Annotated in this window: 50 protein-coding genes and 1 tRNA gene; 37 read left to right on the top strand and 14 right to left on the bottom strand. The window is 69.4% G+C overall.

Going from position 1 to position 56,651, the window contains the following annotated elements:
- The first annotated feature begins 230 nt into the window (after nt 1-230).
- Nucleotides 231-596 (top strand): VanZ family protein, encoded by a 366-nt coding sequence (locus WAE60_RS14030; protein WP_337687151.1) that lies wholly within the window; start codon nt 231-233, stop codon nt 594-596.
- Between the two features lie 149 nt (nt 597-745).
- On the opposite strand, the gene WAE60_RS14025 is transcribed toward WAE60_RS14030, so the two are convergent.
- From WAE60_RS14025 to WAE60_RS14010, 4 genes are read right to left on the bottom strand one after another with little or no spacing between them, the layout of a single operon-like run.
- Nucleotides 746-1,507: a crotonase/enoyl-CoA hydratase family protein gene (locus WAE60_RS14025; protein WP_337687150.1), complete on the bottom strand. Its 762-nt coding sequence runs from the start codon at nt 1,505-1,507 to the stop codon at nt 746-748.
- Between the two features lie 2 nt (nt 1,508-1,509).
- Nucleotides 1,510-2,022, bottom strand: a complete 513-nt coding sequence (gene mug / locus WAE60_RS14020) for a G/U mismatch-specific DNA glycosylase (RefSeq protein ID WP_337687148.1) — start codon at nt 2,020-2,022, stop codon at nt 1,510-1,512.
- Nucleotides 2,015-2,608, bottom strand: a complete 594-nt coding sequence (locus tag WAE60_RS14015; protein ID WP_337687146.1) for a DNA-3-methyladenine glycosylase — start codon at nt 2,606-2,608, stop codon at nt 2,015-2,017. Before WAE60_RS14015 ends, mug begins: the two co-directional genes overlap by 8 nt.
- Nucleotides 2,605-5,805, bottom strand: coding sequence for a carboxyl transferase domain-containing protein (locus tag WAE60_RS14010; RefSeq protein ID WP_337687287.1), 3,201 nt, complete (start codon nt 5,803-5,805; stop codon nt 2,605-2,607). Before WAE60_RS14010 ends, WAE60_RS14015 begins: the two co-directional genes overlap by 4 nt.
- A gap of 121 nt (nt 5,806-5,926) precedes the next feature.
- Between WAE60_RS14010 and WAE60_RS14005 the strand changes: the two genes are divergently transcribed.
- The 4 genes from WAE60_RS14005 (at nt 5,927) to WAE60_RS13990 (ending at nt 12,898) form a co-directional block, all read left to right on the top strand.
- The gene (locus WAE60_RS14005; protein WP_051695050.1) at nt 5,927-6,736 is read left to right on the top strand and encodes a protein imuA; all 810 of its coding nucleotides are present in this window, start codon (nt 5,927-5,929) and stop codon (nt 6,734-6,736) included.
- A complete protein-coding gene (locus WAE60_RS14000) occupies nt 6,621-8,228 on the top strand; it encodes a DNA polymerase Y family protein (RefSeq protein ID WP_337687142.1) in 1,608 nt (535 codons plus the stop codon). Before WAE60_RS14005 ends, WAE60_RS14000 begins: the two co-directional genes overlap by 116 nt.
- Before the next feature lie 129 nt (nt 8,229-8,357).
- Complete coding sequence (locus tag WAE60_RS13995; protein ID WP_337687140.1) at nt 8,358-11,606, top strand: error-prone DNA polymerase; 3,249 nt, start codon at nt 8,358-8,360, stop codon at nt 11,604-11,606.
- A gap of 287 nt (nt 11,607-11,893) precedes the next feature.
- Complete coding sequence (locus WAE60_RS13990; RefSeq protein WP_337687138.1) at nt 11,894-12,898, top strand: sterol desaturase family protein; 1,005 nt, start codon at nt 11,894-11,896, stop codon at nt 12,896-12,898.
- Here WAE60_RS13990 and WAE60_RS13985 read toward each other — a convergent pair.
- Both WAE60_RS13985 and WAE60_RS13980 read right to left on the bottom strand, forming a co-directional pair.
- Nucleotides 12,895-14,712 (bottom strand): response regulator, encoded by a 1,818-nt coding sequence (locus WAE60_RS13985; protein WP_337687136.1) that lies wholly within the window; start codon nt 14,710-14,712, stop codon nt 12,895-12,897. The genes WAE60_RS13990 and WAE60_RS13985 overlap by 4 nt on opposite strands.
- A 133-nt stretch (nt 14,713-14,845) precedes the next feature.
- The gene (locus tag WAE60_RS13980) at nt 14,846-16,768 is read right to left on the bottom strand and encodes a nucleoside-diphosphate sugar epimerase/dehydratase (RefSeq protein WP_337687134.1); all 1,923 of its coding nucleotides are present in this window, start codon (nt 16,766-16,768) and stop codon (nt 14,846-14,848) included.
- 159 nt (nt 16,769-16,927) lie between these two features.
- On the opposite strand from WAE60_RS13980, the gene WAE60_RS13975 reads away from it, so the two are divergent.
- Nucleotides 16,928-17,281, top strand: coding sequence for a hypothetical protein (locus WAE60_RS13975; protein WP_029907248.1), 354 nt, complete (start codon nt 16,928-16,930; stop codon nt 17,279-17,281).
- On the opposite strand, the gene glp is transcribed toward WAE60_RS13975, so the two are convergent.
- Complete coding sequence (glp, locus tag WAE60_RS13970; protein ID WP_337687132.1) at nt 17,278-18,516, bottom strand: gephyrin-like molybdotransferase Glp; 1,239 nt, start codon at nt 18,514-18,516, stop codon at nt 17,278-17,280. The genes WAE60_RS13975 and glp overlap by 4 nt on opposite strands.
- A gap of 189 nt (nt 18,517-18,705) precedes the next feature.
- Here glp and WAE60_RS13965 point away from each other — a divergent pair, with 189 nt between their 5' ends.
- Together WAE60_RS13965 and WAE60_RS13960 are read left to right on the top strand one after the other, a co-directional pair.
- Nucleotides 18,706-18,981 carry a DUF4242 domain-containing protein gene (locus WAE60_RS13965; RefSeq protein WP_337687130.1) on the top strand — a complete coding sequence of 92 codons (276 nt, stop codon included), beginning with the start codon at nt 18,706-18,708 and terminating at the stop codon, nt 18,979-18,981.
- Between the two features lie 564 nt (nt 18,982-19,545).
- Nucleotides 19,546-20,103, top strand: a complete 558-nt coding sequence (locus WAE60_RS13960) for a helix-turn-helix domain-containing protein (RefSeq protein WP_337687129.1) — start codon at nt 19,546-19,548, stop codon at nt 20,101-20,103.
- Here the strand turns inward: WAE60_RS13960 and WAE60_RS13955 are convergent.
- Nucleotides 20,053-20,889 (bottom strand): ferredoxin--NADP reductase, encoded by an 837-nt coding sequence (locus tag WAE60_RS13955; RefSeq protein WP_029907252.1) that lies wholly within the window; start codon nt 20,887-20,889, stop codon nt 20,053-20,055. The genes WAE60_RS13960 and WAE60_RS13955 overlap by 51 nt on opposite strands.
- Nucleotides 20,890-21,343: 454 nt before the next feature.
- Here WAE60_RS13955 and WAE60_RS13950 point away from each other — a divergent pair, with 454 nt between their 5' ends.
- Nucleotides 21,344-21,562, top strand: a complete 219-nt coding sequence (locus WAE60_RS13950) for a hypothetical protein (protein WP_231499373.1) — start codon at nt 21,344-21,346, stop codon at nt 21,560-21,562.
- 5 nt (nt 21,563-21,567) lie between these two features.
- Here WAE60_RS13950 and WAE60_RS13945 read toward each other — a convergent pair whose 3' ends face one another.
- The gene (locus tag WAE60_RS13945) at nt 21,568-21,756 is read right to left on the bottom strand and encodes a hypothetical protein (RefSeq protein WP_029907254.1); all 189 of its coding nucleotides are present in this window, start codon (nt 21,754-21,756) and stop codon (nt 21,568-21,570) included.
- A 241-nt stretch (nt 21,757-21,997) separates the two neighbouring features.
- Between WAE60_RS13945 and WAE60_RS13940 the strand changes: the two genes are divergently transcribed.
- From WAE60_RS13940 to WAE60_RS13920, 5 genes are all read left to right on the top strand, one after another.
- Nucleotides 21,998-22,073, top strand: a tRNA-Trp gene (locus tag WAE60_RS13940).
- 64 nt (nt 22,074-22,137) lie between these two features.
- Nucleotides 22,138-22,470 (top strand): preprotein translocase subunit SecE, encoded by a 333-nt coding sequence (secE, locus tag WAE60_RS13935; protein ID WP_337687125.1) that lies wholly within the window; start codon nt 22,138-22,140, stop codon nt 22,468-22,470.
- Between the two features lie 8 nt (nt 22,471-22,478).
- A complete protein-coding gene (nusG, locus tag WAE60_RS13930) occupies nt 22,479-23,036 on the top strand; it encodes a transcription termination/antitermination protein NusG (RefSeq protein WP_029907256.1) in 558 nt (185 codons plus the stop codon).
- 137 nt (nt 23,037-23,173) lie between these two features.
- Nucleotides 23,174-23,527 (top strand): metalloregulator ArsR/SmtB family transcription factor, encoded by a 354-nt coding sequence (locus tag WAE60_RS13925; RefSeq protein WP_029907282.1) that lies wholly within the window; start codon nt 23,174-23,176, stop codon nt 23,525-23,527.
- Entirely contained in the window at nt 23,517-23,984 is a 468-nt protein-coding gene (locus WAE60_RS13920; RefSeq protein WP_337687123.1) for an SRPBCC domain-containing protein, read from the top strand. The genes WAE60_RS13925 and WAE60_RS13920 overlap by 11 nt, the downstream gene beginning before the upstream one ends.
- A gap of 156 nt (nt 23,985-24,140) precedes the next feature.
- On the opposite strand, the gene WAE60_RS13915 is transcribed toward WAE60_RS13920, so the two are convergent.
- Complete coding sequence (locus WAE60_RS13915) at nt 24,141-24,554, bottom strand: MerR family DNA-binding protein (protein WP_231499374.1); 414 nt, start codon at nt 24,552-24,554, stop codon at nt 24,141-24,143.
- Nucleotides 24,555-24,633: 79 nt separating this feature from the next.
- Between WAE60_RS13915 and WAE60_RS13910 the strand changes: the two genes are divergently transcribed.
- From WAE60_RS13910 to WAE60_RS13900, 3 genes are all read left to right on the top strand, one after another.
- Nucleotides 24,634-25,386, top strand: a complete 753-nt coding sequence (locus WAE60_RS13910) for a MauE/DoxX family redox-associated membrane protein (protein ID WP_337687119.1) — start codon at nt 24,634-24,636, stop codon at nt 25,384-25,386.
- A gap of 95 nt (nt 25,387-25,481) precedes the next feature.
- Nucleotides 25,482-25,727: a hypothetical protein gene (locus tag WAE60_RS13905; protein ID WP_029907260.1), complete on the top strand. Its 246-nt coding sequence runs from the start codon at nt 25,482-25,484 to the stop codon at nt 25,725-25,727.
- Nucleotides 25,728-25,764: 37 nt separating this feature from the next.
- Nucleotides 25,765-26,226 (top strand): GNAT family N-acetyltransferase, encoded by a 462-nt coding sequence (locus tag WAE60_RS13900; protein WP_337687116.1) that lies wholly within the window; start codon nt 25,765-25,767, stop codon nt 26,224-26,226.
- A gap of 12 nt (nt 26,227-26,238) precedes the next feature.
- Here the strand turns inward: WAE60_RS13900 and WAE60_RS13895 are convergent, their stop codons facing one another.
- The gene (locus WAE60_RS13895) at nt 26,239-26,817 is read right to left on the bottom strand and encodes a TetR/AcrR family transcriptional regulator (RefSeq protein WP_337687115.1); all 579 of its coding nucleotides are present in this window, start codon (nt 26,815-26,817) and stop codon (nt 26,239-26,241) included.
- 106 nt (nt 26,818-26,923) lie between these two features.
- On the opposite strand from WAE60_RS13895, the gene WAE60_RS13890 reads away from it, so the two are divergent.
- From WAE60_RS13890 to WAE60_RS13870, 5 genes are all read left to right on the top strand, one after another.
- Nucleotides 26,924-27,892 (top strand): SDR family NAD(P)-dependent oxidoreductase, encoded by a 969-nt coding sequence (locus tag WAE60_RS13890; RefSeq protein WP_337687113.1) that lies wholly within the window; start codon nt 26,924-26,926, stop codon nt 27,890-27,892.
- A 217-nt stretch (nt 27,893-28,109) separates the two neighbouring features.
- Nucleotides 28,110-28,541, top strand: coding sequence for a 50S ribosomal protein L11 (gene rplK / locus WAE60_RS13885; protein ID WP_007661528.1), 432 nt, complete (start codon nt 28,110-28,112; stop codon nt 28,539-28,541).
- Between the two features lie 4 nt (nt 28,542-28,545).
- On the top strand, nt 28,546-29,235 hold the full coding sequence (gene rplA / locus WAE60_RS13880) for a 50S ribosomal protein L1 (protein ID WP_029907263.1): 690 nt from the start codon (nt 28,546-28,548) through the stop codon (nt 29,233-29,235).
- A 137-nt stretch (nt 29,236-29,372) separates the two neighbouring features.
- Complete coding sequence (locus WAE60_RS13875) at nt 29,373-30,593, top strand: TIGR03862 family flavoprotein (RefSeq protein ID WP_337687109.1); 1,221 nt, start codon at nt 29,373-29,375, stop codon at nt 30,591-30,593.
- Between the two features lie 109 nt (nt 30,594-30,702).
- A complete protein-coding gene (locus tag WAE60_RS13870; RefSeq protein ID WP_337687107.1) occupies nt 30,703-31,524 on the top strand; it encodes a hypothetical protein in 822 nt (273 codons plus the stop codon).
- Between the two features lie 47 nt (nt 31,525-31,571).
- Here the strand turns inward: WAE60_RS13870 and WAE60_RS13865 are convergent, their stop codons facing one another.
- Nucleotides 31,572-32,930 carry an alpha/beta fold hydrolase gene (locus WAE60_RS13865; protein ID WP_337687105.1) on the bottom strand — a complete coding sequence of 453 codons (1,359 nt, stop codon included), beginning with the start codon at nt 32,928-32,930 and terminating at the stop codon, nt 31,572-31,574.
- Between the two features lie 535 nt (nt 32,931-33,465).
- On the opposite strand from WAE60_RS13865, the gene rplJ reads away from it, so the two are divergent.
- From rplJ to WAE60_RS13820, 9 genes are all read left to right on the top strand, one after another.
- Complete coding sequence (gene rplJ / locus WAE60_RS13860; protein ID WP_029907267.1) at nt 33,466-33,984, top strand: 50S ribosomal protein L10; 519 nt, start codon at nt 33,466-33,468, stop codon at nt 33,982-33,984.
- Nucleotides 33,985-34,029: 45 nt separating this feature from the next.
- Nucleotides 34,030-34,416 (top strand): 50S ribosomal protein L7/L12, encoded by a 387-nt coding sequence (gene rplL / locus WAE60_RS13855; protein ID WP_029907268.1) that lies wholly within the window; start codon nt 34,030-34,032, stop codon nt 34,414-34,416.
- Between the two features lie 176 nt (nt 34,417-34,592).
- Nucleotides 34,593-34,973 carry a hypothetical protein gene (locus tag WAE60_RS13850; protein WP_029907269.1) on the top strand — a complete coding sequence of 127 codons (381 nt, stop codon included), beginning with the start codon at nt 34,593-34,595 and terminating at the stop codon, nt 34,971-34,973.
- A gap of 43 nt (nt 34,974-35,016) precedes the next feature.
- Nucleotides 35,017-35,175: a hypothetical protein gene (locus WAE60_RS13845; protein WP_197026630.1), complete on the top strand. Its 159-nt coding sequence runs from the start codon at nt 35,017-35,019 to the stop codon at nt 35,173-35,175.
- An 89-nt stretch (nt 35,176-35,264) separates the two neighbouring features.
- Complete coding sequence (locus WAE60_RS13840) at nt 35,265-37,619, top strand: glycoside hydrolase family 31 protein (protein ID WP_337687101.1); 2,355 nt, start codon at nt 35,265-35,267, stop codon at nt 37,617-37,619.
- A gap of 417 nt (nt 37,620-38,036) precedes the next feature.
- On the top strand, nt 38,037-42,119 hold the full coding sequence (rpoB, locus tag WAE60_RS13835; protein WP_029907271.1) for a DNA-directed RNA polymerase subunit beta: 4,083 nt from the start codon (nt 38,037-38,039) through the stop codon (nt 42,117-42,119).
- Nucleotides 42,120-42,218: 99 nt separating this feature from the next.
- The gene (gene rpoC, locus WAE60_RS13830; RefSeq protein WP_029907272.1) at nt 42,219-46,403 is read left to right on the top strand and encodes a DNA-directed RNA polymerase subunit beta'; all 4,185 of its coding nucleotides are present in this window, start codon (nt 42,219-42,221) and stop codon (nt 46,401-46,403) included.
- Nucleotides 46,404-46,589: 186 nt separating this feature from the next.
- A complete protein-coding gene (locus tag WAE60_RS13825) occupies nt 46,590-47,129 on the top strand; it encodes a hypothetical protein (RefSeq protein WP_337687100.1) in 540 nt (179 codons plus the stop codon).
- An 86-nt stretch (nt 47,130-47,215) separates the two neighbouring features.
- Nucleotides 47,216-47,749: a hypothetical protein gene (locus WAE60_RS13820; protein WP_337687099.1), complete on the top strand. Its 534-nt coding sequence runs from the start codon at nt 47,216-47,218 to the stop codon at nt 47,747-47,749.
- A 12-nt stretch (nt 47,750-47,761) separates the two neighbouring features.
- On the opposite strand, the gene WAE60_RS13815 is transcribed toward WAE60_RS13820, so the two are convergent.
- Complete coding sequence (locus WAE60_RS13815) at nt 47,762-48,661, bottom strand: LysR family transcriptional regulator (RefSeq protein ID WP_029907275.1); 900 nt, start codon at nt 48,659-48,661, stop codon at nt 47,762-47,764.
- Between the two features lie 105 nt (nt 48,662-48,766).
- Here WAE60_RS13815 and WAE60_RS13810 point away from each other — a divergent pair, with 105 nt between their 5' ends.
- The 3 genes from WAE60_RS13810 (at nt 48,767) to WAE60_RS13800 (ending at nt 52,294) form a co-directional block, all read left to right on the top strand.
- Nucleotides 48,767-49,384, top strand: coding sequence for a glutathione S-transferase (locus tag WAE60_RS13810; RefSeq protein ID WP_029907276.1), 618 nt, complete (start codon nt 48,767-48,769; stop codon nt 49,382-49,384).
- A gap of 1 nt (nt 49,385) precedes the next feature.
- Nucleotides 49,386-50,312 carry a pyridoxamine 5'-phosphate oxidase family protein gene (locus WAE60_RS13805; protein WP_337687096.1) on the top strand — a complete coding sequence of 309 codons (927 nt, stop codon included), beginning with the start codon at nt 49,386-49,388 and terminating at the stop codon, nt 50,310-50,312.
- Between the two features lie 140 nt (nt 50,313-50,452).
- Nucleotides 50,453-52,294 (top strand): methyl-accepting chemotaxis protein, encoded by a 1,842-nt coding sequence (locus tag WAE60_RS13800; protein WP_337687094.1) that lies wholly within the window; start codon nt 50,453-50,455, stop codon nt 52,292-52,294.
- On the opposite strand, the gene WAE60_RS13795 is transcribed toward WAE60_RS13800, so the two are convergent.
- Nucleotides 52,221-52,973, bottom strand: a complete 753-nt coding sequence (locus WAE60_RS13795) for a hypothetical protein (protein WP_337687092.1) — start codon at nt 52,971-52,973, stop codon at nt 52,221-52,223. The genes WAE60_RS13800 and WAE60_RS13795 overlap by 74 nt on opposite strands.
- Before the next feature lie 509 nt (nt 52,974-53,482).
- Here WAE60_RS13795 and rpsL point away from each other — a divergent pair.
- The 3 genes from rpsL (at nt 53,483) to fusA (ending at nt 56,533) form a co-directional block, all read left to right on the top strand.
- Entirely contained in the window at nt 53,483-53,854 is a 372-nt protein-coding gene (gene rpsL / locus WAE60_RS13790) for a 30S ribosomal protein S12 (protein ID WP_007661566.1), read from the top strand.
- A 12-nt stretch (nt 53,855-53,866) separates the two neighbouring features.
- Entirely contained in the window at nt 53,867-54,340 is a 474-nt protein-coding gene (rpsG, locus tag WAE60_RS13785) for a 30S ribosomal protein S7 (protein ID WP_029907280.1), read from the top strand.
- Between the two features lie 114 nt (nt 54,341-54,454).
- Nucleotides 54,455-56,533, top strand: coding sequence for an elongation factor G (fusA, locus tag WAE60_RS13780; protein ID WP_029907281.1), 2,079 nt, complete (start codon nt 54,455-54,457; stop codon nt 56,531-56,533).
- The last annotated feature ends 118 nt before the right edge of the window (nt 56,534-56,651 follow it).

Here is a 56,651-nt window from a genome sequence, read left to right as displayed (position 1 = left end):
GGGTCTCTCGGACCTGAACGCCGCGTCCAGCCTGACCGCTGGGCGCGGCGTTTTCGTTCACGCAACCCCCCACCCGACGGTCCTCCGGACCGCCACCCTCTCCCGCAAGGGGAGAGGGAAGACGGTGCAGACCGCGTGCAGTCGGCGAGAGGATATGGCGGAGGCGCCGTCTCGCCATTTTCAAGCCTCACCGGACCGGCTAGGTGCGGAGGACCTCACCAGGAACCCCGATGTCCATCCGCGCCCGCAAGATCAACCGCATCGTCTTCATCGTCTTCCTGGCCGCGTCGGCCTACGCCCTGGCCCGGGCCCTGCTGCCCGACGACGACAGCGTCGGCCTGATCCCGTGGGACAAGGCCAAGCACTTCATCGTCTTCTATGTGCTGAGCGTCCTGGCCAGCCTGGCCCTGCCGCAGAGCCGGCTGCACCGCATCGGCCTGGTGATCCTGGCGTTCGGCGGTGGGATCGAGGTCCTGCAGGGCCTGGTCGGCCGCGACGCCTCGTGGTTCGACCTGTTCGCCGACGCCTGCGGCATCAGCGCCGCCTTCGGGCCGATGCTGGTCAGCCAGTGGTGGCGCGGCAAGGCACGGTTCTAGATTTCAATTCCGCTCATCCCGGCGAATGCCGGGACCCAGATGGAATGGCCGTGTGGTTGACGCCACAGGCGCTGAGTCCTTCCAATCCACTACCCAGCTTTAGGATCCGGGTCCCGGCATTCGCCGGGATGAGCGGTTCTTGAGAGTTCTCAGAACTTCCCGCCGCGCCCCTCGCCGTCCTTGAACCGCGCGGCGCCGGCGCGGGCCTCGCGGCGCAGCGGCTCCAGCCCGCCGATCCCCTCGACCTTCAGGGCCTCCGCCAGCGAGACGTCCCACTGGGCGAAGGCCGAGGCGCGGTCGGCGCGCAGGCACACCTGCGGGAAGGCGGCGATCTGGGCCGCCAGGGCCTGGGCGGCGGCCAGGGCCTGGCCCGCCGGGACCACGCGGTCGGCCAGGCCCCAGCTCAGCGCCTCGGCCGCCTCGACCGCCCGGCCGGTCAGGATCATGTCCAGCGCCCGGCCCTGGCCGACGATGCGCGGCAGGCGCACCGTGCCGCCGTCGATCAGCGGCACGCCCCAGCGCCGGCAGAACACGCCGAAGATCGCGGCTTCGGAGGCCACCCGCAGGTCGCACCATAGGGCCAGCTCCAGCCCGCCGGCCACCGCGTGGCCCTCGACGGCGGCGATCACCGGCTTGGACAGCTGCCGCCGCGTCGGCCCCATCGGACCCTCGCCGACCGGGTCGTAGCGCTCGCCCTCGCCGGAGGCGGCCACCGCCAGGTCGAAGCCGGCGCAGAACGTCCCGCCGGCCCCGGTCAGCACGGCCACGGCGGCGACCTCGTCGGCCTCGAAGGCGTCGAAGGCGGCGCGCAGTTGCAGGGCCGTCTCGGGGTTCACCGCGTTGCGTTTCTCCGGGCGGTTGATCGTGACGGTCCAGACCGGGCCGTCGGTGGCGACGTCGACTTCGCTCATGTTCAGGCTCCTTCAGCCGCCAGGCGCAGCTCGCGATAGGCCGCCACCAGCGCGTCTTGGCTGAAGGCGAGGTTTCGGCCGCTGGGATTGGGCAGGACCCAGGCCACGGCGCCGCCGAACGGCTCGGCCTGCCGGCCCCAGGGCACGGTCCGGCGGCCCAGCATGGCGCCGTAGGCGGCCTTGCCCAGGAAAGCGACATGGCGCGGCGCCCAGCGGCGGACCCAGGCCTCGAAGCCGGCGGCGGCGTCCACGAGCTCCGACCGCGCCAGGTCGTCGACGCCGGCCGTGGGCCGCTCGACCACGCTGGTGATCCCCAGGCCGTAGGCCAGCAGGTCGGCGTCGTTCTCCGCCGCGATCAGCGCCGGCGTGAACCCGGCCAGATGCAGGACGCGCCAGAACCGGTTGCCGCGCCCGGCGAAATGGTGGCCCGAGGCGGCGGCCGACAGTCCCGGGTTCAGCCCGCAGAACACGACCGACAGCCCGGGCGCGACGATGTCCGGAAGCGGCTTAGACATTCAGCGCCCTCGTCCCGCTGACGAAGGGACTGCCGCGCACGTAGAAACGCAAGGGCCGGTCGGCGTCTTTCGTGATGCCGATCCGGACGCTGAGCCCGATCTCGCCGGGCTCGACCTCGTCGCGGCCCAGCCAGAGCGGGCCGTCCGCGCACAGATCGAGACCATCGGCCCACGGTCCTATCTGAAGCGCCCGGCACAGCCGACCCGGTCCCCGCGCCAGGTCGCGCAGCTTCTCGGTCCCGCGATGGGCCTGCATCAGGGCGAGCCCCTCCAGCGGCTCCAGCGCCCGGATCAGCACCCCGGCCCCGATGCCGGCCGCCTCGCCGGAGACGTTCAGCATCCAGGACGTGCCGTAGTTCAGATAGACATAGGCGTGCCCGCGCTCGAGGAACATCGGGCGGGTGCGGGGCGTCATGCCCCGGAACGCGTGGCTGGCCGCGTCGCCCAGGACATAGGCCTCGGTCTCGACGATGCGGCCGCTGATCACGCCCTCGGGCGTCTCGCGCACCACGATCTTGCCGATTAGGAAGCGGGCCAGGGCGGCCGTGTCGACCGGCAGTTCGTCCCGCGAAAGCCGCGTCGTCACCAACTGTCCACCCGCACCTCCCACGGCCGCGTCGTCCCCGCCGCCGCGTCCAGGCCGCCCAGGATCCAGCGGCGGGTGTCGGCCGGATCGATCACGGCGTCGATCTCCAGGGCCGCGGCCATGCTGGTCGCCTTGCCCGCCGCGTAGAGCTTCGCGACCAACTGGTCGTAGAGCGCCTTCTGGTTGGCGGGATCGGTCTCGGCCTCCAGCTCCTTGCGATAACCCAGGCGCACGGCGCCCTCCAGGCCCATGCCGCCGAACTCGCCCGTGGGCCAGGCGGCGATGAACAGCGGGGCTTGGAAGCTGCCCCCCGCCATGGCCTGGGCGCCCAGGCCGTAACCCTTGCGGGTGACCACGGTCAGCAGCGGCGTGCGCAGCTTGGCGCCGGCGATGAACTGGCGGCTGACCCGCCGCACCGCCCCGGCGTCCTCGCTGTCGGGTCCGACCATGAAGCCGGGGGTGTCGCACAGGCTCAGCACCGGCAGGCCGAAGGCGTCGCACAGCTGCAGGAACCGCGCGGCCTTCTCGGCCCCGTCGCCGTCGATGGCCCCGCCCAGATGCCGGGGATCGTTGGCGATCAGGCCCAAGGGGCGGCCCTCGATCCGCACCAGGCCGGTGATCATCCCGGCCGCGAAGCCGCCGCGCAGCTCCAGGAACGAGCCGGTGTCGACCAGGCCTTCGATCAACGCCCGCACGTCATAGACCCGCAGCCGGTTCTCGGGCACGGCCCGGCGCAGCAGGCGCTGGTCGGGGCAGGTCCAGTCGGTCACCGCGCCCTGGAAATAGGACAGGGCCTGCTTGGCCAGGCGGGTGGCGTGGGCCTCGTCGTCGGCCAGGATGTCGATCACGCCGTTGGCCCACTGCTGCGCCGCCGGGCCGATCTGCTCGGGCCGGAACACGCCCAGCCCGCCGCCCTCGATCATGGCCGGACCGCCCATGCCCAGGTTTGAGTCCTTGGTGGCGACGATGATCTCCGACAGCCCGGCGATGGCGGCGTTGCCGGCGAAGCAGCGGCCGGCGACGATGGCGATCTTGGGCACCACGCCCGACAGGGCCGCCAGGCTGCGGAAGGTCGGGACGTCCAGCCCCGCCACCGCCGTGGTGTCGGTGTCGCCCGGCCGCCCGCCGCCGCCCTCGGCGAACCAGACGATCGGCAGGCGCTGCTGCTCGGCCACGGCCAGCAGGCGGTCGGACTTGCGGTGGTTCATCGCGCCTTGCGTGCCGGCCAGCACCGTGAAGTCGTAGGCCAGGGCCGCGACCCGGGCCTTGTCCGGCGGGAACAGCGCGCCGTTGACGCTGCCCACCCCGGTGATCAGGCCGTCGGCGGGCGTGGCGGCGATCAGGTCCTCGGTCGAGCGTCGGCGCTTCTGAGCGGCGATGGCCAGGGCGCCGTATTCCAGGAAGCTGCCCGGATCGACCAGGTCGTCGATGTTCTCGCGCGCCGTGCGGTGGCCGGTCTTGCGGCGCTTGGCCACCGCCTCGGGCCGGGCCTCGTCCAGGGTGAAGCGGTGGCGGGCGATGACCTCGGCGTGGTCGGGGCGGATCGCGTCTGGGTCCACGGCTTCGGCCGCCAGAGCCTCGCCGCCCTCGACCTCGGCGGGCTCCAGATAGAGCAGGGGCTGGCCGGGCCGCACCGGCTCGCCCGGCGAGACCGCGATCCGCACCACCCGGCCGCCGACCTCGGCGTGGACCAGGTGCTCCATCTTCATGGCCTCCAGCACGGCCACCGCCTGGCCGGGACGCACCAAGTCGCCCTCGGCCACCTCGATCACGCCGACCAGGGCCTGCAGCGGGGCGACGACCGCGCCTTCCTCGGCGCCGAAGGCGGGACCGGCGGCCGGGGCTCCGACGGCCTCGAACAGCCGGCCGGCCTCGCAATCGATGAAGTCGGTGGTCGCGGTCCCGTCGATCATCGCCGGCTCGGCCAGCAGCACGCGCAGCAGCGGGATGGTGGTGTCGACGCCCTCGATGCGGAACTCGGCCAGGGCCCGGGCCGCGCGTCCCGCCGCCTCGGCCGGCGTCCGACCGCGCCCCACGACCTTGGCCAGCAGGCTGTCATAGGCGCCGGTGACCACCAGGCCGTCCGCGCCCGCCCCGTCGACCCGCACGCCCGGACCGCCGGGCGGCCGGTAGGCGGTGATCGTCCCGGTCGAGGGCTGGGGCGCGCCATCGGCGGCCAGGGTCTCCAGATTGACCCGGCCCTCGATCGCATAGCCGTGGGCGGGCGGCGTCGTGGCCAGGCCGACGTCCGCCAGGCCGGCCCCGCCGGCCAGCTCGAACTGGGCGCGGACCAGATCGACGCCCGTGACCTCCTCGGTCACCGTGTGCTCGACCTGGAGCCGGGCGTTGACCTCGATGAAGGCGAACGCTCCATCGGCGCCGATCAAGAACTCCACGGTCGCCAGGGTGCGATAGCTGGCGCAGAGGCGGACGGCGGCGTCGAACAGGGCGGCGCGGGTCGCGTCCGGCAGGTTCGGGGCGGGGGCGATCTCGACCAGCTTCTGGCGGCGGCGCTGCAGCGAGCAGTCGCGGTCGCCCACGGCCACCACCTGCAGCCCGTCGCCGGCCACCTGCACCTCGATATGGCGGGCGCCCTCCATCAGCCGCTCGGCGTAGAGCGCGCCGTCGCCGAACGCCGCCTGGGCCTCGCGGGCGCAGGCCTCGAAGGCGGCCTCCACCTCGCCGGCCTCGCGCACCGGCCGCATGCCGCGCCCGCCGCCGCCGGCCGCGGCCTTCAGCATCATCGGCCCGTGGTGGGCGAAGAACCGCTGGGCGGCGGGTAGGTCCAGGGCGCCGGTCCCCTCGATCAGGGGCACGCCCTTGGCCAGGGCCAGGGAGCGGGCCAGGGCCTTGTCGCCGAAGGTCTCCAGATGGGCGGGCGAGGGGCCGACGAAGGTGATCCCCACCGCCGCGCAGGCCCGGGCTAGGGCCGGATTCTCGGCCAGGAAGCCGTAGCCGGGATGCAGGGCGTCGCAGCCGGCGGCCTGGGCGGCGCCCACCACGGCGGCGATGTCGAGATAGGCGCGCGGACCGGCGCCGGGCAGGGCGGTCGCCGTGTCCGCCGCCGCCACGTGCGGGGCGTCGGCCTCGTCGGTCGCGAACACCGCCACGCTGGCGATCCCCAGCTCCGCCGCCGCCCGGGCGATACGGACGGCGATCTCGCCGCGATTGGCGATCAGAACGCGCTTGAAGGGCAGGGCGAAGGGCATGGGCGCTCCCGGTCGGCTTCATACGGCCGTTTGACGCACCATGACGGGCTCCGCTTGACTCTCCAACCCCGGAAGATCAGAACAAAAGTGGAACATTGGAGATGCGAGGATGCCCGGGGCGAAACCCGCCCTTTCGGCTTTGAGAGCCCAGATCGCCGCCCTGGAAGCGGGGACTCGGACTCCGCCTCCCGTCCTGCCGTTCGGCGATCCGCGCATCGACGGCTGCTTCCCGGCCGGCGGCCTGCAGCGCGGCGGCTGGCACGAGGTGGGCGGTTCCGGGCTGGAGGAGGAGACGGGCGCGGCCCCGGCCGCCTTCACCGCCCTGATGCTGCGTCCGCTGGCCGCCAAGGGCGCGGTGGTCTGGGTGATGCGGCGCGACGACCTGCACGCGCCGGGCCTGGTCAATCTGGGCTTCCCCGTCCAGCGCCTGATCCAGGTGCGGGCCCGCGACGAGGCCGAGGTGCTGGCGGTGCTGGAGGACGCCCTGGCCACGGTGGGCGTCGCCGCCGCGATCGGCGAGGCCGAAAGCCCCGACCTCAAGGCCGGCCGCCGCCTGCAGCTGGCCTGCGAGCGGCGCGGCGCGACCGGAGTGCTGCTGCGACGGCGGCCCTATGGCGGACCGGCGGGCAAAGGGCGGGAGGTGTCGGGCGCGGCCGCCCAGACCCGCTGGCGCATCGCCGCCGCGCCCAGCCAGCCGCCGCCCGGCGAGCCGGGCCTGGGTCCGCCGCGCTGGCGGGCCGAACTCGAACGCTGCCGGGGCGGCCGTCCCGGCGCCTGGATCCTCGAACAAGCGGAGGCCGCCGATGGCCCGCATCCTTTCCGTCTGGTGTCGCAACTGGCCGATCACGACGTGGCTCCGCCAGCAGCCCCCTCAGTCGCTTCGCGACAGCGCCCCCAAGGGGGGAGCATCGCCGCCTAGATCCTCCCCCTCCGGGGGAGGTGGCCCGGAGGGCCGGAGGGGGCCATCCCCGCCCGTCGCCCTCCTCGTCTCGGAAGGCGGAACCCGCCGTCTGGCCGCCGTCGACGACGCGGCCGCGGCCCTGGGCCTGCACGTCGGCCAGAAGGCCGCCGACGCCGCGGCCCTGGTCCCCGACCTGGTCACCGCCGACCACGATCCCGACGGCGACCGCGCGGCGCTGGAGATCCTGTGCGACTGGTGCGTGCGGTTCTCGCCGGCGGTGGCCATCGACGGGCTGGACGGCCTGTTCCTCGACATCGAGGGCGTCTCGCACCTGTGGGGCGGCGAGGCGGCCATGCTGGACGACCTGCTGGACCGCCTGGCCCGCTGGGGCGCGCCGGCCCGGGGTGCGGTCGCCGACACCCCCGGCGCGGCCTGGGCCCTGGCCCGCTACGCTCCGGACCGGACGATCGCCCCGCCGGGCGGGCAGGCGGCCCTGCTGGCGTCGTTGCCGGTGGCCGCCCTGCGCCTGGACGAGGCGGCCCAGGCCCAGCTGCCGCGCCTGGGCCTGTTCCAGACGGGTCAACTGCTGGCCCTGCCGCGCGCCCAGCTGGCCAAGCGCTTCGGCCTCGGGACGGTGCTGCGCATCGACCAGGCCCTGGGCGCGGCCCGCGAGGCCCTGACCTTCCGTCGTCCCGCCACCCCGTGGTTCGACCGCCTGGCCTTCTTCGAGCCGATCAGCGCCCTGTCCGACCTGGAGCGGGTGACCGCCGACATCTGCGTCCTGCTGTGCGCGCGGCTGGAGGCCGAGGGGCAGGGCGCGCGGCGGTTCGAGCTGGTGTTCCACCGCCTGGACGGCAAGGACCAGCCGGTGCGCGTGGGCCTGTCGCGCCCGGGCCGCGACGCCGTGCGGATCGCCAAGCTGCTGAAGCCGAAGCTGGACGTGGTCGACCCCGGCTTCGGGATCGAGGTCGTCACCCTGTGGGCCGCCGACGTCGAGCCGCTGTCGACCGCGCAACGGAGTCTGGACGCCGACGGCGGGGTCAGCCTGGAGGAGGGCCTGGCGCCGCTGGTCGACCGGCTGATCAACCGCCTCGGCGAGGACCGGGTGTGGCGCGCCGACCCGCACCAGAGCCACGTCCCGGAGCGCTCGGTGGCGCGCCGCGCGCCGCTGGACCCGCTTTCGGAGGACACCTGGGACCCCGACCGCCCGCGACCGTCCCGCCTGCTGCGCCGGCCCGAGGCCATTGAAGTCATGGCCAAGCTGCCCGACGACCCGCCGGTCCAGTTCCGCTGGCGCGGCAAGTCGCGCCGCGTGCGCCTGGCCGAGGGCCCCGAACGGATCGGCCAGGAATGGTGGCGCAAGGCCTTCGACGAGGTCGGGCCGGGCAAGGTGCGCGACTATTACCGGGTGGAGGACGAGACGGGCGAGCGGTTCTGGATCTTCCGGGCCGGGCTGTACGGCGACGGGGAGAAGGCCCCGAAGTGGTGGTTGCATGGCTTGTTCGGGTAGATCGCCACCTGCCCCCTACGGGCCTTCGGCCGTCTTCCCCCATTGGGGGAAGAGCTTCGCCTGTTCGGCTCCGCCCCCTACGGGGGCGGACAGGCCGCGCAGCGGCCAGGCGGGGGCAAGTGCGCGCCCATGACCGCCCACCGCTACGCCGAGCTCCAGGCCACCACCAACTTCTCCTTCCTGCGCGGGGCCTCCCACGCGGACGAGCTGATGACGACCGCCGAGGGCCTGGGCCTGGCGGCCGTCGGGGTGGCCGACCGCAACAGCCTGGCCGGTGTGGTCCGCGCCTGGACGGCGGCCAAGGCGCTCAAGGTCCGCGCCCTGACCGGCTGCCGCCTGGACTTCATGGACGGCGCGCCCAGCCTGCTGGTCTACCCCTCCGACCGCGAGGCCTTCGCCCGCCTGACCCGCCTGCTGACGGTTGGCCAGCGCCGGGCCGAGAAGGGCGAGTGCCACCTGTTCTGGAAGGACTTCCTGGAGCACGCCGACGGCCAGCTGGCCCTGATCGTGCCGCCAGCCAGGCTGGACGCGACGTTCGAGGGCGATCTGGCCCGCATGGCCGGCGAGCTGCGCGGCCGGGTCTGGCTGGCCGCCAGCCGGGCCTACGCCGCCCAGGACCTCAAGCGCCTGTCGCGGCTGTCGGACCTGGCCCGCGACGCCCGCGCGCCGATGGTGGCCACCAACGACGTGCTCTATCACGGCCCCGAGCGCCGGCCGCTGCAGGACGTGATGACCTGCATCCGCGAGGGCTGTTCGATCACCGAGGCCGGCTTCCGCCTGGAGGCCAACGCCGAGCGCCACATCAAGACCCCCGCCGAGATGGCCCGCCTGTTCGAGCGCTGGCCGGGGGCGGTGGAGCGCACGCTCGAGATCGTCGAGCGCATCGGCTTCGACCTGGGCGACCTGAAGGAGCAGTACCCGGACGAACCCGTGCCGCCCGGCAAGACGGCGATGCAGCACCTGACCGACCTGGCCTGGCAGGGCGCGGCCTGGCGCTATCCCGGCGGGGTCCCCGACAAGGTCCAGGACAACCTGCGCACCGAGCTCGGCCTGATCGCCAAGATGGACTACCCCAACTACTTCATCACCGTGCACGACATCGTCCACAAGGCGCGGGAGATGGGCATCCTGTGCCAGGGGCGCGGCTCGGCGGCCAATTCCTCGGTCTGCTACTGCCTGGGGGTGACGGCGATCGATCCGATGGAGCATCGGCTGCTGTTCACCCGCTTCATCTCCGAGAACCGCGGCGAGCCGCCGGACATCGACGTCGACTTCGAGCACGAGCGGCGCGAGGAGGTGATGCAGTACGTCTACGAGCGCTACGGCCGGGAGTACGCCGCCATCTGCGGCACGGTGATCCATTACCGCCCGCGCAGCGCCATCCGCGACGTCGGCAAGGCCCTGGGCCTGACCGAGGACATCACCGCGATCCTGGCCAACACCGTCTGGGGCAGCTGGGGCGACGGCCTGCCCGACGAGCACATCCGCCAGACGGGGCTGGACCCCCGGAACCCGCAGATCGCCCGCGCCATCGCCCTGGCCACCGAGCTGCTGCAGCATCCCCGCCACCTGTCGCAGCACGTGGGCGGTTTCGTCCTGACCAAGCGGCGGCTGGACGAGACCGTGCCGATCGGCAACGCGGCGATGAAGGACCGCACCTTCATCGAGTGGGACAAGGACGACATCGACAGCCTGGGCCTGATGAAGGTCGATGTGCTGGCCCTGGGCATGCTGACCGCCATCCAGCGGGCGTTCGGCATGCTGCGCGCCGACCACGGCCAGCCGATCACCGACCTGGTTCACGTGCCCACCGAGGTGAAGGGCGTCTACGACATGCTGTCCAAGGCCGACAGCGTGGGCGTGTTCCAGGTCGAGAGCCGGGCCCAGATGTCGATGCTGCCCCGGCTGCGCCCCAACCGGTTCTATGACCTGGTGATCGAGGTGGCGATCGTCCGGCCTGGACCCATCCAGGGCGACATGGTCCATCCCTATCTGCGGCGGCGCAACGGCCAGGAGCCGGTGGAATTCCCCGCCCCGTCGCCGGAGCACGGTCCGCCCGACGAGCTCCAGAGCATCCTGGGCAACACCTACGGCGTGCCACTTTTCCAGGAGCAGGCCATGAGCCTGGCCATCGAGGCGGCCAAGTTCACGCCGGACGAGGCCGACGGCCTGCGCAAGGCCATGGCCACCTTCAAGAACCTGGGCGATCCGGCCCAGTACCGCGACAAGTTCGTCGAGGGCATGGTGTCGCGTGGCTACGAACGCGACTTCGCCACCCGGTGCTTCAAGCAGATCGAGGGCTTCGGCTCGTACGGCTTCCCCGAAAGCCACGCGGCCAGCTTCGCCAAGCTGGTCTATGTCTCGGCCTGGATCAAATGGGCCTGGCCGGACGTGTTCTGCGCGGCCCTGATCAACTCCCAGCCGATGGGCTTCTACCAGCCGGCCCAGCTGGTGCGCGACGCCAGGGAGCACGGGGTCGAGGCGCGGGCGCCGGACGTGATGATGAGCGACTGGGACTGCACGCTGGAGGCCAGGGCCGCCGGGGACGGCAGGGTGTTCAGACCCGCTCCCGACAAGCTCTCCGACGAGGACACCCGTCCCTACTGGAAGGCGGTCCGCCTGGGCCTGCGCCAGGTCAAGGGGCTGAAGGAGGACGACGCCGAACGGGTGGTGACCGCCCGCGCCGCCGGAGCCCGGACGCCGGCCGACTTCGCACGGGCCGGGGTCTCGCAGCGCGGGCTGGAGCTGCTGGCCGAGGCCGACGCCTTCGCCTCCACGGGCCTCAAGCGTCGCGACGCCCTGTGGGCGGTCAAGGGGCTGAAGGGCGAGGCCAAGGTCGACAGCCAGGCGCCGCTGCTGGCCGGCCTGCCGCTGTTCGAGGACGCCGTCGCCCTGCCGGCCATGGCCCTGCCCCAGGACGTGGCCGAGGACTACCGCACCACCAGCCTGTCGCTGAAGGCCCATCCCTTACGCTTCTTCCGGCCGATGCTGGACCGGATGGGCGTCCTGACCGCCGAGCGGCTGAAGGGCGTGCGCGACGGCCGCAAGGTCAGCGTCGCGGGCCTGGTCCTGATCCGCCAGCGGCCGGGCACGGCCAAGGGCGTGGTGTTCGTCACCCTGGAGGACGAGACGGGCGTGGCCAATGCGGTGGTCTGGAAGGACTGCTTCGACGCCAATCGCCGCACGGTGATGAGCGCCTCGTTCCTGATCGTCCACGGCAAGGTCCAGGCCGCCGACGGCGTGATCCACGTGGTGGCCGAAGGCTTCACCGACCTGTCGGGGGAACTGGCGCGGATGAAGGAGGACCCCGAAGCACCGGCCCCGACGGTGCGCATGCGGACGTCGGGACGGCTGCAGCGGAGCCGGGACTTCCATTGAGCGTCCTACGCGTGCCGGCGTTCCGTCGGGCGCTGTAACCCCTCACCCCCGACCCTCTCCCTATGGGAGAGGGGGCAAGGCCAGCCCGTCATCCACCTCCATGAACGCCGCCGACGTCGGTGGAAACGCGCGGCATGCTCCGCGTCAACCTGTCCTTAGGCCAAATGGCTCAACCTGTCGTGGCATGCAGGGCGTCAAGGGTTCGGGGCGGGGCTAGGCGAGTGGATCAGGCAGGGCAAACCCGCGTCGCGAAGACGCCGGATTCCATCGGCGCGCCGATCCGCAGGTTGCTGCATCCCGTGGCCCTGTCGCTGGTCGCCGCCCATCTGGCGTTGCTGCTCCTGGGCTGGTGGGCGCTGCACCACCTGGTTCCCGACACCCTGACCCTGAACCTGTTCGGACACGCTCACCAGGTGAGCGAGATGCATCGGCGGGTGATCGACCGGACGGTCGAGATCAGCCTGCTGCTGCCGTCGATCTTCTTCATCGAATATCTCTGCACGGGCTGGGCCCAGAGCTCGGTGCGCCACCTTCTTGTCGAGCGCACCGCCTCGGGCTGGTCGGACGTGGCCTGCTACCTGTTCCAGATGGCTCCGGTCTGGACCCTGGTCACGGCGATCATGAGCTTCGGCTTCGCCTATGTGTCGGGCGAGGGGCTAAGGCAGGCGCTGGCCCACGCGACCGGGCTCAAGCTCAGCATCGCCGGCGCGCCCCTGGCGCTCCAGGCCGTGGTGCTGTTCGTGCTCTACACCCTGTTCGACTATTGGAGCCACCGGCTGGACCACTCCAGGGTGTTCTGGCCGCTGCACCGCTTCCATCACAGCGCGGAGTCGTTCTCGGTCCTGACAGCCGCGCGGATTCATCCGGCGATGTTCACCGCCGTGGTCGGCGCGGTCCTGCCGGGCGCCTTCCTGGCCTGCGACCCCGAGGCCCTGGTCTATGTCGGCCTGGTGGTGATCGTCATCCGGCTGCTGGTCCATTCGCGCATCGAATCCAACTTCGGCTGGGTCGGCCGCTGGATCGTGCAGTCGCCGCTGCATCACCGGCTGCATCACAGCCTCAATCGGATGCCGATCAACCTGGCCCTCCTGCCGATCTGGGACCGCCTGTTCAACACCTGGCGCGACGCGCCGCAGCAGGCCATGCGCATCGGCACGCCCGCGCCCTACCGTCACGGCGCCGGTGTCGTGCTGGACATCTGGCGCGACTATTGCGCGTTCTGGGCGGGGCTGAAGGCGATGACGGTCAATCGCCTGGCGGAACGCGTCACGTCGCCTTCGCGCGGCCCCTAGGCCGTCACCCGCCGCTCGTCCTCGACCCCCGCCTTCGTCTTCCCCGTCGCCACCTCGGCCAGCAGGGCGAACAGGGCGACGGTGTCGATCGGCTTGCGCAGCACGCCGTCGGCGCCGTCGGCGCGGTATCGGGCGACGTCGTCGTCGAAGACGTTGGCGGTCAGCATCCAGACCGGCGTGCGCGGGCGCGGCTCCGAGGTCTCGAGCTCGCGGATCTTCGCCAGGGCCGCCACGCCGTCCAGCACCGGCATGTTGACGTCCATCAGCACCAGGTCGAAGGCCTCGGCCCGCCAGGCGTCCAGGGCCTGGGCGCCGTCCTCGGCGAACACCAGATCGATCGGCGAGGCGGCCAGCAGGGCGGCCAGCACCCGGCGGTTGGCGGGATTGTCCTCGGCGGCCAGAACCCGAAGCGGCGTGGCCACCCGGGCCTCCGCCGCGGCGTCGGCGGCCGGCGCCGCCAGAACGTCCGCCTCGAAGGCGAACCAGAAGACCGCGCCGCGCTTGGCGCCCTTGGCCGGCTGGGCGTCGCCTTCGGGAATGTCGTCGACGCCGATCTCGCCGCCCATCAGGGCCAGGTTGGCCGCGCAGATCGACAGGCCCAGCCCGCTGCCGCCCAGGCTTCGTCCGCGCTCGGTCTGGTCGAAGGCGTCGAACATCAGCGCGCGATCTTCGGGCGGCACCAGCGCGCCGGCGTCGCGAACCTCGACCAGGGCGGTCAGCCTCTGGTCCTTGACCATGCCGGCCAGGCGGACCACCACCGCGCCGCCGGACGGCGAGGCCTTCAGGCCGTTGGAGACCAGGTTGACCAGCGTCTGCTCCAGCTTGGCCTCGTCGGCCAGCAGGCCGAAGGCCAGGTCGGGATCGGCGTCCTCGAAGCTCAACAGCACGCCCACCGCCTGGGCGTGGGCGCTCCACACCCGCACCACCGTGCGGACCAGGCGGCGCAGGTCGACCGGCGCCAAGGTCAGGGCGGCCTGTCCGGCCTGGACCTTGGTGAGGTCCAGCACGGTGTCGAGCAGCCGGGTCAGCTGGGCGCCGCCCTCCAGCACGCCCTGGGCCAGGTCGGCCTGGGTCGGGGTCAGGAAGGTGTCGCGGCGCAGGGCGTGGGCGAAGCCGAGCACGGCGTTCAGCGGGGTGCGGATCTCGTGGCTGGCGACGGCCAGCAGGTCGGACTTGGCGCGGCTGGCGGCCTTGGCCTCGGCGATGGCCTCGGTCAGGTCGGCGTTCTTGCGGGCCAGGTCGCGGAAGGCCTGGGCCAGGGCGCGGTCGGTCGCCTGCTGGCGCCAGGTGGCGGTCAGGACGGCGGCGATGAACAGCAGCATGGCGGCCGCGTAGTGGTTGGCCAGCAGCGGCGTGTGGCGGTCGAAGGCGATCCACAGCAGGGTGACCACCGGCGGCCCGACGGCGGTGAGGTAGCTGACCCGGCTGGTGTGGACCCGCAGGGCGCCGAACAGCAGCACGCTGGTGGCCAGCAGCGCGGCCTCGACCCGCATGATCGGCTCGCCCAGCATCCGGATCTTCACGGCCAGGACGCAGGCGTTGGCCGACAGCAGGAAGACCAGGACGATCGATCGCCAGCGCAGGCGCCGGAAGGCCAGGACGGGATCGGGGTCGCGCAGCGCCACGTGGGTGGTCAGGAACAACGCCCCGTAGATGATCAGCTCGATCACGCCGAACAGGGCCATCTTCAGGGGGGTGAAGACCGCCAGCAGCCCCATGAAGACGGCGACCAGAAGCAGGCGCGCGCGCACGATCCCGCGCGTGTATCGAACAAACCCGTCCAGGCGGGTGACGTCCACCGTCCGTTCGAACATCCAGGTTCCCGACGACGCTACTGTTGTCCCGCCAGCGGGACGGCTCGCCCTTGCAAGCGGGCGACACAGAGCATGGGAGGCTGATTCTGGCTTTCCCGCTCGCCTTATAGGCGACGGGCGGGGCGGACTCCGATCAGGCCCGGGTTCGGGCCGCGGCGGTCTTGCCCGCGCCGGGCGCCTTGGCCGGCGACACGGTCCGCAAGCCCTCGACCAGGGCGAACAGCCGCTCGCGGACGACGGCTTCGTCGCCGGCCAGGGCGGCGGCCTCCAGGGCGGCCAGGGCCTTGGCGGGGATCGGCGGCAGGGGCGTCAGGGGCGTGGCCTCGGTGACGCCCTCGGCCTTGGGCCGGGCGGTCTCGTTGACGTCGACCAGGGCCTCGGTCAGCTTCTCGCCGGGACGCAGGCCGGTGATCTTGATCTCGATGTCCTTGTCGGGGACCAGGCCCTGGAGCTCGATCATCCGTCGGGCCAGGTCGATGATCTTGACCGGTTCGCCCATCTCCAGCGTCAGGACGCCCGTGGGGGGCTCCGCGTCGCCCGCCGACAGCGCCACCGCCCGCAGGACCAGCTGCACCGCCTCGGGGATGGTCATGAAATAGCGCTCGACCTCGGCGTCGGTCAGGGTCACCGGGCCGCCGCGGGCGATCTGGTGCTGGAAGATCGGCACCACCGAACCGGCCGAGCCCAGGACGTTGCCGAACCGCACGACGCTGACCCGGGTGTTCGACTCGCCGCCGTTGGCGAACTGGCGGACCACGGCCTCGGCCACCCGCTTGGTCGCCCCCATCACGCTGGCCGGGGCCACGGCCTTGTCGGTGGAGATCAGGGCCAGATGGGCGGCCCCGCAGGCCTTGGCGGCGGCGGCGACGTTGCGGCTGCCCAGCACGTTGGTGCGCACGCCCTCGCAGGGGTGGTTCTCGACCAGGGTCACATGCTTGAGGGCGGCGGCGTGGAAGACCAGGTCGGGCTTCTCGGCGGCGAACACCAGGTCCAGGCGGGCGGCGTCGCGCACGTCGCACAGCACGTCCTGGCGCGGCAACTGGGGCCAGGCCTCGCCCAGCTCGCGGTCGATGTGGAAGAGGTTGGCCTCGGCGGCGTCCAGCAGGATCAGCCGGGCGGGGCCGCTGGCGGCGATCTGGCGGGCCAGTTCCGAGCCGATGCTGCCGCCGGCCCCGGTGACCAGCACCCGCTTGCCGGCCACGAGGGCGCGGATCGGCGCGGGGTCCAGCCGGACCGGCGCGCGGCTGAGCAGCTCCTCGAGGCTGAGCTCGCGCAGGCTCGCCCCGCCGGCCATGTCCACAAGGGCGCCCTGGCGGCGCAGCAGGCGCACGCCCTCGCTCTTCAGCCGGCCCAGGCGCTCGGCCCCGAAGGCGCTGAGCGGACCGTCGGTCAGGAACAGCAGGGCCGAGGGCTGCAGCCCGCCGTCGCGCAGTTGGGCCATGACGGCGTCGAATTCGTCGACGGCGCCCAGGACGCAGACCCCGCCGAGCTCGTCGCCCCGCTCGCGGGCTTCGGGCGTCAGCACCCCGACCGGGGCGTAGCGCTCGCCCAGGGCGGCGGGCGTGCGCAGGAAGGCCTCGGCCTCGTTGGCCGAGCCGACGATCAGCAGGCGCGGCAGGGCGGGCGAGGCGGGGGCCGGGCGCAGGCGGGTCAGGGCGTCCAGCAGCACCTTCTCGTGCAGGGCGCGGCGGACGATGCGCAGGCCGGCCAGCATCGCCGTCAGCAGCAGGAAGGCGGCGGCCAGGGTGCGCAGGCCGCCCGGCTGGCGCACGTCCAGCAGGCGGGCGATCAGGGCGAAGGTCAGGACCGACAGGGCGGCCGAGCGCGCCAGGCGCAGGCCGTCGCTGGCCGCGAAGAACCGCCACGGCGAACGCTCGACCCGGAACAGGATTTCGACCAACAGGGCGGCGGCGGCGAACAGGGCCGCGTCGGCGAGGGCGCTTAGGGCAAGATTGGAAGCGGTGAAGGTCTCGACGCCGGCGGTCAGCGCCTGGGCCAGCAGCATGGCCGTGAAGGCCAGCACCATGTGCGCCGCGATCTTGCCGATACGACCCATACGCAAACTCCCGCCGCGGTCGCCGTCAAACCGCTTCGCACGCGGCTTAGCATGCTCCGCGCGCCTCGTCGCCGGTCGGGCGTCAGCGGCGATAGACAACGTCGTTCGACCTGGCCTACCAAATCGGCGTGTCACAACTCAGCGTTGGATCGTGAAGCCATGACCCTGAAGAGCGTCTTCATCGCCGCCGCCTTGCTTCCCTTGGCCGGTGCGGCCTGGGCCGACAACGCCTGTCTGATCGAAGGACAGGTCTACGGCGAGACCATCAAGGACTGCAGCCAGACCAGCCTGCCGATCCCCGCAGGCGACTATGCGGAACAGTGCAACAGCAACGCCAACGGTCCGCTGAAGGCGACGGTCCTGAAGGCCTGCCCGGCCAAGGCCCAGGCGGCGTGCATCAACCCCTTCGGCCAGAAGGTCACCACCTACTACTATTCGCGCGGTCCCCAGGCCCTGGCCGACACGAAGAAGAGCTGCGTCGCCCAGCAGGGCAAGTGGGTCGACAACCCCTAGCCTCGCGCCAGAGGCAGCAGGTCGACCGTCTCGCCTTCCGCCGCCGGCGGCGCGCCGGCCGGGCGCATCACCAGGCAGTCGGCGCGCGAGAACACGCCGATCAGCGAGGAGTCCTGGTCCGGGAAGGGCGTGACCCGCACCCGGCCTTCGGCGTCGATCGTCCGGGTGGCGCGCATCCAGTGCTCGCGCGGGCCGGTGGCGGGCAGGGGCGCGGCCAGCACGCCGGCGCTCATCGCCCCATCGACGCGGAAGACGGCGCCGGCGCCGGTCAGGGCGGCCAGCAGCGGACGCAGGAACAGCTCGGCGCAGACCAGGGCCGAGGCGGGGTTGCCGGGCAGGCCCAGCACGCGGCGGCCGTCCTGCAGAAGGCCGAACCAGGTCGGCTTGCCCGGACGCACGGCGATGGTCTGGACGCGCAGGTCCAGGCCCAGGGTCTGGAGCGCCGGCTTGACCAGGTCGTGGTCGCCGACCGAGGCCCCGCCGACGGTGACGACGAGGTCGACCTCGGCGGCGTCGACCGCCCGGGCGATGGCGTCCAGGTCGTCGGCCTGGGCCTTCAGCCTGATCGCCTCGCCGCCCCAGGCCTGGACCAGGGCCGCCAGGGCGAACGAGCCGGACTCGAAGATCTGGTCGGACGCGGGGTTCGCGCCGGGCGGAACCAGCTCGTCGCCCGTGGCCAGGATGGCGACGCGGGGACGGCGGGCCACGGCCAGCTCGGCGCGGCCGGCGGCGGCGGCCAGCGACAGCCGCCAGGCGTCGATCCGCGCGCCCTCGGCCAGCAGCAGGTCGCCGGACCGGAAGTCGCCGCCGGCGGGCCGGATGTTGCCGGGCGGCGGGTCGCGGTCGATCGCGAAGATCACCGTCTCGCCCTCGCGCGTGGCGTTCTCCTGGATCACCACCAGGTCCGCGCCCGGGGGCACGGGCGCGCCGGTGAAGATGCGCACGGCCTGGCCGGCCTCGACCGGTCGCCCATGGGCCCGCCCGGCGGCGCTTTCGCCCACGATCCGGAACGACGCGCCCGGCGAGAGGTCCGCGCGGCGGATCGCCCAGCCGTCCATGGCCGAGGCGTCGAACGGCGGCTGGTGGCGGTCGGCGACGATCGGCGCGGCCAGCACCCGGCCGACAGCCTCGGCCAGGGCGACCCGCTCGACGCCCAGCCGCGCGGCGTCGGACAGCATCCGGCCCCGCGCCTCGACGACGGTCAGGTTCTTCAGTTGAAGCTTGTCGCCGCTCACGCCGGCCCTCCGTAGCCCAGGACCCTCTAGTAGCGCGCGTCGCCGGGCCGCGCCGCCATGGTTTTCCAATAGCGCCCCTAGAATTGGTCCGGACTGGTCGCGTTCACCCCTGTTGTCTGTCCCTTTCGCCCCCTTTCGAGGAACGGCGATATCCATAGGCTCGCGCTTCCCTTTTTCGGAGACAATTCAATGAAGCGCTATGTGATCGAACGCGACATCCCCGGGGTCGAGGGGCTGGACGCCCAGCAGCTGAGCGGCGCGGCCGCGACCTCGAACAAGGCCCTGGCCGAGCTGGCCCCCAAGGTCCAGTGGGTCCAGTCGTTCGTCGCCAAGGACAAGACCTTCTGCGTCTATCTGGCCGAGGACGAGGCGGCGATCCATGACCATGCCCGGCTCAGCGGCTTCCCGGCCAATCGGATAACGCCGATCTCGGGGATCATCGACCCGACCACGGAACGGGCCTAGGCGTGGTCCGGGGACGCGGTGAAGGGCGGCGGGACGGGTGGAGCGTGCAGGACGTCACGGTCGTACTGTTCGATGACGGGCTGGCCTCGACGGCCGTCCTGCCGATGGAGATTTTCCATACGGCCGGCGCGCTGTGGGCCCAGCTGCACGGCCGGCCGCCCGCGCCGCGCTTCCGGGTGCGCACGGCGTCGCTGGCCGGCGCGCCGGTGCGCACGCCCTACGGCGCCCTGATCACCCCGGAGGTCCGCCTCGACCAGGTCGAGCGCACCGACATCGTGATCGTGCCGACCTCGGGCCTGGACCTGGACGTGAAGCTGCTGGAGAACAGCGCCATCCTGCCGTGGCTGCGCCGTCATCACGCGTCCGGAGCCTATGTGGCCGGGGTCTGCATGGGGGCGGCCTACCTGGCCGAGGCGGGGCTGCTGGACGGTCGGATCGGCACCACCCACTGGGCGCTGGGCGAGGCGTTCGCCGCCCGCTATCCCAAGGTCCGCTGGCGGCCCGACCAGTTCGTCACCGAGGACGGCCGGCTGCTGTGCAGCGGCGGGGTCATGGCGGCGATGGATGTCAGCCTGTACCTGGTCGAGAAGCTGTGCGGCCACGATCGCGGTGCAGACGGCCAAGGCGCTGCTGATGTCGATGCCGCGCACCCATCAGTCCGGCTACGCGGTGCTGCCGCTGTCGGCCCCGCACGACGACGCCGACGTGCGCGACGTCGAGGCCTATGTGCAGGGCGCGTTCCACCAGGACCTCAGCGTGGAGGACATGGCCGCCCGGGCAGGGCTGGGCGAGCGCACCTTCGTGCGCCGCTTCAAGGCCGCCACCGGCCAGCGGCCCGGGGCCTATCTGCAAGCCGTGCGGATCGAGGCGGCCAAGATGCTGCTGGAGCGGGAGGCGCGCTCGATCCAGGCCGTCAGTTCGGCGGTCGGCTACGACGACGTCGCGTTCTTCCGGCAGCTGTTCAAGCGCGCCACCGGCATGACGCCGGCCGAATACCGCCAGCGGTTCGGGGCGCTGCACGTGCGCAGCGGCCCGTTCGCCCGGGCGGAGCCGCCCGAAGGCTTCGCCGTCCTAGCCGACGAACGCCCGCTCGATCACGAAGTCGCCCGGCTCGGCGTTTGAGCCCTCGACCAGGCCGTGGGCCTCCAGCAGGGCGGCGGTGTCCTTGATCATGGCCATCGAGCCGCACAGCATGGCGCGGTCGTGCTCGGGATCGAACTTCACCTGCTCCAGGCCGAGGTCGGCGAACAGCTTGCCGCTCTCGATCAGGTCGGTGAACCGGCCCTGGCGCTCGAACGGCTCGCGGGTGACGGTGGGATAGTAGACCAGCTGGGCCTTGGCCTCGTCGCCGACCAGCGGGTCGTCGTGGATCTCGGCGGTGAACAGGTCGCGATAGGCCAGTTCCTGCACCTCGCGCACGCCGTGGGCGACGATCACCTGCTCGAAGCGGCTGTAGGCGTCGGGGTCGCGGGCCACCGACAGCCAGGGCGCCAGGCCCGTGCCGGTGCCGAACAGGAACAGGCGCTTGCCCGGGCGGACGGCGTCCAGCACCAGGGTGCCGGTCGGCTTCTTGCCCAGCAGGATCTGGTCGCCTTCCTTGATCTGCTGCAGGCGCGAGGTCAGGGGGCCGTCGGGCACCTTGATCGAGAAGAACTCCAGCTCCTCGGCGAAGTGCGGCGAGCCGATCGAATAGGCGCGCAGGATCGGCTTCTTTTCACCCAGGTCCTCGCGCGGCGGCAGGCCGATCATCACGAACTCGCCCGAGCGGAAGCGGAAGCTGGCCGGGCGGGTGATGGCGAAGCTGAACAGGCGGTCCGTCCAGTGCTTGACCCACAGCACGGTCTCGGTGTGCCAGGCGGCTTCCTTGACGGGAGCGGGCGCGGGAACGGTGGTTTCGATGGCCGACATAAGTGGGTTTCAAGTCCTGGACGCGTGGCGGACCACGCTATTCTGAGATGGCGTCGCCTAGGCCCTAGAAGCGACTGCGTCTCATGTGAGCACAGGCGCGTGGATGTCAACTTTGGTGGTCTGAAAGGGCTTTGAGAAATTCTTCCCCAAAAGCGTCAAAATGGCGGGCGCCTGTTTTTTGAACCGTGTCAAAATTGTGATTGCCGCCTCCCCAAACGGGGCGCACTCTTCGTCTTGCCCCCGCGTCCTAGACGAAGCGGAGGCCAACGATACGGAGGAACGGATGCGGGTTAGGTTCGTGATGGCCGCCGCGGCGGTCAGTGTGTTGGCGTTAGGCGTAACGGCTTGCAATGAGACCGGAAGCTCCGGTCAAACCCAAGCCCAGCAGGTGTCTCTCGAAGGGAAGTCGGTCACGGCTTCCGGCTGCGTACGCCCGGTGGAGAACACCTCGTGCATGGTGGTTCGCGGCCCCGGCGGCGGCTACTACGATATTTCCGGAGCCAGCCCGGCGCCGGATCCCGCCAAGGGCGTGGGCATCTCCCTGCAAGGACGTGATCTGGGTGAGAACACCCAGTGCGGGCGCAAGCTCAACGACGTGAAGTGGTCGTACCTGAACGTCCAGTGCGCCGCGGCCGCCCCGGCGCCCGCGCCGGAAACGGAAAAGGCCGGCTAATCGACTCAGGCTTCGCCGGAGCCCGGATCGGTCCGGGTCTTCGGCGAGTCCGAACTGCCCTCCGCGCCGCGCGGTTCGGTCGCGGGACGCGGGGCCTTGCCGTCGGAGCCGGAGGCGGGACGCTGGTTCTCGTTCTCGACCTCGCGGTTGGACGGCCTGTCCTGGCTGGGCCTATCTTGGCTGGGCGTCGGCATGGCGCGTTCCTCCGGGCTTTGGTTTGGCCAAGGTCTAACGCGCCGCTCCCGCGGCTGATCCGTCGGGACCAGGCATCGAATCCGCCGATCGCGCTCCGGCCGCTTGCCGGGCTCGAACGACCCTGCTAAACGACGCGGCTCTGGCGATGAGACCAACGCGCCGGCGGGCTTCAAAGAGCCTACCGGCGCGATGTTCATTGTCGGAAAGCCGGAATCTCCGCTAAGGGGATCGCGGTTCCGCAGGAGTGTAGCTCAGCTGGTAGAGCATCGGTCTCCAAAACCGAGGGTCGTGGGTTCGAGTCCCTCCACTCCTGCCACTATATGTCATCGGTCACCCCGGCTTTCGGGCTGACCTATCGAAAGTCGCGAGCCTCTTAAGTCATGGCCAGGAAACCGGGTTCCAGCCCGTCTGCGATCAAGAACCGCGCCGCGAAGACGGCCGCGGCGCTCGCGCCCGCCGGTCAGGCGGCCGCCGGTCAGGCGGCCGCCGCCGCCAAGGCTCCGGCTCCGCCGAAGAAGCCGATCAACCCGCTTCGCTTCGCGCAGGAAGTGCGCGCCGAGGCCCGCAAGATCACCTGGACCACCCGCAAGGAGACCTGGATCACCTCGGTGATGGTCTTCATCATGGTGGTGCTGGCCTCGCTGTTCTTCACCTTCGCCGACTGGATCCTGGGCCTGGGCGCCAACCTGCTCCTCAAGATCGCCGCGGGATAAGACACACCATGAGCAACGAAACCGCGTCCAATCCGAACCACAAGTGGTACATCGTCCACGCCTACTCGAACTTCGAGAAGAAGGTGGCCGAGAGCATCCGCGAACAGGCCAAGAGCCACGGTCTGGAAGACAGCTTCTCCGAAATCCTGGTCCCCACCGAGGACGTCGTCGAGATCCGTCGCGGCCGCAAGGTCAACGCCGAGCGCAAGTTCTTCCCCGGCTACGTGCTGGTGAAGATGAACCTTTCGGACGAAGCCTACCACCTGATCAAGAACACCCCGAAGGTCACGGGCTTCCTGGGCAGCGCTTCGAAGCCGCAGCCGGTCTCCGAAAAGGAAGTCCAGCGCATCATCGGCACCATCGAAGAGGGCGTCGAGCGCCCCAAGACCGTGGTGCTGTTCGAGGTCGGCGAGAACGTCCGCGTCACCGACGGCCCGTTCGCCAGCTTCAACGGCTCGGTCGAGCAGGTCGATGAGGAGCGGGCCCGCCTGCGCGTCACCGTCTCGATCTTCGGCCGCGCCACCCCGGTGGAACTGGAATACAGCCAGGTCGAGAAGATCGCCTAAGAGCGGCTTTCCAGCCGAAGCTTTCGAAAACCCCGCGTCGGAAACGACGCGGGGTTTTTGCTGTCCGCAGCGTAGGCGCCGCTTGACGCGGCCTCCTTAATATAGCCAATTAGCAATATAGCTATGAGGCAATGAGAATGCTCGCCACCCAGCCCCAACAGCTCGACCTGGTGTTCGCCGCCCTGGCCGATCCCACCCGCCGGGCGATCCTGGCGCGGCTGGCCCAGGGCGAGGCCACGGTCAACGACCTGGTCGCGCCGTTCGACCTGGCCCAGCCCACCATCTCCAAGCACCTGAAGGTGCTGGAGGGCGCGGGCCTGGTGTCGCGCGGCCGCAGCGCCCAGTTCCGCCCGGTGCGCCTGGAGGCGGGGCCGCTGGCCGGCGTCGACCAGTGGATCGGCGGCTACCGCCAGTTCTGGGCCCAGAGCCACGACCGCCTCGAGGCCTATGTCAAAACCCTGCAAGCCGAGGAGAGTTCGCGTGACGACTGAAGCCCAGGCCGATCGCCAGATCATCATCACCCGCCAGTTCGACGCGCCCGCGCGCATCGTGTTCCTGGCCCACAGCAAGCCCGAGCATGTGAAGCGGTGGTTCGGTCCCGTGGACTGGCCGCTGACGACCTGCGAGATGGATTTTCGGGTGGGCGGCCGCTTCCACTTCGCCATGACCGGCCCGAACGACGAGCCCGGCCCGCCGTTCGGCGGCGAGTATCTGGAGATCGAGCAGGATCGGCGGATCGTCTACACCAACGGCTTCGACGCCCCGGGCTCGCCGCGCTTCGTCACCGAGGTCACGCTCGAGGAAACCGGCGGCAAGACGACCCTGACCCAGGTCACCACCTTCGAGTCCAAGGCCGTGCGCGATCAGTACGTCGAGATGGGCTACGCCGAAGGGACCAATTCGGCCTACGACCAACTGGGCGACGTGGCCGTGGAGCTGAAGGGGTAGGGGGCGACTAAAATCGGTTGTCATCCCGGAAGCCTCGCAGAGGCTGGCCGGGACCTAGGGGACTGGGCAGATGCTTTGCAGTTCACCTGGGTCCCGGACAAGCGCTGCGCGCTTTCCGGGATGACAACAAAAGGCGGTGGTTGAAAGGGCGAGCCCTCACGCCCCCTCGAACGCCGACAGGATGGGGCAGGGGCCCGTCGTGGTCTCGCCGCAGGCGCGGGCCAGGCGCTTCAGCGCGTCGCGGGCCGTCTGCAGCTCGGCGATCCTGGCGTCCAGGGCGGCGATGCGCTCCAGGGCCAGGCCTCGCGCCCGGGCGTGGTCGTCGCCGGCGTCCAGGGCCAGCAGCTCGGCGACCTGTTCCAGGGTAAAGCCGGCCGCCTGGGCCGCGCGGATGAAGCGCAGGCGGCGCACGTCGGCCTCGCCGTAGCGCCGCACACCGCCGGCCGAGGCGCCGCCCTCGGGTCGCGCCGGCTGCTCCAGCAGGCCGCGCCGCTGGTAGTAGCGCACGGTCTCCACGCCTACCCCGCCGGCTTGGGCCAGGCCCGCGATCGTCGTCGACTTCATGGCCATCCCGCGCCTCTTGACTCCGTACCATGGTACGGAACCCATATGAGCGGGGTCCCGTTCTCGGGCAAGCCGGAGACCCTCGATGACCGCCTCGACCACGACCTCGCCTCGGACCGCCGTCCTCTATCGGATGGTGACCGACCAGCACGTCTGTCCCTGGGGTCTGCGCGCCAGGGACCTGCTGCGCCGCCGGGGCTACGCGGTCGAGGACCATCTGCTGACGACGCGCGAGGAGATCGACGTCTTCAAGGCCGCCCACGGGGTGGCGACCACGCCCCAGGCCTTCATCGACGGCCAACCTATCGGCGGCTACGACGACCTGCGCCGCCATTTCGGCCTGCGGGTGCGCGACCCCAAGGCCCTGACCTACACGCCGGTGATCGCGGTGTTCGCCGTCGCGGCCCTGACGGCGCTGGCCACCAACTACGCCGCGACCGGCCAGGTCTTCACCGCCCACGCCCTGCAATGGTTCATCGCCTTCTCGATGTGCGCCCTGGGCATGCTGAAGCTGCGCGACATCGAGACCTTCTCGACCATGTTCCTGGGTTACGACCTGCTGGCCCAGCGCTGGCTGCCCTACGCCCGGATCTATCCGTTCGCCGAGGTCGGGGCCGGGGTGCTGATGATCGCCGGCGCCCTGACCTGGCTGTCTGCGCCGGTGGCGCTGTTCATCGGGACCGTCGGGGCCGTGTCGGTGTTCAAGGCGGTCTACATCGACAAGCGCCAGCTGAAATGCGCCTGCGTGGGCGGCGACAGCAACGTGCCGCTGGGCTTCGTGTCGCTGACCGAGAACCTGATGATGATCGCCATGGCGGTCTGGATGCTGGTCATGTAGCGGCCTTTACGGCCCGCTTACGCCGGCGGGCCGGAGTCGAATGGCGCCCTTACGCGGCGCGGCGCGACAAGGACGGACCTTCTGGAGTCCGTCCGATGTCCGCCTTCCGTTGCAAACTCGCCTCCCTGGCCCTGGCGTTCGCCGCGGTCGGAGGCTTCGTCCTGTTTCTGGTGCTGGCCGCCCGGCATCCGCACGAGGCGCCGCTGCTGCGCATCCTGGCCTTCCTGTGGCTGGTCGCGGCCGGCGCGTCCAAGCTGGTGTTCGACCTGACCGAGAGCGCCGAGCGCGACCAACGCCACGAACCGTCGCGCCACGACCCATTGCAAGGCTTCCGGGAATAGGGAGGATGCGGCGCGCCGCCGCTTCCGGAGCCCGACCATGGCCGACGACCTCCGTGTCCGCCCCCTGACCCGCGCCGATCACGCCCAGTGGCTGCCCCTGTGGGACGGCTACAACGCCTTCTACGGCCGCTCGGGCGAGACGGCCCTGGACCCGGCGATCACGGCCATGACCTGGTCGCGCATCTTTGACGCCGACGAGCCGGTGCATGGCCTGGTCGCCGAACAGGACGGCCGCCTGCTGGGTCTGGTCCACTACCTCTTCCACCGCAGCACCACGATGATCGAGCCGATCTGCTATCTGCAGGACCTGTTCACGACGGAGCAGGCGCGGGGCAAGGGCGTGGGGCGGGCCCTGATCGAGGCGGTGTACGACGCCGCCCGGGCGGCGGGGGCGTCGCGGGTCTACTGGCAGACCCACGAGACCAACGCCACGGCGATGAAGCTGTACGACCAGGTCGCCGACAAGTCGGGGTTCCTGGTCTATCGCAAGCCGCTCTGAGGCGAGGCGGCGCTACTTCGCCCGCAGTCCCGCCATCATCACGCCCAGCAACCGCCGCGCGCCGGCGTCCCAGCCCGGCTGTTCGTGGCCGACGCTGAGGCCGCTCATCATCCTGAGGATGTCGTCGAAGCCGATGTCGGTCCGGATGTCGCCGGCGGCGTGGGCCGCCTTCGTCAAGCGCTCCAGGGTCGGCAGGATGGCGGCGCCGGAGCTGGCGTAGACGCGCGAGCCTTCGCCCGGATCGGCGCGGAGGGCCGGGGCGACGACGCGCTTGGTGGCCATGTAGTCGATCAGCAGGTTCAGCCAGGCCTCCAGAGCCTCCCCGGCCGAGCGCTCGGCCAGCAGGGCGTCGGCCGAGGCGGACAGCTGCCCGACCTCGCGCGCATAGACCGCCGCGATCAGGGCCTCCCGTGTGGGGAAGTGCCGATAGAGCGTGCCGATGCCCACGCCGGCCCGGCGCGCGATGTCCTCCAGCGGCGCATCGGCGCTGGTCTCGGTGAACGCCGCCTTGGCCGCCGTCAGCAGCAGGTCGCGGTTGCGCAGGCTGTCGGCGCGGGGCTTTCGGGCCTTGGGGGCAGAATCTTCGGGCATCGACCTTGAAAAGCGGAGGGGGCCTCCGAATATGTATCCGGAGCCTTCCTCCATTTAATCCTCCGGGCGGGCTCGGACAACAACCCTTCAAGGGAACCTGAGAGTCATGAGCGAACAATTCGGCGCCAAATCCACCACCGACGACGTCCTGGCCGGCGTCGACCTGTCGGGCAAGCGCGTCCTGGTCACCGGCGTTTCGGCCGGCCTGGGCGTGGAGACCGCCCGCGTCCTGGCCGCCCACGGCGCCGACGTCGTCGGGGCGGCGCGCGACCTGGACAAGGCGCAAGGCGCGACCGCCGTCGTCCGCGAGGCCGCCGCCAGGAGCGGGGGTTCGCTGACGCTGGTCGAGCTGGACCTGGCGAGCCTGAAGAGCGTGCGGGCCTGCGCCGACGCCCTGGTCGCCGGCGGCCGCCCGTTCGACCTGGTCATCGCCAACGCCGGCGTGATGGCCCCGCCGTTCGGCAAGACCGCCGACGGCTTCGAGACCCAGTTCGGCACCAACCACCTGGGCCACTTCGTGCTGATCAACCGCATCGCCAGCCTGCTGAAGGCCGGGTCGCGGGTGGTGTCGCTGGCCTCGTCGGGCCACCGCTTCTCGGACGTGAACCTCGAGGACCCGAACTTCGAGACCACCGAGTACGTGCCGTTCGAGGCCTATGGCCGCTCCAAGACCGCCAACATCCTGTTCGCCGTCGAGTTCGACCGCCGCCACAAGGACCGCGGCGTGCGGGCCGTGGCCGTGCACCCGGGCGGCATCCAGACCGAACTGGCCCGCCACCTGGATCCGGCCTTCATCCAGGGCTGGATCGACCAGCTGAACGCCCAGGCCGAAGCCGCCGGCCAACCGCCCATCGAGTGGAAGACCATCCCGCAGGGCGCGGCCACCAGCGTCTGGGCCGGGGTCACGGCGCCGGTCTCGCTGGTCGCCGGCCGCTATTGCGAGGACTGCCACGTGGCCGAGCTGGTGGACGACGCCTCGCAGATCCGGGCCGGCGTGCGGTCCTACGCGATCGACCCCGCCCGCGCCCAGGCGCTGTGGGCGCTGAGCGAGACGATGGTCGGCGAGACGTTCTAGGATCGGCCGCGACCGCCCCCTCTCTCCGGGGAGGGGGCGGTCGTCCGCCCGGCTGGACTCGCCGCGCCCCACCTGCTACATGCCGCGCCTTCGTCCCAGGACCCTGTCCCGGGGCGTGCTCGTCGTTATGGCGAGATCAAATCCGTGGAAGGGACGCCAAGCCCGCACCACGGCCAACCAGCGAAGGCCGGGCGACCGGCTTTCATGAGAGGATACAATGGCTAAGAAGATCCTGGGCTACATCAAGCTCCAGGTGAAGGCCGGCTCCGCCACGCCTTCACCGCCCATCGGCCCGGCTCTGGGTCAGCGCGGCGTCAACATCATGGGCTTCTGTAAGGAGTTCAACGCGCGCACCGAGAACGTCGAAAAGGGCACCCCCCTGCCGACCGTCATCACGGTCTATCAGGACAAGTCGTTCACCTTCGTCACCAAGACGCCCCCGGCGACGCACTATCTGAAGCAGATCACCGGCCTGAAGTCCGGCGCCAAGCTGACCGGTCGCGAGACCGTCGGCGAAGTGACCCGCACCCAGCTGCGCGAGATCGCTGAAAAGAAGATGAAGGACCTGAACGCCAACGATCTCGAGGCCGCGGCCAAGATCATCGAAGGCTCCGCCAAGGCCATGGGCCTGAAGATCGTGGAGGCCTAAGACCATGGCCAAGCAACCCAAGCGCATCAAGGCCTGGACCGGCGACCGTGACGCCACCCACGCCGTCGCCGAGGCCATCGCCCTGGTGAAGGCCAACGCCAAGGCCAAGTTCGACGAAACCGTCGAGATCTCGGTCAACCTGGGCGTCGACCCGCGTCACGCCGACCAGCAGGTCCGCGGCGTGGTGAACCTGCCCTCGGGCACCGGCCGCGACGTCCGCGTCGCCGTCTTCGCCAAGGACGCCAAGGCGGCTGAAGCCACCGCGGCGGGCGCCGAGCACGTCGGCGCCGAAGACCTGTACGAAAAGATCGCCGGCGGCTTCATGGACTTCGATCGCGTCATCGCGACCCCGGACATGATGGCCCTGGTCGGTCGCCTCGGTAAGGTGCTGGGCCCGCGCGGCCTGATGCCGAACCCGAAGGTCGGCACCGTGACCCCGAACGTCGGCCAAGCCGTGAAGGACGCCAAGGGCGGCGCCGTCGAGTTCCGCGTCGAGAAGGCGGGCATCGTCCACGCCGGCATCGGCAAGATCTCGTTCACCGACGAAGCCCTGCTGGTCAACGTGAAGGCCCTGGTCGACGCGCTGAACAAGGCCAAGCCGTCGGGCGCCAAGGGCGTCTACGTGAAGCGTATCGGCCTGTCGTCGACGATGGGTCCGGGCTTCAAGGTCGACGTCGCTTCGGTCAACGCCTAAGCCCTTCGAACTGAGCTAAGCGAGCGGGCGCTGGAGCGATCCAGCGCCCGCTTTGCGTTTGGGGCTTGGCCCTTCGAATGGGAGCCGCCTGCTCTATAAGAGCAGGAGTTCCTTCCGCCGCCGGACATCCAGCCCCCGTGACCGATCCTCAAGTTCTCGACGTCGCCGTGATCGGCGGCGGGCCGGCCGGGCTGATGGCGGCCGAGGTGCTGAGCGGCGCTGGGCTGTCGGTCGCGGTGTTCGAGCGCATGCCGACCCTGGGGCGCAAGTTCCTGATGGCCGGGCGCGGCGGGTTGAACCTGACCCATTCCGAGGACTTCGAGCGGTTCGTCGCCCGTTACGGCGCGGCCGCGCCCATCCTGCGGCCGATACTGGAGGCCTTCACCCCGGCCGACCTGGTGGCCTGGGCCGAGGGGCTGGGGCAGGCGACGTTCGTGGGCACCAGCGGCCGGGTGTTCCCCAAGGCGCTGAAGGCCTCGCCCCTGCTGCGGGCCTGGATCGCGCGGCTGGAGGGGCAGGGCGTGGCGCTGAACCTGCGCTCGACCTGGACCGGCTGGAACGCGGCCGGCGACCTGGCCTTCGACACGCCCGACGGGCCGCGCGCCGTACGGCCGCGCGCCACCGTCCTGGCCCTGGGCGGGGCCAGCTGGGCCAAGCTGGGTTCGGACGGCGCCTGGGCGCCGCGGCTGGCGGCGCGCGGCGCGGCGACGGCGCCGTTCCGGCCCGCCAATGTCGGCTTCACGGTCGACTGGACGCCGCTGTTCCGCGAGCGCTTCGCCGGATCGCCGCTCAAGAACGTCGCCTTGACCTTCGAGGGGCGGACCTCGCGCGGCGACGCCCTGGCGTCGGGCTACGGCCTGGAGGGTGGGGCGGTCTATGCGCTGTCCGCCGCCCTGCGCGACGCGATCGCGGTCCACGGCTCGGCGACGCTGGAGATCGACCTGCGGCCGGACGTTCCCCTGGCCCAGCTGACCGCGCGCCTGTCCAGGCCGCGCGGCGGGCAGTCGCTGTCGAGCTGGCTGCGCAAAGCTGTCCACCTGTCGCCGGTCGAGATCGCCCTGCTGCGCGAGGCCCACGGCCTGGCCCTGCCGGTCGCGCCCGACGCCCTGGCGGCGGCGATCAAGGCCGCGCCGATCGTGCTGACCGGGACCCAGGGGCTGGAACGGGCGATCTCGTCGGCCGGCGGCCTGGCGTTCGACGCGCTGGACGGACTGGAGCTGAAGGCCGCGCCCGGCGTGTTCGTGGCCGGCGAGATGCTGGATTGGGAGGCCCCGACCGGCGGCTACCTGCTGCAGGCCTGTTTCGCCACCGGCGTGGCGGCGGCGCGGGCGGTCATCGATCGGTTGAGCGCGCCCTAGCCGCCTCGCCGCGAGGGATGCTTTTCGCGGGAAAAGCCGCTTTGACGATTGACCGAACAATGTTCTTCGAACAGCGTCTCGACTCCACCATTCCGGGGGGAAGGGAACCATGACGACCATTGCCCAAACGTCCGCCGTCGGCGGCGCGCGTCCTGACGTGCTGTCCGGCGACCGTACGGCCTTCATCGACCGTTGGATCTATGTGTTCACCGCGGCCAGCTTCATCGTGATCGTGCTCCTGGGGTTCATCCCGGACTCGCTGGGCAAGATGGCCGCGGTCGAGGCCGGGCAGCGGCCGCCGTTCCCGGTGGTGCTGCATGTCCACGCCGCGCTCATGGGCAGCTACATGCTCCTGCTGCTGACCCAGACCTGGCTGGTGGCGACCGGTCAGGTCGCGCGCCATCGCCTGCTGGGGACGTTGGGCGCGGTGCTCGCGGCGGCGCTGGTCGTGGTCGGGTTCGTGCTGATCCCCACCATCTACCACCAGGTCTTCGCCGGCGCGCAGGCCGCGCCGCCGCCGGCCAAGGCCCAGGCGACCGCATTCGTCGGGATCGTCGAGAACATCATGCTGCTTCAGCTCCGCATCGGGTTCCTGTTCTCGATCCTGGTGTTCCTCGGCGTCGCGGCGCGCGTGACGGATCCCGGCTTCCACAAGCGGATGATGATCCTGTCGATCGCGGTCGCCCTGCCCGCCGCCTTCGACCGCATCACCTGGATTCCGACCACCCTGCCGGGCCGGCCGGTTTCGTCCGACCTCTATGTCCTGCTGGCGATCGCGCCGATGTTCCTGTGGGACATCTACCGCAACCGCAGGATCCACCGCGCCTACTGGGTCTGGCTGGCCGTCGCCGCGCCGTTCACCGTCGCCGTCCACGCCCTCTGGGACACGCCCTTCTGGCACGCCACGGCCAAGCGGCTCATGGGCGTCTAGGCGGCAGCGGACGGGGGCAGGCGCATGCGCCTGTCCCCGACCCCGATCTACTTCATCGCCGCGCGGATCTTGGCCGCCTCGGCTTCGATCGCCTTGGGATCGCCCTTCTCGTTCTCGACGAACATCAGCGGCTTGCCGGCCACGCGGGGGATCACGTGGATATGCAGGTGCGGCACGCTCTGGCCGACGCCGTTGTTCTGGACGATCGTGAAGCCCTCGACGCCCAGCCCATCGACCTGAGCCTGGCCGACCCTGGCGGCCACGGCCATGATCCGCGACAGGTCCTGGGGCGAGATCTCCAGGATGTTGCGGGCCTTGGAGGTCTTGGAGATCACCAGCACGTGGCCCGGCTCGGCCGGGGCGTGGTCCATGAAGGCCAGCACCTGGTCGTCCTCGTAGACCTTGGGCACGACGATCTCGCCGCGCAGGATCTTGGCGAACGGATTGCTCTCGTCGTAGGGCGCCTTCAGCGGAATCTGCGGCGTGCCCGGCTTGGCCGAGGCCGGATCGAACTGGCCCAGCCAGCGGATCACCTCGCCCTCCAGCGCGATGCGGCTGTCGGAGAAGCTGTGGTCGGTGTCCATGTAGGTTTCGGTCAGCGCCTTGGCCTGGGCCTGGCGGGCGGCCGTGGCCAGCTTGCGGGTGGTGGGCGCGCCCGCGTGCTCGGCCCCGATCATCAGCAGCGGCCGGTCGGCGATGCGGGCGCTCAGCGCTTCCAGGTCAAGCTGGGTCGAGGTGGTCTCGATCTCCTTGGCCAGCAGCTCGGCGCTGGTCCCGGCCAGGGGCGGGGTGCTGTCCTTCAGGCCCTGCAGGGCGGCCTTGCGCTTGGCCGGATCGACGAGGTCGGCCTTCCTCTTGCCGATGTCCCAGGCGTCGATGAGGATCGCCCCCGCCGCCTTGGGATCGCCGGCCACGGCGTCGGCGGCCATGAAGCCGCCCATGCTGTGGCCCGCCACCACGATCCGCGTCGGGTCGATGCGGTACTTGGCGACGTTGGCCGGGTCGCGCAGGAAGGCCAGCGCCGCCTCGGCGTCGGCGCGGCTGTTGGCGAACGAGAACTTGCCCGGGCTGCCCCACGAGCCGCGGTAGTTGACCCGCATCACGTTCCAGCCGGCGCGGCGCACGGCCTGCATCAGGTCGATATTGGTCTCGTTGCCCGGGAAACCGTGCAGCATCAGCATCGTCGGATGCGGCTGGTCGCCCGAGGCCAGGTACATCATGGCGTTGACCCGCACGCCGCCCGTCGGGACGGTGAAGGCGGCCATGTCGGCCGGATGGGCCGCGTCGCGCGGCGGATCGGCGACGACCGCCTTGGGGATCGGCGGGGCCTTGGGCTCGGCGAAGGTGGGGGCGGCGAGGCCGACGAGCATCAGGGCGGCGAGGCCGGCGGCGAACGTGCGATGCATCCCTGAAATCCCCTTATTCCCGATGGTGTTTCCGTTATCCGGAAAGGGGAGGGGGAAGGCTAGTCTTTGCATGTTCATCACCGTCATCCCGGGCCTTGTGCCCGGGCCCCCTCTGTCCGCCGCAGGTGCGGGAGGGGCGGTTCACGTGCGGGCCGAACGAGGGGTTCCGGGCACAAGGCCCGGAATGACGGTTGGAAGGTGGGGGATCTGATTGAAGGGGCCCTGTTGAAATCCATCCCCAAACCGTCTATACGCCGCCCCTTCTCCGCTGGGCTCGCCCGGCGGCGATCCTGTTTGAGAACTGCGGGGCGTGGGGTCACCAACGCCGTAATCGAGGAAGAGCCCTTCCTCGCCGTCGGGAGACAGGGATAGAGACGCCGACGCTCTCCTGACTCGTGACTCCTGTCCGAGACAGATACGCGGCCGACTTTCCTTGGAACAGGCTGATGCGACTCGCGTGCGGGAGCGATCCCGCGTGGGACGAGCATTTGGCTGCCGGAATGGTCCGGCCGCTGTTATTGAGTAGGAGACCGCAATGGACCGCGCTCAAAAGCAGGAATCGATCGAGTCGCTGAAAAGCGTCTTCGCCGATGCCGGCGCTGTCGTCGTGACCCACTACATGGGTCTGACCGTTGCGGAAATGACCGACCTTCGTCTCCGCCTCCGCAAGGAAGGCGCCGCGATCAAGGTTGTGAAGAACACCCTGGCCCTCAAGGCTCTGGACGGCAAGCTCGGTGACAAGGGCGAAAAGCTCTTCACCGGTCCGGTCGCCATCGCCTACGGGCCGGACGCTGTTTCGGCCGCCAAGGTCGCCGTTCAGTTCGCCAAGGAAAACGACAAGTTCAAGCTTGTCGGTGGCGTGCTGGATCAGACCAACGTGCTGGACGAAAACGGCGTGAAGGCTCTGGCGACCCTGCCGTCGCTGGACGAACTGCGTGGCAAGCTCATCGGCCTCCTCCAGGCCCCGGCGACCAAGATCGCTGGCGTCCTGCAGGCTCCGGCTGGCCAGCTGGCTCGCGTCTTCAACGCCTACGCGACCAAAGACGCCGCGTAACGGTCATCACCGCATCTATCCCATATCTCTCTAAGGAACTTACACATGTCCAAGCTCGAAAAGCTGGTTGAAGAACTGTCCACCCTGTCGGTGCTGGAAGCCGCTGAGCTGTCCAAGCTGCTCGAAGAAAAGTGGGGCGTCTCGGCCGCCGCTCCGGTCGCCGTGGCCGCCGTCGGCGGTGGCGCTGCCGCCGCTCCGGCCGAAGCCGCCGAAGAGCAAACCGAATTCACCGTCGTCCTGACCGACGGCGGCGACAAGAAGATCAACGTGATCAAGGAAGTCCGCGGCGTTCGTCCGGACCTGGGCCTGAAGGAAGCCAAGGACCTGGTCGAAGGCGCTCCGCAGAACGTCGTTGAAAACGTCTCGAAGCAAGTCGCCGAAGAAGTCGCCAAGAAGCTGACCGAAGCCGGCGCCAAGGTCCAAGTGAAGTAATTCACTTCCCCATGCCTCGCGCATGGGGGACCTGCCGGCGTCAGTTCTCTGACGCACGCGTTGACGGCCCCGGAGGGAAACCTCCGGGGCCGTTTTCGTTTGGGTCGCGCGCGCCTGCGTCATCCTGGCACGCTCGTTGCTAACCATCGGTCGCGCACGCAGCAGTGGAGGCGACCATGGCGATCTCGGGGATTTCGGGCGGCGGCTATTCGATGTGGAGCCCGCTGGCGGCGGCGTCGGCCACGACCGGCTCGAGGGCGGCGCTCGACAGCGCCAGCGACCTGGACAAGGTCCGCGACAAGGGCCTGGTGGCCTTCGCCAAGGAGGCCAAGAAGGACGCCTGGGAGGAAAAACTCAAGGCGTGGAAGGCCGAAGCGATGAAGAACGCCGGCCTGACCGAGGAAAGCCTGGCGGCCATGTCGCCCGACCAGCGCACCCAGGCCCTGCAGCAGATCGACGACGCCGTGAAGGCCAAGATCAAGGAAGCCATGGACGGCGCCAAGGCCCAGGCCAAGAACGGTCTGGCCGTGCCCAACTTCGTCGACATGAGCGTCTGATATAAAGCGGCAACCTTTGCCGCATGACGGGCGTTATTTGCCCATGCTCAAGCTGGCTGGAATCCTTCTCGTCCTGATGATCGTGTTCGGGATCCTCGGCTTCGTCGTCGACGTGGCCGGCGGCCTGGCCAAGATCGCGTTCTTCGTCTGCCTGATCGCCTTCGCGATCTCGCTGGTCGGCAAGGCGATGAATCGGGGCTGAGTCCATTAGTAATATCAATCTTGTTGACGCCGACCGGACGCGCCTCTAGCGATTGCCGCCAATAGATAGCGGTAACATTAGGGGAAGCGATGGAACGGCTGAACACGGGCGCGCGGCGCTGGACGGCGGGGCTGGTCTCGAGCCTGGCCCTGGGCTTCTCCGCCGGCCTGATGGCCACCAGCGCGGTCGCCGCGCCGGCGGCGGTCATGGACCGCAACGGCTCGTACGTCTCGGTCGAGACCTACGCCCCCAACATCGTCCGGGTGACCATCAGCCAGGACCGCGCCCTGGCCGAGGCCGCGCCCGGCTACGGCTTCACGGCCGACAGCGACGACAAGGGCTGGCGCCACGACCAGAAGGCCGGGGCCGACATCTTCACCTCGGGCGCGCTGTCGCTGGAAGTCGTCGCCCAGCCCTGGCCGGGCGCGCCCTCGCAGATGGAGCGTTATTTCGCGCCGTCCCTGCCGCCGGTCTCGGTCAAGATCCGCAAGGCGGATGGAGCCCCCATCGTCAGCATGACGGGATGGGAAATGTCGCCCCATGTCGTCAGCGGCGAGCGGACCTACCAGGCCGGCGCCAGCTTCTCGACCAGCGCCGACGAGCACTTCTACGGCTTGGGGCAGAACCAGGAAGGCATCCTGGACCTGCGCGGCCGCTCGATCACCTGCAAGCATGACTACGACGCGCCGGCCGGCGAGACCGTCTGCGTGCCGTTCATGGTGTCGAACAAGGGCTATGGGATCATCTGGGACAACCCGTCGGAGACCAAGGTCTATCCGGCCGTCAACGGCCGCACCCTGTGGCAGTCGAAGGTCGGCGAGCGGGTGTCGTTCTTCGTGATCACCGGCAGCTATGACGAGATCTACGCCGGCTACCGCAAGCTGACCGGCGTCACGCCGCTGCCGCCCAAGGCCGCCTTCGGCTACATCCAGTCCAAGGCCCGCTACGAGAGCCAGAAGCAGATCCTCGACGTCGCCAAGGGCTATCGCGACCGCGGCTATCCGCTGGATGTGATGGTGCTGGATTGGTTCTACTGGACCCGGATGGGCCAGCTGGACATCGACCCGACCTACTTCCCCGACCCGGCCGCGATGAACAAGGAGCTGCACGACAACGGCGTGCACAGCATCATCAGCGTCTGGCCGCGCTTCGAGAAGGAAGGCCGCTACTTCAACTATCTGGCCGACAAGGGCTGGTTCCTGAAGGACGCCGACGGCAAGCCGGTCGACGGCCTGCCGTTCCGCAGCGACCGCACCGGCGCCCTGATCGACAGCACCAACCCGCAGGCCCGCGAGTGGTTCTGGGGCAAGATCCGCGACAACATCGCCTCCAAGGGCTTCGACTGGTTCTGGCTGGACGAGACCGAGCCGGACCTGGTGCCGGAGGGCTATTTCTGGAGCATCGGTTCGGGCGACCGCTACCGCAACGTCTTCCCGCTGGTCCACACCCAGGGCGTGGCCGAGGGCTCGCGCCGCGACCGTCCGGACAAGCGCAACCTGATCCTGTCGCGCGCCGCCTATATCGGGACCCAGCGCAACGGGGCGCTGTTCTGGTCGTCCGACATCCAGCCCACCTGGGAAGCGCTGAAACGCCAGGTGCCCACCGGCCTGAACTTCACCGCGACGGGCCTGGCTTACTGGGGCAACGACATTGGCGGCTGGCAGTGGCTGCCCCAGACCACGACGGCGACCAAGCCGCCGCTGCTGGACCCGTCCGACGCCCGCGACGTGGTGGGCCAGAACAACGACTATCCCGAGCTGTTCGCCCGCTGGTTCCAGTACGGGACCTTCACCCCGACCTTGCGCGTGCACGGCATGCGCAAGGACACCGAGGTCTGGTCGTACGGCAAGGGCGCCGAGGCGGTGGTCGCCAAGTACCTGAAGCTGCGCTACGCCCTGATGCCGTACCTCTACTCGATGGGCCACTCGACCTACGAGACCGGGGCGCCGTTCATGCGCGGCCTGTTCATGGACTTCCCGAACGATCCCAAGGTGGTGAACCTGGGCGACCAGTACATGTTCGGCCCGGCCTTCCTGGTGGCGCCGATCACCGATCAGGGCGTGACCGAGCGCGACGTCTACCTGCCGGCGGGCGCCGACTGGTACGACTACTGGACGGGCAAGAAGGTCGCCGGGGGGCAGACGATCAAGGTCTCGGCCCCGATCGACACCATCCCGCTATTCGTCCGCGCCGGCTCGATCGTCCCGATGGGCGCGCCCATCCAGAGCACGGCCACGCCGCAGGCGATCAGCGCGGTGAAGGTCTATCCGGGCCGCGACGCCGACTTCACGCTGTACGACGACGACGGCGTGACCAACGCCTACGAGAAGGGTGTCGGCAAGACGGTGAAGCTGCACTGGGACGACAAGGCCGGCAAGCTGACGGCGACGGGCGACAAGGCCTTGTCGGCCCAGGCCCTGGCGGCGGTGCAGGTGGTCCGCTAGGCGCGGCGACCGACTTGGGGGACACACACTCGCGGAAAGACGGGGTCATGGATCCCGAGCCGTGCAGCGAGTGTGTGTCCCCGCCTTCCGCCTCGGAGGAGGTTCCAAGCTCAACGGCGGGTTCCCGCATTCTTTTGTGGATAAACCCCCTTTCCATACCCGGCGGGTTGTCCTATATCCGCCCGTTCACGAAGACATTTCGGCGGAACGCGTACGCGCGTGTCCGCATGATACGCCCCGAGGCGCGGTCAGCCGCCCTCCGATCAGCGCGAAGGGGCGCCCGTCAGGCTTCCGGTCCCGGTTGTCCTGACAGGGGAATTCCAGCGTCCGGCGTTCTCCCGAGAGGAGAGCGGCGAGGGTGGACGCTAGGTACATTCGAATTCACGCGCGGAGTCCGTCCGCGCCCAGGGAAAAAACATGGCGCAATCCTTCACCGGCAAGAAGCGGATCCGGAAGTCTTTCGGCCGCATCCCCGAAGCTGTGCAGATGCCGAACCTCATCGAGGTTCAGCGCTCCTCCTACGAGCAGTTCCTTCAGCGCGAGGTCCGTCCGGGCCAACGCCGCGACGAAGGCATCGAGGCGGTGTTCAAGTCCGTCTTCCCGATCAAGGATTTCAACGAGCGCGCGGTGCTCGAATACGTCTCGTACGAATTCGAAGAGCCCAAGTACGACGTTGAAGAGTGCATCCAGCGCGACATGACCTTCGCGGCGCCGCTAAAGGTGAAGCTGCGCCTGATCGTGTTCGAGACGGAAGAAGAAACCGGCGCCCGCTCGGTCAAGGACATCAAGGAGCAGGACGTCTACATGGGCGACATCCCGCTCATGACGGACAAGGGCACCTTCATCGTCAACGGCACCGAACGCGTCATCGTCTCGCAGATGCACCGCTCGCCGGGCGTGTTCTTCGACCACGACAAGGGCAAGACCCATGCCTCGGGCAAGCTGCTGTTCGCCGCCCGCGTCATTCCCTACCGCGGCTCGTGGCTGGACTTCGAGTTCGACGCCAAGGACGTGGTCTATGTCCGCATCGACCGCCGCCGCAAGCTGCCGGCCACGACCTTCCTCTATGCCCTGGGCATGGACGGCGAAGAGATCCTGACGACGTTCTATGACGTCGTCCCGTTCGAGAAGCGCACCGCCGCCGGCGCCGAAGGCTGGGCCACCCCGTACAAGCCCGAGCGCTGGCGCGGCGTGAAGCCGGAATTCGCCCTGATCGACGCCGACACCGGCGAAGAAGTGGCTCCGGCCGGCACCAAGATCACCGCCCGCCAGGCCAAGAAGCTGGCCGACAACGGCCTGAAGACCCTGCTGCTGGCGCCGGAAGCCCTGACGGGCCGCTACCTGGCTCGCGACGCGGTCAACTTCGAGAACGGCGAGATCTACGCCGAAGCCGGCGACGAGCTGGACGTGGCCTCGATCCAGGCCCTGGCCGAGCAAGGCTTCAGCACCATCGACGTGCTGGACATCGACCACGTCACGGTCGGCGCCTACATGCGCAACACCCTGCGCGTGGACAAGAACGCCGTCCGCGAGGACGCGCTTTTCGACATCTACCGCGTGATGCGTCCGGGCGAGCCGCCGACCGTCGAAGCCGCCGAGGCGATGTTCAAGTCGCTGTTCTTCGACGCCGAGCGCTACGACCTGTCGGCCGTGGGCCGCGTGAAGATGAACATGCGCCTGGAGCTGGACGCTTCGGACGAGATGCGCGTGCTCCGCAAGGAAGACGTGCTGGCCGTCCTGAAGCTGCTGGTCGGCCTGCGCGACGGTCGCGGCGAAATCGACGACATCGACAACCTGGGCAACCGCCGGGTCCGTTCGGTGGGCGAACTGCTGGAAAACCAGTACCGCGTCGGCCTGCTGCGCATGGAACGCGCCATCAAGGAACGCATGTCGTCGGTCGACATCGACACCGTGATGCCGCACGACCTGATCAACGCCAAGCCGGCCGCGGCCTCGGTGCGTGAATTCTTCGGCAGCTCGCAGCTGTCGCAGTTCATGGACCAGACCAACCCGCTGTCGGAGATCACCCACAAGCGCCGCCTGTCGGCGCTTGGCCCGGGCGGTCTGACCCGCGAGCGCGCCGGCTTCGAAGTCCGTGACGTGCACCCGACCCACTACGGCCGCATCTGCCCGATCGAAACGCCGGAAGGCCCGAACATCGGTCTGATCAACTCGCTGGCCACCCACGCCCGCGTGAACAAGTACGGCTTCATCGAGAGCCCCTACCGTCGCGTCGCCGACGGCAAGCCGCTCGACGAGGTCGTCTACATGTCGGCCATGGAAGAGTCGAAGCACGTCATCGCGCAGTCGAACATCAAGGTGGTCGACGGCGAGATCCACGAGGACCTGGTCCCCGGCCGGATCAACGGTGAACCCACCCTGCTCCAGAAGGAACAGGTGGACCTGATGGACGTGTCGCCGCGCCAGGTGGTGTCGGTGGCCGCGGCCCTGATCCCGTTCCTGGAAAACGACGACGCCAACCGCGCCCTCATGGGCTCGAACATGCAACGTCAGGCCGTGCCGCTGGTGCAGTCCGACGCCCCGCTGGTCGGCACCGGCATGGAAGCCGTGGTCGCCCGTGACTCGGGCGCCGTGGTCATCGCCAAGCGCACCGGCGTTGTCGAGCAGATCGACGGCACCCGTATCGTCGTCCGCGCCACGGAAGAGACCGACAGCGCCCGTTCGGGCGTCGACATCTACCGCCTGTCGAAGTTCCAGCGTTCGAACCAGTCGACCTGCATCAACCAGCGCCCGCTGGTGAAGGTGGGCGACAAGATCAGCGCCGGCGACATCATCGCCGACGGTCCGTCGACCGAGCTGGGCGAACTGGCCCTGGGCCGCAACGCGCTCGTCGCGTTCATGCCCTGGAACGGCTACAACTTCGAAGACTCGATCCTGATCTCCGAGCGCATCGTCCGTGACGACGTCTTCACCTCGATCCACATCGAGGAATTCGAAGTCATGGCCCGCGACACCAAGCTGGGTCCGGAAGAGATCACCCGCGACATCCCGAACGTCGGCGAGGAAGCCCTGCGCAACCTCGACGAAGCCGGCATCGTGGCGATCGGCGCCGAAGTCCAGCCGGGCGACATCCTGGTCGGCAAGGTCACGCCGAAGGGCGAAAGCCCGATGACGCCGGAAGAAAAGCTCCTGCGCGCCATCTTCGGCGAAAAGGCCTCGGACGTCCGCGACACCAGCCTGCGCCTGCCCCCGGGCGTCGCCGGTACGATCGTCGACGTGCGCGTGTTCAACCGTCACGGCGTCGACAAGGACGAACGCGCCCTGGCCATCGAGCGCGCCGAGATCGACCGTCTGGGCAAGGACCGCGACGACGAGTTCGCGATCCTGAACCGCAACATCTCGGGCCGCCTGCGCGAGCTGCTGATCGGCAACGTCGCCCTGTCGGGTCCCAAGGGCCTGTCGCGCGGCGCGATCACCGCCGAGGGCCTGGCTGAAGTCCAGCCGGGTCTGTGGTGGCAGATCGCCCTCGAGGACGAGAAGGCGATGGGCGAACTGGAAAGCCTGCGTCGTCTGTTTGACGAGAACCGCAAGCGTCTGGACCGTCGTTTCGAGGACAAGGTCGACAAGCTGCAGCGCGGCGACGAACTGCCCCCGGGCGTGATGAAGATGGTCAAGGTCTTCGTGGCCGTGAAGCGCAAGCTTCAGCCGGGCGACAAGATGGCCGGCCGTCACGGCAACAAGGGCGTCATCTCGCGCATCCTGCCGATCGAGGACATGCCGTTCCTCGCCGACGGGACGCACGTGGACGTCGTTCTGAACCCGCTGGGCGTGCCTTCGCGCATGAACGTCGGCCAGATCTTCGAAACCCACCTGGGCTGGGCCTGCGCCAACCTCGGCAAGCAGATCACCAACCTGCTGGAAGACTGGCAGCACGGCGGTCAGAAGGACGCCCTGGTCACGCGCCTGCGCGAGATCTACGGCCCCGATGAGGAACTGCCGGAGTCCGAGGAAGAGCTGGTCGAACTGGCCCGCAACCTCGGCAAGGGCGTTCCGATCGCCACCCCGGTGTTCGATGGCGCGCGCATGGACGACATCGAGGACCACCTCGAAATGGCCGGCGTCAACAAGTCGGGCCAGTCGATCCTGTACGACGGCCAGACGGGCGACCAGTTCAAGCGTCCGGTCACGGTCGGCTACATCTACATGCTGAAGCTGCACCACCTGGTCGACGACAAGATCCACGCCCGTTCGATCGGCCCGTACTCGCTGGTCACCCAGCAGCCGCTGGGCGGCAAGGCCCAGTTCGGCGGTCAGCGCTTCGGGGAAATGGAAGTGTGGGCTCTGGAAGCCTACGGCGCGGCCTACACCCTGCAGGAAATGCTGACGGTGAAGTCCGACGACGTGGCCGGCCGGACCAAGGTCTACGAGTCTATCGTCCGTGGCGACGACACGTTCGAAGCCGGTATCCCGGAAAGCTTCAACGTGCTGGTCAAGGAAATGCGCTCGCTCGGCCTGAACGTCGAGCTGGAGAACAGCTGATCCGGATCTCCCTCCTCCACCTGACCGGTGGGGGAGGGGCCCCTTTCAGCCCGCTCTCCACTTTGAATTTTCGCGGGTAGTCCCGCAGAAGGAACCAAGATGAACCAGGAAGTCCTGAACATCTTCAATCCGGTCCAGGCCGCTCCGACCTTCGACCAGATCCGCATCTCGCTGGCCTCGCCGGAAAAGATCCGCTCGTGGTCGTTCGGCGAGATCAAGAAGCCGGAAACCATCAACTACCGCACGTTCAAGCCCGAGCGTGACGGCCTGTTCTGCGCCCGTATCTTTGGCCCGACCAAGGACTACGAATGCCTCTGCGGCAAGTACAAGCGCATGAAGTATAAGGGCATCATCTGCGAGAAGTGCGGTGTTGAAGTCACCCTGGCCCGCGTCCGTCGCGAGCGCATGGGCCACATCGAACTGGCCTCGCCGGTCGCCCACATCTGGTTCCTGAAGTCGCTGCCGTCGCGCATCGCCATGATGCTCGACATGCCGCTGAAGGACATCGAGCGCGTCCTGTACTTCGAATACTACATCGTCACCGAGCCGGGCCTGACCCCGCTGAAGCAGCACCAGCTGCTCAGCGAGGACGACTTCATGCGCGCCCAGGACGAGTACGGCGACGACAGCTTCACCGCCGAGATCGGCGCCGAGGCCGTCCAGAACCTGCTGAAGGCCATCGACCTCGACAAGGAGGCCGAGAAGCTGCGCGAAGAGCTGGCGGGCAACCCGTCGGACATGAAGCAGAAGAAGTTCAGCAAGCGCCTGAAGATCCTCGAAGCCTTCTCCGAATCCGGCAACCGCCCGGAATGGATGGTGCTGACGGTCGTTCCGGTCATCCCGCCGGAACTGCGCCCGCTGGTGCCGCTGGACGGCGGCCGCTTCGCGACCTCGGACCTGAACGACCTGTATCGCCGGGTCATCAACCGTAACAACCGCCTCAAGCGCCTGATCGAGCTGCGCGCGCCCGACATCATCATCCGCAACGAAAAGCGGATGCTGCAGGAGTCGGTCGACGCCCTGTTCGACAACGGCCGCCGCGGTCGCGTCATCACGGGCGCCAACAAGCGTCCGCTGAAGTCGCTGGCCGACATGCTGAAGGGCAAGCAAGGCCGCTTCCGCCAGAACCTGCTGGGCAAGCGCGTCGACTATTCGGGCCGTTCGGTCATCGTCGTGGGTCCGGACCTGAAGCTGCACGAGTGCGGCCTGCCCAAGAAGATGGCTCTGGAGCTGTTCAAGCCGTTCATCTACGCGCGCCTGGACGCCAAGGGCCTGTCGGGCACCGTCAAGCAGTCCAAGCGCATGGTCGAGCGCGAACAGCCCCAGGTGTGGGACATCCTCGAAGAGGTGATCCGCGAGCACCCGGTTCTGCTGAACCGCGCCCCGACCCTGCACCGTCTGGGCATCCAGGCGTTCGAGCCGAAGCTGATCGAGGGCAAGGCCATCCAGCTGCACCCGCTGGTCTGCGCCGCGTTCAACGCCGACTTCGACGGCGACCAGATGGCCGTGCACGTCCCGCTGAGCCTCGAGGCCCAGCTGGAAGCGCGCGTCCTGATGATGTCGACCAACAACATCCTGTCGCCCGCCAACGGTCGCCCGATCATCGTGCCGTCGCAGGACATCGTCCTGGGTCTGTACTACCTGTCGGTCGCCCGCGACGGCGAGCCGGGTGAAGGCAAGATCTTCGCCGATCTGGGCGAGATCGAAGCCGCCATGGACGCCGGCGTCGTGTCGCTGCACGCCAAGATCAAGTCGCGCTTCACGGAAGTGGACGCCGATGGCGTGGCGCGTCGCCGCGTGATCGACACCACCCCGGGCCGCATGAAGATCGCCGCCCTGCTGCCGCGTCACCCGGCGATCGGTCACCGACTGATCGAAAAGGCCCTGACGAAGAAGGAAATCGGCAATCTGATCGACGTGGTCTATCGCCACTGCGGTCAGAAGGCGACGGTGATCTTCGCCGACCAGGTCATGGGCCTGGGCTTCAAGGAAGCGGCCAAGGCCGGCATCTCCTTCGGCAAGGACGACATCATCATCCCGAAGCGGAAGGAGGCGATCGTCGCCGAAACCCGCACCCTGGCTGAAGAATACGAGCAGCAGTACGCCGACGGTCTGATCACTAAGGGTGAGAAGTACAACAAGGTCGTCGACGCCTGGGCCAAGGCCACCGATCGCGTCGCCGACGAGATGATGGCCGAGCTTCAGATGAAGCATAAGGACGAGAACGGCCGCGAGAAGGAAATCAACGCCATCTACATGATGGCCCACTCCGGCGCCCGTGGTTCGCAAGCCCAGATGAAGCAGCTGGGCGGCATGCGCGGCCTGATGGCCAAGCCCTCCGGCGAGATCATCGAGACCCCGATCGTCTCGAACTTCAAGGAAGGCCTGACCGTTCAGGAGTACTTCAACTCGACCCACGGCGCCCGTAAGGGCCTGGCGGACACCGCGCTGAAGACCGCCAACTCGGGCTACCTGACCCGTCGTCTGGTCGACGTCGCGCAGGACTGCATCATCGTCGAGGAAGACTGCGGCACCACCAAGGGCATCACCCTGCGGGCCGTGGTCGAAGGCGGCGACGTGCTGGTCTCGCTGGGCGCCCGCGTCCTGGGCCGCTTCACGGCCGAGGACGTCAAGGATCCGGCCACCGGCGAACTGGTCGTGCCGGCCGACACCTATATCGACGAGAACATGGCCGACGCCATCGAGGCGGCCGTGGTCCAGTCGGTGAAGGTCCGCTCGGTCCTGACCTGCGAAGCCAAGATCGGCGTCTGCGGCGCCTGCTACGGCCGCGACCTGGCCCGTGGCACGCCGGTGAACATCGGTGAAGCCGTGGGCGTCATCGCCGCCCAGTCGATCGGCGAGCCCGGCACCCAGCTGACGATGCGGACCTTCCACATCGGCGGCACCGCCCAGGTGGCCGAGCAGTCGTTCTTCGAAAGCAGCAACGACGGTACGGTCCGCGTGACCGGCGCCACCGTGACCGCTTCGGACGGCGCCCTGGTCGTGATGAGCCGCAACACCTCGGTGAGCGTGCTGGTCGACGGCAAGGAACGCGAGAACTACAAGCCGCCGTACGGCGCGCGCCTGAAGGTGAAGGACGGCGACAAGGTCAAGCGCGGTCAGCGCCTGGCCGACTGGGACCCCTACACCACCCCGATCATCACGGAAGTGGGCGGCAAGATCCGTGCGGAAGACCTGGTGGACGGCTTCTCCGTCCGCGAGGAGACCGACGAAGCCACCGGCATCGCGCAGCGCGTGATCGCCGACTGGCGGACCTCGGCCCGCGCCTCGGACCTGCGTCCGGCCATGGGCGTGCTGGCGGAAGACGGCTCGTACAAGCGCCTGAGCAACGGCGGCGAGGCTCGCTACCTCCTGTCGGTGGGCGCCATTCTCTCCGTCGCCGACGGCGACGAAGTGAAGCCGGGTGAAGTCATCGCGCGTATCCCGACCGAAGGCGCCAAGACCCGGGACATCACCGGTGGTCTGCCGCGCGTCGCCGAACTCTTCGAAGCCCGCCGTCCGAAGGACTGCGCGGTCATCGCGGAAATGGACGGCCGTGTCGAATTCGGCAAGGATTACAAGAACAAGCGCCGGATCAAGATCACTCCGGACGTCGACGCCGACGGCAACCAGCCCGAAGCGGTCGAGTTCCTGATCCCGAAGGGCAAGCACATCGCGGTGCATGATGGCGACTACATCACGCGCGGCGAGTACATCATCGACGGCAACCCGGATCCGCACGACATCCTGCGCATCCTGGGCGTCGAGGCCCTGGCCAACTTCCTGGTCGACGAGATCCAGGAGGTCTACCGACTGCAAGGCGTGCCGATCAACGACAAGCACATCGAGACGATCGTTCGTCAGATGCTGCAGAAGGTCGAGATCGTCGAGCCGGGCGATACGGGCCTGATCAAGGGCGACCACCTGGACAAGCCGGAGTTCTTCCACGAACAGGACAAGGCCATCGCTCGCGGCGGCCGTCCGGCGACGACCCAGCCGGTGCTGCTCGGCATCACCAAGGCCTCGCTGCAGACCAAGAGCTTCATCTCGGCCGCGTCGTTCCAGGAAACGACCCGCGTCCTGACCGAAGCCTCGGTGCACGGCAAGACCGACACCCTGGAAGGCCTGAAGGAAAACGTCATCGTGGGTCGCCTGATCCCCGCCGGCACGGGTTCCTACCTGCGCAGCCTGCAGCGCGTCGCCGCCAAGCGCGACGAGCAGCTGGCCCAGCAGCGCGAAGAAGCGATGGAGCCGCTGCCCGCGGTCATCGCCGAAGAAGCCTAGGCTTCCTTCGAGGACTGAAACGGAACGGCCCGGGAGCGATCCCGGGCCGTTTTGTTTTTGGCGCCTCCGTCCTGGCGCGGCCGTCGCCAAACGGGTGAAGACAAAGCCTGTGGTTGTGCTAGTCAGGAAGCGGAAATCCGGTCCAGCTTGTCGCTGGCGCCAAGCCACGCGTGTTTCGGGGGAAACGTGGTCCGCAAGATCGTCTTCGGGGTTCTCGGCCTGGGTCTGGCGGCCGCCGGTCTGGCGGTGATCGTGTACAGGCCGCCGGCCCCGCCGCCCAAACCCAAGCCGTCCGATCACTTCGCCTCGGCCAAGGACAAGGCCTTCGTCGATCTGGCGTCCGGCCGGATCGCCAGGCGGTTCGACACGCCCGACGACGTCGAGTTCTGGGACCCCGTGGTCAGCCGCCTGCCCAACGGCGCCGAGGCGCTGTGCGTCGACGTCCTTCCGCCGGGCAAGACCTGGGTGGGCATGATCGCCGCCCGCGACCCCGGCGCGGCCGGCTTCATGATCTATCGGGGCGGCGACACCCTGGCGCCCAAGTCCCGCTTCCAGTGCCGCGCGATCATCCGGCGAGGCGTCAGGGCCGCCTCCAGCGCCGACGGCCTGCAGGCGAGCATGGACTATCAGCGGGCCGGCTGCGCGCTCGACGGACGTTATCTGTGGGCCTACGTGCGCTACTGCGCCGGGGCCGAGACCCTCCCCGCGATGGAGGGCCAGTCGTGAGGGCCTGGCTTTCCACGTCGCTCGCCCGTGCTAGTCAAGGAAACGGCCGCGCGAGTCACGGCGATGTTCGCGTTCGGGGGGAAGCGATGATGGGACGGGTAACGGGAGCGGCCGCGATCGCGGCGATGTTGGCGCTGCAGGCCTGCGCGCCGGAGCCGCCGCCGGAACCCAAGCCGTCGGACGGCTTCCTGCAGGCGGCCGACCGGACCTTCGTCGAGGCCGCCTGGGCCAAGGTGGCGGGGACCTACAAGGAGCCCGCCACGGTGCAGTACAGGGGCCTGACCATCAGCGAGGACGCCGGGGAGCGGACCCTGTGCGGGGAGTCGGCCGAGCCCGACCAGCTGTGGCGCGGGTTCGTGGCCACCCAGGAAACCGGCAAGACCAGCTTCACCGTCCTGCGCCAGCGCGACAACATCAGCCCCCGGGCCGTCACGGCCTGCAAGCTGCTGGTCCGCAAGCACATGGGCCAGAAGAGCGTCGACACGCCCGAGGTCCAGCAGGCCATCGTCCAGAGCGGCTGCTCCTACATGGACGTGGAGTTCTGGCGGGCGCACAAGGACCATTGCTACAAGACGCAGACCGTCGCCGGCGGGACTCCCGCGCCCGCGCCGCCGCCCTAGGCGCCGGTCGACCTAGCCTTCCCGCAGCACCGCCAGCCGCTCCAGCCTCGGGGCGGCGAAGTCCAGGAACGCCCGCGCCAGCGGCGGCATGAACCGGCCGCCCACTGTGACCAGTTGCACCGGCAGGGGCGGGGGCTCGAAGTCGGGCAGCAGGCGCACCAGCCGGCCCGCCGCCAGGTCCTCGGCCACCTGATAGGAGAGGGCGCGACCCACGCCGCGCCCGGCGATCATCGCCGCCAGGGCCGCCTCCACATTGTTGACCCGCAGCCGGGGCTCCAGCCGTACGGCCCGCGCCTTGCCCCGGTGCTCGAACCGCCATTCCGGCGAGGCCGAGACCACGGTGGTCAGGATCGTCTCGTGCTCGGCCAGGTCGGCGGGCTCCAGCGGCGTTCCGCGCCGGGCCAGATAGTCGGGCGAGGCCGCCACCAGCCGACGCACCTGGCCCAGCTTGCGGACGATCAGGCTGGAATCGGCCAGCGGCCCGATCCGCAGGGCCACGTGCAGCTCGCCCTCGATCAGGTCCAGATTGCGGTCGTGCAGGGTCAGGTCGGCCTGGACGCCGGGATGCTGGGCCAGGAAGTCGGCGACCACCGGCGTCAGGTGGCGGCCGCCGAACACCGTCGGCCCGGTGATCCGCAGCGTGCCGCGCACCGCGTCGGGCGCCGGGGCCTGGAGGGCGGTCTCGTAGTCGGCCAGCAGGCGGCGGGCCCGCTCCGCCAGGTCGCGGCCGGCCTGAGTGGGGGCCAGGCGCCGGGTGGTGCGCTCGATCAGCCGCGCGCCCATCCGCTCTTCCAGGGCCGCCAGGGCCCGGGTCATGGCGGCGGGCGAGCGCCGCAGCTTGCGCCCCGCCGCCGCCAGGCCGCCCGCGTCGATCACCGCCACCAGCAGGGCCAGCTCGTCCAGACGATCCATTCCAAAATCCGCAATTATGTCTTGCCGATTTGCTCAATTCATTCCAATCGGCGCAATGGCGAAAATGATCTTGCAACCTGGCCCGAAACCTTGGGGGAGAGATCCATGTCCGCCACCGCCATCGTCCTGCACGGCACGCCTCTGTCGGGGCACACCCATCGGGTGGGATTGCTGCTGAACGCCCTGGGCCTGGCCTATCGCTTCGCGCCCGCCCCCAAGGAGGTCCGCGTCAGCCCGGCCTTCCTGGCGCTGAACCCGCTGGGCCAGATCCCGGTGCTGCAGGACGGCGACCTGACCCTGGCCGACAGCAACGCCATCCTGGTCTATCTGGCCCGCCGCTACGCCCCCGACAGCGGCTGGCTGCCGCTGGAGCCGGTGGCCGCCGCCCGCGTGCAGCGCTGGCTGTCGATCGCGGCCGGCGAGGTGATGCACGGCCCGGCCATCGCCCGGATGATCGCCCTGTTCGACTTTCCCGACGACCCGGCCCGCGCCGCCCGCATCGCCGCCCGCGTGCTGACCTTCATGGACGGCCATCTGGACGGCCGCGCCTTCCTGGCCGCCGACCATGTCACGATCGCCGACCTGGCCTGCTATTCCTATGTCGCCCACGCTCCGGACGGCGGCGTGGATCTTGGGCCCTATGCCGCCGTGCGCGCCTGGCTGGCGCGGGTCGAGGCCCAGCCGTGGTTCCGGCCGATGCCCGACTTCGCCGAGGCCGCCTGAGATGGACGGCCCGTTCCATCGCGGCGAGCTGATCGCCCAGGCCATGGCGGGGACGGGCACGCCGGGCATGACGGGCATCCGGCCGTTCATGCCCGACCAGCACCGCGAGTTCTTCGCCCTGCTGCCCTACCTGTTCGTGGCGACGCTCGACAGGGACGGCTGGCCGGTGGCCACCGTGCTGACGGGCCCGCCGGGCTTCGTCCAGAGCCCCGACCCCGTCACCCTGACCGTGGCGGCCCGGCCCCGCGCGGGCGAGCCGGGCGGCGAGCTGTTCGCGGCCGGCCGGCCGTTCGGCGCCCTGGGCCTGGACTTCGCGACCCGTCGCCGCAACCGCGCCAACGGCCTGATCACGGCGGCCGGGGAGGGCGGGCTGACGCTCCAGGTCCTCCAGAGCTTCGGCAACTGCCCGCAGTACATCCAGACCCGCGCGGTCGGGACGGCCCCGGCCTCGCCCGCCCCGGCCGAGGCGATCGCCTTCCCGACGCCCGAGGCCCTGGCCCAGATCGCCCGCGTCGACACGATGTTCGTGGCCACGACGAGCGGCGGCGAGAACGGCGGCGTCGACATCTCGCATCGCGGCGGCCTGCCGGGCTTCGTCAAGGTGGCCGGCGACGTGCTGATCGTTCCGGACTTCCGGGGCAACCGGTTCTTCAACACCCTGGGCAACCTGGTGCTGGACCAGCGCGCGGCCCTGCTGTTCGTCGATTTCGAGACCGGCGACCTGCTGCACCTGCAGGGCCGCGCCGAGATCGACTGGGAGCCGCCGCCCGAAGGCTGGCCCGAGGGCGTCCAGCGCCAATGGCGGTTCAGGGTCGAGCGCGCCTGGCGCCGCCCGGCGGCCCTGCCCCTGCGCTGGACCTTCGGCGACTATTCGCCGGTGACGCTGAACACGGCCGCCTGGAACGCCGCGCCCGCCCAGGCCGCCTGATCTCCGTCGCTTGCCCGACGTAAATAGTGCGACGCAACGTCGCGATTTTCGTTTGTCAGACCAATCACCTGCAAGGTTAAGCCTTGCTTCAGTTGTTGCGATGCAAGGGAGGATTTGATCCAGATCAAATCGGCGAGCCCATGCGTTCCGACATCTCCACCAAGGTCAGCCTGACGGTCGTCGCGGCGTTCATGACCCTGTTGCTGGCCCTGCTGGCCATCGTCGGCAAGAGCTCGCTGGACTTCGCCAAGGCCCAGGCGGTCAGCCAGCAGGAAGCCAGCATGCGCGTGGCCTGGGACGCCGTCGGCGGCCAGGGCGCGGCCTTCGCGCGCGAGGGCGACAAGCTGACTGTGAACGGCAAGCCGCTGAACGGCGACATCGCCACCGTCGACCACGTCAAGGACCTGGTCGGAGGCACCATGACGATTTTCATGGGCGACACCCGCGTGGCCACCAACGTCCAGAAGCCGGACGGCAGCCGCGGCGTCGGCACGCCGCTGGCCAAGGGCCCGGTCTATGACGCGGTGCTGGGTCGGGGCGAGTCCTATCGCGGCGAGGCCAAGGTGCTGGGCAAGCCCTATTTCGCCGCCTACGACCCGATCAAGAACGCCTCGGGCGAGGTGATCGGCATTCTGTATGTCGGCGTGGCCAAGGCCGACTACTTCCAGCCCGTCTATCGCCAGCTGATCTGGCTGGCCGTGGCCGGCGTGGTCCTGGCCGGCCTGGGCGTCGCCGCCTCGGTGACGGTGGTCCGCAAGCAGCTGTCGCCGCTGCGCGACCTGCGCGAGGCCATGAAGCGGGTGATGGGCGGCGACCTGTCCGTCGCCCTGCCGTTCGCCGGCCGCCGCGACGACATCGGCCTGATGGCCGACGCGGTCCACGCCTTCCGCGACGAGGCCCGCGAGAAGGGCCGCATCGAGGCCCAGGCCGAAGGCCACCGCCAGGCCGCCGAGGCCGAGCGCCGCCTGTCGGCCGACCGCGACCATCAGCAGGCTGAGCAGCAGGCCCAGGTGGTCTCGCGCCTGGCCCACGGCCTGGACCGGCTGTCGGCCGGCGACCTGACTGTGCGCCTGACCGAGGCCTTCGCCCCCGACTACGAGCGCCTGCGCTCGGACTTCAACCAGGCCGTCGAGCGGCTGGAGCGCGCCCTGGGCGCGGTGATATCCGCCGTGGGCGGCCTGACGTCGGGCGCCAACGGCATCGCCGGCGCGGCCGGCGACCTGTCGGCCCGCAGCGAGCAGCAGGCCGCCAGCCTGGAAGAGGCCGCCGCCGCCCTGACCGAGATCACCAGCGCCGTCCGCGTGGCCGCCGACGGCGCGCGCGGCGCGCGCGAGGCGGTCAGCCAGGCCCAGGCCGAGGCCGGCCGCTCGCGCACCGTCGTCCAGGAGACCATCGACGCGATCGGCGGCATCGAGGCCTCGTCGCACCAGGTGGCCCAGATCATCGGCGTCATTGACGAGATCGCCTTCCAGACCAACCTGCTGGCGCTGAACGCGGGCGTGGAAGCGGCTCGCGCGGGCGACGCCGGTCGCGGCTTCGCCGTGGTGGCGCAGGAAGTGCGGGCACTGGCCCAGCGCTCGGCCGAAGCGGCCAAGGAGATCAAGGTCCACATCGCCGACTCCGCCAAGCAGGTCGAAGCCGGCGTCGTGCTGGTGGGCCGCACCGGCGAGGCCCTGCAGAAGATCGCCGGCCAGGTCGGCGCCATCGACGGCGTCATCGGCCAGATCGCCGCCTCGGCCGCCGAGCAGGCCGCGGGCCTGTCGGAGGTCAACGCCGCGGTCGGCCACATGGACCAGGCCACCCAGAAGAACGCCGCCATGGTCAACCGCTCGGCCGCCGACAGCATGACCCTGGTGCGCGAGGTGGAGGGCCTGGCCGCCCTGATCAGCCACTTCAAGGTGGGCGCGGCTAGCGCTGGTCGTTCTGACGCTCGGCCTTCTTCCGCCGGTCTTCAGCCTTCTGGGCGTCGTTCAGCCGCTTAAGGGCCTGCTGTTCGGCCGAGAGCGATCGGCCCAGCCCGTCCTGACCGGCCCCCAGCACCCAGGGGATGTCCTTGCCCTTGCCCGGATCGTCGCGATTGCGGTGATCCACGCCGACGCCCATCGGGGCGTCGCGATAGGCGCGGTCGGCCTGCTGCCTGATGGCTTGGGCGTCGAAGCCCCGCCGCTTGGCCCCATCCATCGGCGCGTCGTAGACGGGCGCGTTGCGGGCCATGGCCCCGAACTTCTCGTCGCAATGTTCCTGTTCGCGCCGGTTGAGGCCCACGGCCTCGGCGTTGGCGCAGCCGGCGCTGCTGCCGCGCAGGGCGGTGCGCAGGTCGCCGCGAGGCCCTTCGGGCAGCGGCGCGGGATGGGCCCCCGTCTCGCGATTGGGCGGCGCGGGCGGCCCCGGGACCGGCGCGACGCCCAGCGCGCGCACCGCGGGCGGCGGGGCCAGGCGCGGCGTCCTCGGCTGTACGGGCAGGGCGGCCGTGGCGCGGTCGGGACTGGCGGCGGTCTCCGGCGTGGGGCGGCGCTCGACGAGGCTGCGCTCGAGGGTCACGTCGATGGCGTTCTCGTCGTTCGACCGGTCCTGGAATCGCGTCATCACCGGCCAGCCCAGGGCGGTCAGGATCGCGACGTGCAGCAGCAGCGACCCGCAGAAGACCGCGCCGTTTCTCAACCGGGTTCTGCGCGCCGTGGCCTGGGACAAGGGAAAGCTCGACTGGAACAACGGGCGGCAGCCTTGCCACCGCAAGTGGCGAAACCGTGGCCCTTGAACGTAAGATGGGGTCCTGGACCGCTTGCGCCACTAGGGTTTTCGGGGATTGATCGCGGGGGCGGCGACCCAGGCGGCGACGGGATCCGGCCTCGCCTCGCACCCCGGCCGGGCGTCCCAGAGCGGAGCCGTTTCGAGGCCCCGGAACCGACCTAAGCCCGCGATTTGACTCGGCATTGACGCGGAGGGCGTTCGCGAGTAGTTTCCGCGCTCTTTTCGAGGCGGACCCTGTCCGTCCTGATGAGCGCCCGTCCCTTACCCGACGGATCAGCCCGCCGGAACGCTGCCCGCGTCCCGGCGAGTTTCGTGTTTATCAGGTCCTCATCCGAGGCCGAGAAAGCCGGAATAAAAACGACAAGGACCCTGAAGCGCTTCGGCCGAAAGGCACACGCTTCCATCAGAGCAGAGACTTAATGCCTACCGTCAACCAGCTCATCCGCAAACCGCGCCAGCCTAAGCCGGTCCGGAACAAGGTGCCCGCCCTGAAGGGCTGCCCCCAACGCCGCGGCGTTTGCACGCGCGTCTACACGACGACCCCGAAGAAGCCGAACTCGGCTCTGCGTAAGGTCGCCAAGGTCCGTCTGACCACCGGCATCGAAGCCGTTTGCTACATCCCGGGCGAAGGCCACAACCTGCAGGAGCACTCGGTGGTGCTCATCCGCGGCGGCCGCGTCAAGGACTTGCCCGGCGTCCGCTACCACATCCTGCGCGGCGTCCTCGACACCCAAGGTGTCAAGGATCGTAAGCAGCGTCGTTCGCTCTACGGCGCCAAGCGTCCGAAGTAAGGAAGAAGAAGTATGTCCCGCCGCCGTCGCGCCGAGAAACGCCAAGTCCTGCCGGATCCCAAGTTCGGGGATCTGATCGTCACGAAGTTCATGAACTACGTGATGTACGAGGGCAAAAAAGCCGTCGCCGAAAACATCATCTATGGTGCTTTCGACATCCTGGAAGCCAAGCGCAAGGACCAAGGTCCGCTGGAAACCTTCCACACCGCCCTGGACAACGTCGCCCCGGCGATCGAAGTCCGGTCGCGCCGCGTCGGCGGCGCCACCTATCAGGTGCCGGTGGAAGTCCGTCCGGACCGTCGCCGCGCCCTCGCCATCCGTTGGCTGGTGACCGCCGCCCGCAAGCGCGGCGAGAACACCATGACCGAAAAGCTGGCCGGTGAGCTGCTCGACGCCTCCAACAACCGCGGCACCGCGGTGAAGAAGCGCGAAGACACGCACAAGATGGCTGAAGCCAACCGGGCGTTCTCGCACTACCGCTGGTAACCTTTCTTACCAGCACTCTTTCAGGCGCGGGCGGTTTGAGATAAACCGCCCGCGCCGCACGTTTAAATGTCCCTGCCCCAGCTTGGGGCCGGGCTGTCACGCAGAGCTAGATCCATGGCCCGCCAGCATAAAATCGAAGACTACCGTAACTTCGGCATCATGGCGCACATTGACGCCGGTAAGACGACGACGACCGAGCGGATCCTGTATTACACGGGTAAGTCGCACAAGATCGGCGAAGTCCACGACGGCGCCGCGACCATGGACTGGATGGACCAGGAACAAGAGCGCGGCATCACGATCACGTCGGCCGCGACGACCGCTTTCTGGAAAGACAAGCGTCTCAACATCATCGACACCCCCGGGCACGTCGACTTCACGATTGAAGTCGAGCGCTCGCTGCGCGTCCTCGACGGCGCCGTGACGGTGCTGGACGGCAACGCCGGCGTCGAGCCGCAGACCGAGACCGTCTGGCGTCAGGCCGACAAGTACAAGGTTCCGCGGATCGTGTTCGTCAACAAGATGGACAAGATCGGCGCCGACTTCGACAAGTCGGTCGAGTCGATCCGCGACCGCCTGGGCGCCAAGGCCGTTCCGATCCAATTCCCGATCGGTTCGGAATCCTCGCTGAGCGGCCTGGTCGACCTGGTCCGCATGAAGGCCGTGGTCTGGGACAACGACGGCCTGGGCGCCTCGTATCGCGACGAAGAAATCCCCGCCGACCTGATGGACAAGGCCGTCGCCGCGCGCGCCTACCTGGTCGAGAACGCCGTCGAGCTCGATGACGACGCGATGGAAGCCTATCTGGGCGGCGAAGAGCCGACCGAGGAAACCATCAAGAAGTGCATCCGCAAGGCCGTGCTGACCGGCGCCTTCTATCCGATCCTCTGCGGCTCGGCCTTCAAGAACAAGGGCGTCCAGCCCCTGCTCGACGCCGTCGTCGACTACCTGCCCTCGCCGGTGGACATCCCGCCGACCAAGGGCATCGACTTCAAGACCGAAGCCGAAGTCGAGCGCAAGGCCTCGGACGACGAGCCCCTGTCGGTCTTGGCGTTCAAGATCATGGACGACCCCTTCGTCGGCTCGCTGACCTTCTGCCGCATCTATTCGGGCAAGCTGGAAACCGGCATGAGCCTGCTGAACTCGACGCGCGACAAGCGCGAGCGCGTCGGCCGCATGCTGCTGATGCACTCGAACAACCGCGAAGACATCAAGGAAGCCTATGCCGGCGACATCGTCGCCCTGGCCGGCCTGAAGGAAACCCGCACCGGCGACACCCTGTGCGATCCCCTGAAGGCCCCGGTCATCCTGGAGCGCATGGAATTCCCGGCCCCGGTCATCGAGATCGCCGTCGAGCCCAAGTCGAAGGCCGACCAGGAAAAGCTGGGCGTCGCCCTGGCCAAGCTGGCCGCCGAGGATCCGTCCTTCACCGTCTCGACCGACTTCGAAAGCGGCCAGACGATCCTGAAGGGCATGGGTGAACTGCACCTGGACATCAAGATCGACATCCTGAAGCGGACCTACAAGGTCGAAGCCAACATCGGCGCGCCGCAGGTGGCCTATCGCGAGTCCCTCGGCAAGCGCGCCGAGATCGACTACACCCACAAGAAGCAGACCGGCGGTACGGGCCAGTTCGCCCGCGTCATGATCACGTTCGAGCCGGGCGAGCCGGGTTCGGGCTTCGTGTTCGAAAGCGCGATCGTCGGCGGCGCGGTGCCGAAGGAATACATCCCGGGCGTCCAGAAGGGCCTGGAATCGGTCAAGGACAACGGCCTGCTGGCCGGCTTCCCGCTGATCGACTTCAAGGCGACCCTGACCGACGGCAAGTACCACGACGTCGACTCGTCGGTCCTGGCCTTCGAAATCGCTTCGCGCGCCGCCTTCAAGGAACTGCGTGAAAAGGGCGCCCCCAAGCTGCTCGAGCCGATCATGGCCGTCGAGGTCGTGACGCCGGAAGAGTACCTGGGTTCGGTCATCGGCGACCTGAACGGTCGTCGTGGCATGATCCAGGGCCAGGACATGCGCGGCAACGCCACGGTGGTGAACGCCTTCGTGCCGCTGGCCAACATGTTCGGCTACGTGAACACCCTGCGCGGCATGTCTCAGGGCCGCGCCCAGTTCACCATGCAGTACGACCACTACGAGCCGGTGCCGCAACACGTCGCCGACGAAGTGATCAAGAAGTACGCGTAAGCTTTTTCCCCGGAAAAAGCGTACGACGGGAAATAGGGTGGGTTCTGTCGAACCCACCCGCCTACCACCCCAGAAGTCCAACCATTGAAGGCCCCTCTGGGGTCCTGGAGCTAAGAAG

Source organism: Caulobacter sp. CCG-8 (assembly GCF_037402475.1).
Classification (GTDB): Bacteria; Pseudomonadota; Alphaproteobacteria; order Caulobacterales; family Caulobacteraceae; genus Caulobacter.
This window is presented reverse-complemented; position numbering and strand designations above follow the sequence as displayed.

Coding starts and splice junctions, on each gene's coding strand:
- WAE60_RS13840 (WP_337687101.1), top strand. CDS start 35,265: ATGGAACGGCTGAACACGGGCGCGCGGCGCTGGACGGCGGGGCTGGTC.
- WAE60_RS13820 (WP_337687099.1), top strand. CDS start 47,216: ATGATGGGACGGGTAACGGGAGCGGCCGCGATCGCGGCGATGTTGGCG.
- WAE60_RS13945 (WP_029907254.1), bottom strand. CDS start 21,756: ATGCCGACGCCCAGCCAAGATAGGCCCAGCCAGGACAGGCCGTCCAAC.
- rpoB (WP_029907271.1), top strand. CDS start 38,037: ATGGCGCAATCCTTCACCGGCAAGAAGCGGATCCGGAAGTCTTTCGGC.
- WAE60_RS13915 (WP_231499374.1), bottom strand. CDS start 24,554: ATGGCCATGAAGTCGACGACGATCGCGGGCCTGGCCCAAGCCGGCGGG.
- WAE60_RS13955 (WP_029907252.1), bottom strand. CDS start 20,889: ATGTCGGCCATCGAAACCACCGTTCCCGCGCCCGCTCCCGTCAAGGAA.
- WAE60_RS13995 (WP_337687140.1), top strand. CDS start 8,358: ATGACCGCCCACCGCTACGCCGAGCTCCAGGCCACCACCAACTTCTCC.
- WAE60_RS13870 (WP_337687107.1), top strand. CDS start 30,703: ATGACGACCATTGCCCAAACGTCCGCCGTCGGCGGCGCGCGTCCTGAC.
- WAE60_RS13800 (WP_337687094.1), top strand. CDS start 50,453: ATGCGTTCCGACATCTCCACCAAGGTCAGCCTGACGGTCGTCGCGGCG.
- rplA (WP_029907263.1), top strand. CDS start 28,546: ATGGCCAAGCAACCCAAGCGCATCAAGGCCTGGACCGGCGACCGTGAC.
- WAE60_RS13910 (WP_337687119.1), top strand. CDS start 24,634: ATGACCGCCTCGACCACGACCTCGCCTCGGACCGCCGTCCTCTATCGG.
- rpsL (WP_007661566.1), top strand. CDS start 53,483: ATGCCTACCGTCAACCAGCTCATCCGCAAACCGCGCCAGCCTAAGCCG.
- WAE60_RS14005 (WP_051695050.1), top strand. CDS start 5,927: ATGCCCGGGGCGAAACCCGCCCTTTCGGCTTTGAGAGCCCAGATCGCC.
- fusA (WP_029907281.1), top strand. CDS start 54,455: ATGGCCCGCCAGCATAAAATCGAAGACTACCGTAACTTCGGCATCATG.
- secE (WP_337687125.1), top strand. CDS start 22,138: ATGGCCAGGAAACCGGGTTCCAGCCCGTCTGCGATCAAGAACCGCGCC.
- WAE60_RS14000 (WP_337687142.1), top strand. CDS start 6,621: ATGGCCCGCATCCTTTCCGTCTGGTGTCGCAACTGGCCGATCACGACG.
- WAE60_RS13925 (WP_029907282.1), top strand. CDS start 23,174: ATGCTCGCCACCCAGCCCCAACAGCTCGACCTGGTGTTCGCCGCCCTG.
- WAE60_RS13905 (WP_029907260.1), top strand. CDS start 25,482: ATGTCCGCCTTCCGTTGCAAACTCGCCTCCCTGGCCCTGGCGTTCGCC.
- nusG (WP_029907256.1), top strand. CDS start 22,479: ATGAGCAACGAAACCGCGTCCAATCCGAACCACAAGTGGTACATCGTC.
- WAE60_RS13950 (WP_231499373.1), top strand. CDS start 21,344: ATGGTGGTTCGCGGCCCCGGCGGCGGCTACTACGATATTTCCGGAGCC.
- WAE60_RS13805 (WP_337687096.1), top strand. CDS start 49,386: ATGGACGGCCCGTTCCATCGCGGCGAGCTGATCGCCCAGGCCATGGCG.
- WAE60_RS13815 (WP_029907275.1), bottom strand. CDS start 48,661: ATGGATCGTCTGGACGAGCTGGCCCTGCTGGTGGCGGTGATCGACGCG.
- WAE60_RS13985 (WP_337687136.1), bottom strand. CDS start 14,712: ATGTTCGAACGGACGGTGGACGTCACCCGCCTGGACGGGTTTGTTCGA.
- rplJ (WP_029907267.1), top strand. CDS start 33,466: ATGGACCGCGCTCAAAAGCAGGAATCGATCGAGTCGCTGAAAAGCGTC.
- WAE60_RS13975 (WP_029907248.1), top strand. CDS start 16,928: ATGACCCTGAAGAGCGTCTTCATCGCCGCCGCCTTGCTTCCCTTGGCC.
- mug (WP_337687148.1), bottom strand. CDS start 2,022: ATGTCTAAGCCGCTTCCGGACATCGTCGCGCCCGGGCTGTCGGTCGTG.
- rpsG (WP_029907280.1), top strand. CDS start 53,867: ATGTCCCGCCGCCGTCGCGCCGAGAAACGCCAAGTCCTGCCGGATCCC.
- WAE60_RS14025 (WP_337687150.1), bottom strand. CDS start 1,507: ATGAGCGAAGTCGACGTCGCCACCGACGGCCCGGTCTGGACCGTCACG.
- rplK (WP_007661528.1), top strand. CDS start 28,110: ATGGCTAAGAAGATCCTGGGCTACATCAAGCTCCAGGTGAAGGCCGGC.
- rpoC (WP_029907272.1), top strand. CDS start 42,219: ATGAACCAGGAAGTCCTGAACATCTTCAATCCGGTCCAGGCCGCTCCG.
- WAE60_RS13845 (WP_197026630.1), top strand. CDS start 35,017: ATGCTCAAGCTGGCTGGAATCCTTCTCGTCCTGATGATCGTGTTCGGG.
- WAE60_RS13980 (WP_337687134.1), bottom strand. CDS start 16,768: ATGGGTCGTATCGGCAAGATCGCGGCGCACATGGTGCTGGCCTTCACG.
- WAE60_RS14030 (WP_337687151.1), top strand. CDS start 231: ATGTCCATCCGCGCCCGCAAGATCAACCGCATCGTCTTCATCGTCTTC.
- rplL (WP_029907268.1), top strand. CDS start 34,030: ATGTCCAAGCTCGAAAAGCTGGTTGAAGAACTGTCCACCCTGTCGGTG.
- WAE60_RS13865 (WP_337687105.1), bottom strand. CDS start 32,930: ATGCATCGCACGTTCGCCGCCGGCCTCGCCGCCCTGATGCTCGTCGGC.
- WAE60_RS13965 (WP_337687130.1), top strand. CDS start 18,706: ATGAAGCGCTATGTGATCGAACGCGACATCCCCGGGGTCGAGGGGCTG.
- WAE60_RS13810 (WP_029907276.1), top strand. CDS start 48,767: ATGTCCGCCACCGCCATCGTCCTGCACGGCACGCCTCTGTCGGGGCAC.
- WAE60_RS13960 (WP_337687129.1), top strand. CDS start 19,546: ATGTCAGCCTGTACCTGGTCGAGAAGCTGTGCGGCCACGATCGCGGTG.
- WAE60_RS13850 (WP_029907269.1), top strand. CDS start 34,593: ATGGCGATCTCGGGGATTTCGGGCGGCGGCTATTCGATGTGGAGCCCG.
- WAE60_RS13890 (WP_337687113.1), top strand. CDS start 26,924: ATGAGCGAACAATTCGGCGCCAAATCCACCACCGACGACGTCCTGGCC.
- WAE60_RS13895 (WP_337687115.1), bottom strand. CDS start 26,817: ATGCCCGAAGATTCTGCCCCCAAGGCCCGAAAGCCCCGCGCCGACAGC.
- WAE60_RS13900 (WP_337687116.1), top strand. CDS start 25,765: ATGGCCGACGACCTCCGTGTCCGCCCCCTGACCCGCGCCGATCACGCC.